This is a genomic window from Sphingobacterium sp. UBA2610 (assembly GCF_002339225.1).
Taxonomy (GTDB): Bacteria; Bacteroidota; Bacteroidia; order Sphingobacteriales; family Sphingobacteriaceae; genus Sphingobacterium; species Sphingobacterium multivorum.
Genome location: NZ_DDKA01000035.1, coordinates 1 through 57,671, shown reverse-complemented (window position 1 = coordinate 57,671; position 57,671 = coordinate 1). Strand labels below are relative to the sequence as shown.

53 protein-coding genes and 1 tRNA gene (1 of these 54 running past the window's edge) are annotated in these 57,671 nt (G+C 36.8%); 28 read left to right on the top strand and 26 right to left on the bottom strand.

Translation table 11 applies throughout. The annotated features are described in order from the left end of the window. Both B4Z47_RS24425 and gap read left to right on the top strand, forming a co-directional pair. On the top strand, positions 1–426 hold the 3' portion of the coding sequence (locus B4Z47_RS24425; protein WP_070568934.1) for a TlpA family protein disulfide reductase. It extends 192 nt beyond the left edge of the window; only the last 426 of its 618 coding nucleotides appear in the window; its start codon lies beyond the left edge, outside the window; it ends in the stop codon at positions 424–426. Positions 427–432: 6 nt separating this feature from the next. Beyond that, positions 433–1,440 (top strand): type I glyceraldehyde-3-phosphate dehydrogenase, encoded by a 1,008-nt coding sequence (gap, locus tag B4Z47_RS24420; RefSeq protein WP_201639176.1) that lies wholly within the window; start codon positions 433–435, stop codon positions 1,438–1,440. 102 nt (positions 1,441–1,542) lie between these two features. On the opposite strand, the gene B4Z47_RS24415 is transcribed toward gap, so the two are convergent. Together B4Z47_RS24415 and B4Z47_RS24410 are read right to left on the bottom strand one after the other, a co-directional pair. Next, a complete protein-coding gene (locus B4Z47_RS24415) occupies positions 1,543–2,322 on the bottom strand; it encodes a TIGR02757 family protein (RefSeq protein ID WP_172462523.1) in 780 nt (259 codons plus the stop codon). A gap of 8 nt (positions 2,323–2,330) precedes the next feature. Beyond that, complete coding sequence (locus B4Z47_RS24410; RefSeq protein WP_070569103.1) at positions 2,331–3,365, bottom strand: quinone-dependent dihydroorotate dehydrogenase; 1,035 nt, start codon at positions 3,363–3,365, stop codon at positions 2,331–2,333. A gap of 60 nt (positions 3,366–3,425) precedes the next feature. Here B4Z47_RS24410 and B4Z47_RS24405 point away from each other — a divergent pair, with 60 nt between their 5' ends. From B4Z47_RS24405 to B4Z47_RS24385, 5 genes are all read left to right on the top strand, one after another. Further along, positions 3,426–5,345 carry an ABC-F family ATP-binding cassette domain-containing protein gene (locus B4Z47_RS24405; RefSeq protein WP_070568943.1) on the top strand — a complete coding sequence of 640 codons (1,920 nt, stop codon included), beginning with the start codon at positions 3,426–3,428 and terminating at the stop codon, positions 5,343–5,345. A gap of 133 nt (positions 5,346–5,478) precedes the next feature. Beyond that, positions 5,479–5,551: transfer RNA gene (locus tag B4Z47_RS24400), tRNA-Lys, on the top strand. A gap of 247 nt (positions 5,552–5,798) precedes the next feature. After that, complete coding sequence (locus tag B4Z47_RS24395; protein WP_286709526.1) at positions 5,799–7,154, top strand: site-specific integrase; 1,356 nt, start codon at positions 5,799–5,801, stop codon at positions 7,152–7,154. A 143-nt stretch (positions 7,155–7,297) separates the two neighbouring features. Continuing rightward, complete coding sequence (locus B4Z47_RS24390; protein WP_217493565.1) at positions 7,298–7,798, top strand: DUF6922 domain-containing protein; 501 nt, start codon at positions 7,298–7,300, stop codon at positions 7,796–7,798. Then, positions 7,756–8,460 carry a nucleotidyl transferase AbiEii/AbiGii toxin family protein gene (locus B4Z47_RS24385; RefSeq protein WP_070568948.1) on the top strand — a complete coding sequence of 235 codons (705 nt, stop codon included), beginning with the start codon at positions 7,756–7,758 and terminating at the stop codon, positions 8,458–8,460. Before B4Z47_RS24390 ends, B4Z47_RS24385 begins: the two co-directional genes overlap by 43 nt. 227 nt (positions 8,461–8,687) lie before the next feature. On the opposite strand, the gene B4Z47_RS24380 is transcribed toward B4Z47_RS24385, so the two are convergent. Beyond that, the gene (locus B4Z47_RS24380; RefSeq protein WP_070568950.1) at positions 8,688–9,986 is read right to left on the bottom strand and encodes a FecR domain-containing protein; all 1,299 of its coding nucleotides are present in this window, start codon (positions 9,984–9,986) and stop codon (positions 8,688–8,690) included. A 29-nt stretch (positions 9,987–10,015) separates the two neighbouring features. After that, complete coding sequence (locus B4Z47_RS24375; protein ID WP_070568953.1) at positions 10,016–10,549, bottom strand: RNA polymerase sigma factor; 534 nt, start codon at positions 10,547–10,549, stop codon at positions 10,016–10,018. Between the two features lie 261 nt (positions 10,550–10,810). Between B4Z47_RS24375 and B4Z47_RS24370 the strand changes: the two genes are divergently transcribed. Then, positions 10,811–11,281 (top strand): MauE/DoxX family redox-associated membrane protein, encoded by a 471-nt coding sequence (locus tag B4Z47_RS24370; RefSeq protein WP_070568957.1) that lies wholly within the window; start codon positions 10,811–10,813, stop codon positions 11,279–11,281. Between the two features lie 146 nt (positions 11,282–11,427). Beyond that, positions 11,428–11,769, top strand: coding sequence for a hypothetical protein (locus B4Z47_RS24365; RefSeq protein WP_070568960.1), 342 nt, complete (start codon positions 11,428–11,430; stop codon positions 11,767–11,769). A gap of 73 nt (positions 11,770–11,842) precedes the next feature. Here the strand turns inward: B4Z47_RS24365 and B4Z47_RS24360 are convergent, their stop codons facing one another. The 4 genes from B4Z47_RS24360 to B4Z47_RS24345 are packed head-to-tail and all read right to left on the bottom strand — an operon-like array spanning position 11,843 to position 17,655. Next, positions 11,843–13,237 (bottom strand): RagB/SusD family nutrient uptake outer membrane protein, encoded by a 1,395-nt coding sequence (locus tag B4Z47_RS24360; RefSeq protein ID WP_070568962.1) that lies wholly within the window; start codon positions 13,235–13,237, stop codon positions 11,843–11,845. Between the two features lie 10 nt (positions 13,238–13,247). Then, complete coding sequence (locus B4Z47_RS24355; protein WP_286728128.1) at positions 13,248–16,445, bottom strand: SusC/RagA family TonB-linked outer membrane protein; 3,198 nt, start codon at positions 16,443–16,445, stop codon at positions 13,248–13,250. 7 nt (positions 16,446–16,452) lie between these two features. After that, complete coding sequence (locus B4Z47_RS24350) at positions 16,453–17,250, bottom strand: TlpA family protein disulfide reductase (protein ID WP_070568967.1); 798 nt, start codon at positions 17,248–17,250, stop codon at positions 16,453–16,455. A gap of 18 nt (positions 17,251–17,268) precedes the next feature. Next, on the bottom strand, positions 17,269–17,655 hold the full coding sequence (locus B4Z47_RS24345) for a hypothetical protein (protein WP_070568971.1): 387 nt from the start codon (positions 17,653–17,655) through the stop codon (positions 17,269–17,271). A 594-nt stretch (positions 17,656–18,249) separates the two neighbouring features. Between B4Z47_RS24345 and B4Z47_RS24340 the strand changes: the two genes are divergently transcribed. Genes B4Z47_RS24340 through B4Z47_RS24330 form a run of 3 tightly spaced genes read left to right on the top strand, consistent with a single transcriptional unit; the run spans position 18,250 to position 20,099 of the window. Next, positions 18,250–18,639 carry a hypothetical protein gene (locus tag B4Z47_RS24340; RefSeq protein WP_070568973.1) on the top strand — a complete coding sequence of 130 codons (390 nt, stop codon included), beginning with the start codon at positions 18,250–18,252 and terminating at the stop codon, positions 18,637–18,639. Between the two features lies 1 nt (position 18,640). Then, positions 18,641–19,651: an AAA family ATPase gene (locus B4Z47_RS24335; RefSeq protein ID WP_070568975.1), complete on the top strand. Its 1,011-nt coding sequence runs from the start codon at positions 18,641–18,643 to the stop codon at positions 19,649–19,651. 1 nt (position 19,652) lies between these two features. Continuing rightward, positions 19,653–20,099, top strand: coding sequence for a hypothetical protein (locus B4Z47_RS24330; RefSeq protein WP_070568976.1), 447 nt, complete (start codon positions 19,653–19,655; stop codon positions 20,097–20,099). 173 nt (positions 20,100–20,272) lie between these two features. Here B4Z47_RS24330 and B4Z47_RS24325 read toward each other — a convergent pair whose 3' ends face one another. The 8 genes from B4Z47_RS24325 to B4Z47_RS24290 form a co-directional block, all read right to left on the bottom strand. After that, positions 20,273–20,692: a hypothetical protein gene (locus tag B4Z47_RS24325; RefSeq protein WP_139145073.1), complete on the bottom strand. Its 420-nt coding sequence runs from the start codon at positions 20,690–20,692 to the stop codon at positions 20,273–20,275. Positions 20,693–20,720: 28 nt separating this feature from the next. Then, the gene (locus tag B4Z47_RS24320) at positions 20,721–21,686 is read right to left on the bottom strand and encodes a relaxase/mobilization nuclease domain-containing protein (protein WP_376782398.1); all 966 of its coding nucleotides are present in this window, start codon (positions 21,684–21,686) and stop codon (positions 20,721–20,723) included. Between the two features lie 37 nt (positions 21,687–21,723). Then, positions 21,724–22,113, bottom strand: a complete 390-nt coding sequence (locus B4Z47_RS24315) for a plasmid mobilization protein (RefSeq protein ID WP_070568983.1) — start codon at positions 22,111–22,113, stop codon at positions 21,724–21,726. Between the two features lie 13 nt (positions 22,114–22,126). Beyond that, a complete protein-coding gene (locus tag B4Z47_RS24310; RefSeq protein ID WP_070568985.1) occupies positions 22,127–22,558 on the bottom strand; it encodes a hypothetical protein in 432 nt (143 codons plus the stop codon). Further along, on the bottom strand, positions 22,555–22,899 hold the full coding sequence (locus B4Z47_RS24305; RefSeq protein ID WP_070568987.1) for a hypothetical protein: 345 nt from the start codon (positions 22,897–22,899) through the stop codon (positions 22,555–22,557). Before B4Z47_RS24305 ends, B4Z47_RS24310 begins: the two co-directional genes overlap by 4 nt. Continuing rightward, complete coding sequence (locus tag B4Z47_RS24300) at positions 22,896–23,156, bottom strand: helix-turn-helix domain-containing protein (protein ID WP_070568989.1); 261 nt, start codon at positions 23,154–23,156, stop codon at positions 22,896–22,898. Before B4Z47_RS24300 ends, B4Z47_RS24305 begins: the two co-directional genes overlap by 4 nt. A 174-nt stretch (positions 23,157–23,330) precedes the next feature. Beyond that, a complete protein-coding gene (locus B4Z47_RS24295; protein ID WP_286728123.1) occupies positions 23,331–23,909 on the bottom strand; it encodes a hypothetical protein in 579 nt (192 codons plus the stop codon). Between the two features lie 894 nt (positions 23,910–24,803). Then, the gene (locus tag B4Z47_RS24290) at positions 24,804–25,736 is read right to left on the bottom strand and encodes a DUF6624 domain-containing protein (protein WP_139145075.1); all 933 of its coding nucleotides are present in this window, start codon (positions 25,734–25,736) and stop codon (positions 24,804–24,806) included. Positions 25,737–25,883: 147 nt separating this feature from the next. Between B4Z47_RS24290 and gwsG the strand changes: the two genes are divergently transcribed. The 8 genes from gwsG (at position 25,884) to B4Z47_RS24250 (ending at position 33,867) form a co-directional block, all read left to right on the top strand. Continuing rightward, positions 25,884–26,822, top strand: coding sequence for a grasp-with-spasm system ATP-grasp peptide maturase (gene gwsG / locus B4Z47_RS24285; protein ID WP_070568996.1), 939 nt, complete (start codon positions 25,884–25,886; stop codon positions 26,820–26,822). A gap of 136 nt (positions 26,823–26,958) precedes the next feature. Next, positions 26,959–28,005, top strand: a complete 1,047-nt coding sequence (gene gwsS, locus B4Z47_RS24280; protein ID WP_070568999.1) for a grasp-with-spasm system SPASM domain peptide maturase — start codon at positions 26,959–26,961, stop codon at positions 28,003–28,005. Between the two features lie 65 nt (positions 28,006–28,070). Continuing rightward, the gene (locus tag B4Z47_RS24275) at positions 28,071–28,298 is read left to right on the top strand and encodes a hypothetical protein (RefSeq protein WP_070569002.1); all 228 of its coding nucleotides are present in this window, start codon (positions 28,071–28,073) and stop codon (positions 28,296–28,298) included. 157 nt (positions 28,299–28,455) lie between these two features. Further along, positions 28,456–28,836 carry a hypothetical protein gene (locus tag B4Z47_RS24270; RefSeq protein ID WP_139145076.1) on the top strand — a complete coding sequence of 127 codons (381 nt, stop codon included), beginning with the start codon at positions 28,456–28,458 and terminating at the stop codon, positions 28,834–28,836. A 3-nt stretch (positions 28,837–28,839) separates the two neighbouring features. Next, entirely contained in the window at positions 28,840–30,330 is a 1,491-nt protein-coding gene (locus tag B4Z47_RS24265; protein WP_070569009.1) for a hypothetical protein, read from the top strand. A gap of 7 nt (positions 30,331–30,337) precedes the next feature. After that, positions 30,338–31,177 (top strand): hypothetical protein, encoded by an 840-nt coding sequence (locus B4Z47_RS24260; protein WP_286728118.1) that lies wholly within the window; start codon positions 30,338–30,340, stop codon positions 31,175–31,177. A gap of 19 nt (positions 31,178–31,196) precedes the next feature. Further along, positions 31,197–31,952, top strand: coding sequence for a capsular polysaccharide synthesis protein (locus B4Z47_RS24255; protein ID WP_070569015.1), 756 nt, complete (start codon positions 31,197–31,199; stop codon positions 31,950–31,952). Between the two features lie 280 nt (positions 31,953–32,232). Continuing rightward, positions 32,233–33,867, top strand: a complete 1,635-nt coding sequence (locus B4Z47_RS24250) for a vitamin K epoxide reductase family protein (RefSeq protein ID WP_070569018.1) — start codon at positions 32,233–32,235, stop codon at positions 33,865–33,867. A gap of 28 nt (positions 33,868–33,895) precedes the next feature. On the opposite strand, the gene B4Z47_RS24245 is transcribed toward B4Z47_RS24250, so the two are convergent. Continuing rightward, positions 33,896–34,636, bottom strand: a complete 741-nt coding sequence (locus B4Z47_RS24245) for a glycosyltransferase (protein WP_070569021.1) — start codon at positions 34,634–34,636, stop codon at positions 33,896–33,898. Between the two features lie 211 nt (positions 34,637–34,847). Here B4Z47_RS24245 and B4Z47_RS24240 point away from each other — a divergent pair, with 211 nt between their 5' ends. From B4Z47_RS24240 to B4Z47_RS24225, 4 genes are all read left to right on the top strand, one after another. After that, on the top strand, positions 34,848–35,144 hold the full coding sequence (locus B4Z47_RS24240) for a hypothetical protein (RefSeq protein ID WP_070569024.1): 297 nt from the start codon (positions 34,848–34,850) through the stop codon (positions 35,142–35,144). 106 nt (positions 35,145–35,250) lie between these two features. Then, a complete protein-coding gene (locus tag B4Z47_RS24235) occupies positions 35,251–36,339 on the top strand; it encodes a TlpA family protein disulfide reductase (RefSeq protein WP_286728116.1) in 1,089 nt (362 codons plus the stop codon). Positions 36,340–36,383: 44 nt separating this feature from the next. After that, complete coding sequence (locus tag B4Z47_RS24230; protein ID WP_070569030.1) at positions 36,384–37,022, top strand: hypothetical protein; 639 nt, start codon at positions 36,384–36,386, stop codon at positions 37,020–37,022. A gap of 5 nt (positions 37,023–37,027) precedes the next feature. Then, a complete protein-coding gene (locus tag B4Z47_RS24225; RefSeq protein ID WP_070569033.1) occupies positions 37,028–37,612 on the top strand; it encodes a hypothetical protein in 585 nt (194 codons plus the stop codon). A gap of 353 nt (positions 37,613–37,965) precedes the next feature. Here B4Z47_RS24225 and istB read toward each other — a convergent pair whose 3' ends face one another. The 9 genes from istB to B4Z47_RS24180 form a co-directional block, all read right to left on the bottom strand. After that, positions 37,966–38,664, bottom strand: coding sequence for an IS21-like element helper ATPase IstB (gene istB / locus B4Z47_RS24220; protein WP_227550218.1), 699 nt, complete (start codon positions 38,662–38,664; stop codon positions 37,966–37,968). A 74-nt stretch (positions 38,665–38,738) separates the two neighbouring features. Then, positions 38,739–40,316: an IS21 family transposase gene (gene istA, locus B4Z47_RS24215; protein WP_228429327.1), complete on the bottom strand. Its 1,578-nt coding sequence runs from the start codon at positions 40,314–40,316 to the stop codon at positions 38,739–38,741. Between the two features lie 196 nt (positions 40,317–40,512). After that, positions 40,513–41,166 carry a glycosyltransferase family 32 protein gene (locus B4Z47_RS24210; RefSeq protein WP_286728108.1) on the bottom strand — a complete coding sequence of 218 codons (654 nt, stop codon included), beginning with the start codon at positions 41,164–41,166 and terminating at the stop codon, positions 40,513–40,515. Positions 41,167–41,367: 201 nt separating this feature from the next. Further along, positions 41,368–44,394 carry a protein O-mannosyl-transferase family gene (locus tag B4Z47_RS24205; RefSeq protein ID WP_286709529.1) on the bottom strand — a complete coding sequence of 1,009 codons (3,027 nt, stop codon included), beginning with the start codon at positions 44,392–44,394 and terminating at the stop codon, positions 41,368–41,370. Between the two features lie 61 nt (positions 44,395–44,455). Continuing rightward, entirely contained in the window at positions 44,456–45,550 is a 1,095-nt protein-coding gene (locus B4Z47_RS24200; protein ID WP_070569041.1) for a hypothetical protein, read from the bottom strand. 6 nt (positions 45,551–45,556) lie between these two features. After that, complete coding sequence (locus B4Z47_RS24195) at positions 45,557–47,227, bottom strand: galactosyltransferase-related protein (RefSeq protein ID WP_070569044.1); 1,671 nt, start codon at positions 47,225–47,227, stop codon at positions 45,557–45,559. After that, positions 47,163–48,110 carry a hypothetical protein gene (locus B4Z47_RS24190; RefSeq protein WP_070569047.1) on the bottom strand — a complete coding sequence of 316 codons (948 nt, stop codon included), beginning with the start codon at positions 48,108–48,110 and terminating at the stop codon, positions 47,163–47,165. Before B4Z47_RS24190 ends, B4Z47_RS24195 begins: the two co-directional genes overlap by 65 nt. Positions 48,111–48,211: 101 nt before the next feature. Continuing rightward, positions 48,212–48,403, bottom strand: a complete 192-nt coding sequence (locus B4Z47_RS24185; RefSeq protein ID WP_070569050.1) for a hypothetical protein — start codon at positions 48,401–48,403, stop codon at positions 48,212–48,214. A 39-nt stretch (positions 48,404–48,442) separates the two neighbouring features. Continuing rightward, on the bottom strand, positions 48,443–49,621 hold the full coding sequence (locus B4Z47_RS24180; protein ID WP_083296077.1) for a lanthionine synthetase LanC family protein: 1,179 nt from the start codon (positions 49,619–49,621) through the stop codon (positions 48,443–48,445). On the opposite strand from B4Z47_RS24180, the gene B4Z47_RS24175 reads away from it, so the two are divergent. The 4 genes from B4Z47_RS24175 to B4Z47_RS24160 all read left to right on the top strand — a co-directional run bounded on the left by B4Z47_RS24175 (position 49,614) and on the right by B4Z47_RS24160 (position 57,249). Further along, entirely contained in the window at positions 49,614–52,424 is a 2,811-nt protein-coding gene (locus B4Z47_RS24175) for a thiopeptide-type bacteriocin biosynthesis protein (protein ID WP_070569056.1), read from the top strand. The genes B4Z47_RS24180 and B4Z47_RS24175 overlap by 8 nt on opposite strands. A gap of 308 nt (positions 52,425–52,732) precedes the next feature. Beyond that, positions 52,733–54,919 carry a peptidase domain-containing ABC transporter gene (locus tag B4Z47_RS24170; protein WP_083296078.1) on the top strand — a complete coding sequence of 729 codons (2,187 nt, stop codon included), beginning with the start codon at positions 52,733–52,735 and terminating at the stop codon, positions 54,917–54,919. Between the two features lie 3 nt (positions 54,920–54,922). After that, entirely contained in the window at positions 54,923–56,200 is a 1,278-nt protein-coding gene (locus tag B4Z47_RS24165) for an HlyD family efflux transporter periplasmic adaptor subunit (protein ID WP_070569060.1), read from the top strand. A gap of 83 nt (positions 56,201–56,283) precedes the next feature. Beyond that, positions 56,284–57,249: a glycosyltransferase family 2 protein gene (locus tag B4Z47_RS24160; RefSeq protein WP_070569063.1), complete on the top strand. Its 966-nt coding sequence runs from the start codon at positions 56,284–56,286 to the stop codon at positions 57,247–57,249. Positions 57,250–57,671: the final 422 nt, after the last annotated feature.

The window sequence follows — 57,671 nt, the reverse complement described above, 5'->3', positions numbered from 1 at the left end:
GACCCTGCAGCCATTCTTCCTAATTTCACATTTTATCAGCTTCGTTCGGGCATCCGTGTTACGCAGGAAAACGTTGCTAAAGACAAGAATACCGTTTTTATTCTATTTGATCCCGGGTGTAGTCATTGCCAACATGAAGCTACGGAGCTTGAAAAGAATATTGATCGTATAAAAGACGTCAATATTTATTATATTTCCATGAATGATCCGGCCTTAGTACTAGGTTTTTTTGACACCTTTGCACCTAAACTATCCAAAGCATCCAACGTAGAGGTATTGATTGATAAAGACCAAACGTTTATACAGACCATCCACGTACCTTCACAATTTCCCGCAAATTACGTCTATGGTGCGGACGGAAAACTAAAAGCACATTGGGAAGGTGAAAAAAATATTAACGAAGCAATAAGCCAATTTCATAAATAATCTGAAATGCTAAACATAGCAATCAATGGATTCGGACGCATCGGTCGGAATACACTACGTAATATCTTTTTACGGGAGGCTTTCGATGAACTGCAGGTCATTGCCATCAATGACCTGACAGATACGAAGACCTTAGCCCACCTATTTAAATACGATTCTGTACATGGTCCTTTTCCTGGCACCGTGACACACGATGAAAAACATATTATTGTCAATGGTCTTTCCATCTTGGTTACCAATGAAAAAGATCCTGCAGCACTGTCTTGGCAGGAGCTTCAAATTGATATTGTCATCGAATCTACAGGGTATTTCACCAGTCGTGACAAAGCGGCTCTCCACCTGGAAGCTGGTGCAAAAAAAGTGATTATCTCCGCCCCGGCACAAGATAAAGACATTTCAACAGTGGTATTGGGCATTAATGACAGTGTCATTGATCTATCTGCTTCGATTTTATCCAATGCCTCCTGTACAACAAACAATGTTGCTCCCCTCGTTAAAATATTGGATGAAAATTGGGGCATCAGAGATGGCTATATTACCACGGTTCATTCCATGACGGGAGACCAGAATCTTCACGACGCACCACATAAAGATTTAAGGAGAGCGCGGGCAGCATCGTCGGCGATCATTCCAACAACTACTGGTGCCGCTAAAGCGATTACCAATGTTTTTCCGCATCTGCAGAATAAGCTTGGCGGAGCCGGGATACGTGTCCCCGTACTCAACGGTTCATTGACGGACTTTACCTGTACGCTCGAGAAAGAAACCACTGTAGAGGAAATCAATAAAGCATTCAAAGCTGCTGCAGAAGACGAATTAAAAAACGTATTATTTTATACAGAAGACCCTATCGTTTCGGTAGATATCATCAATAACCCCTATTCATGTGTATTTGATGCGCAGTTAACCTCGGTGGTGGGCGGTCTGGTCAAAGTTGTGGGCTGGTATGACAATGAATTTGGTTATTCCAATCGTTTGGTTGACCTTCTGATCAAGATCGATAGGCTCGCATAAGTTTGCTACCTCATCATCATCTTAGGATAGGTGGTGGCATAAAAAAAGCGTCCTTGCCAATTATAATTGGCAAGGAGGCTTTTTTTTCTTCATGCATTAATTTTACATTTCCCCTTCAACGCCTAATCCAAATAACGCAAAATCATATTTGACCGGATCCAGCGGATCCAGTAAACGCAGATTGGCTGTTAATTCCTGGGCTGTTTTCCAATTCACTTTATCCAGCGTAATTAGACCAAATTTGCGGGCAACACGCTCGACATGGACATCACAGGGACAGATGAGATCTTTTGGGGACAGGCGGTGCCAAATACCAAAATCTACACCTTTTGTATCTTTTCTGACCATCCAGCGTAAAAACATATTGATCCGCTTGACGGTTGACTTCTGTGCTGGACTACTAATGTGCTTCCGCGTGCGAACAGGATAATCAGGTAAGGAAAAGAAATAGGTTTTAAAGGCATTCAATGCCATTTCTAGGTCGACCTCTTCCCTGTTCTCCTGTCCTACGAGAAAAGCATCCTCCAAAGATTCGAAATGCGCATAGTGATGCTTAAAAAAAGAAACAAAATAAAGAATGTCGGTATCATTGAAGGTACGGTGCTTAAATCCCAGCAAGGTCTTTAAATCCTGTTCTTGGTGATTTACAATATAATCGTATGGCGAACCATCCATACGAGCCACCAGTTCATTACATTTATTGATAATCGTCTTTCTTTGTCCCCAAGCCATGATGGAAGCCAAAAATCCCATGATCTCAATATCCTGCTTCCGGGAAAATTGATGGGGAATCGATATGGGATCATTTGGAATAAAACCAGGTTGATTATATTCATCAACTTTCTTATCCAAGAAATCTTTCAGATCAAAATCAACGGCCATACTAATCCTTATCTTCCAGTTTGAAGAATACCTTTACAAATCTTTGCGATCAAGCCTGGGCCTTCGTAGATAAAACCGGTATAAACTTGAATGAGACTGGCTCCAGCATCTAACTTCTCAATGGCATCTTTCGCCGAATGAATCCCCCCTACACCGATGATCGGAAATGCCTTGTTGGATTTTTCACTTAAGTAGCGAATCACTTCCGTTGAACGTTTGGTCAAAGGACGTCCACTTACACCACCCGCTTCATTGATCAGCTCCTGTTGGCTCTGTAAGCCTTCTCTTGAAATCGTCGTATTCGTTGCGATAACACCTGCAATTTGAGTTTCCAAAACGATCTCGACAATATCATCCAATTGACTATCCGTCAAATCGGGCGCTATTTTAAGCAAGATGGGCTTCGGAGCCGATTTTGCGATATTGAGGCTTTGTAAAGTATTCAATATATGTTTTAAAGGCTCCTTTTCCTGTAAATCCCGTAAGCCCGGTGTATTCGGAGAACTCACATTAACAACAAAATAATCCACGTAGTCAAACAATGCATTGAAGCAATAAATATAATCATTGACAGCTTCTTCATTGGGTGTCACCTTATTCTTACCAATATTTCCCCCTATTAACAATCCTTTTCGATCCTTTAGATTTTTCAATCTTGTAGCGGCAACATCTGCCCCCTGATTATTAAATCCCATTCTATTGATCAACGCTTCATCGGGAACAAGGCGGAACATCCTGGGTTTATCGTTGCCCGGTTGCGGCTTAGGAGTTACCGTTCCAATTTCGATAAAACCAAATCCCAAATTAGTCATATCCGCAATATATTCCGCATTTTTATCAAAGCCAGCAGCAAGGCCCACCGGATTTTTAAACTTCAATCCAAAGACTTCGCGTTCCAAACGTGGATCTTCCACGGTAAAAAAAGCATTCAATAATTGTTTGGCGCCCCAAATTTTTGAGAAAACATTCAATCCACCGGTCACTTTATGGTGAGCCGTCTCCGGATTCATTGTAAAGAATATAGGTTTGACTAATTTATACATAATCGCAAAGTTACTCAAAGAAGAAGAAATATTCATTACTTTTGTACTTTTGCAGTTGAAATGATATCAATAAATAATTTAACATTTGAAATAGGATCTCGCGCTTTATATGACGAAGCAAACTGGCATATCAAACCAGGAGATAAAGTTGGCTTGATCGGTGCCAATGGTACAGGTAAATCGACTTTACTTCGCCTTATTGTCGGTCAATATACGCCCACATCAGGAACGATTTCCATGGCGAAGGACCTTAAGATTGGTTATTTAAACCAGGACTTATTGTCGTACCATTCTGACAAAAGCATTTTGCATGTTGCCATGGAAGCTTTTGAGCGCCAAAATCAATTACATGCTGAAATCGAGGACTTACTCCACAAACTAGAAACAGATTATTCAGATGAAATCCTGAATAAACTAAGTGATAAACAAGTAGAATTTGAGGCTTTAGATGGTTATAACATCGAATTTAAGGCCCATGAAATCCTTGCCGGTTTAGGTTTTTCCGAAGAAGAACAGAAAAGACCATTGGCCACTTTCTCCGGAGGATGGCGTATGCGGGTTATGCTTGCCCGTATCTTATTGCAAACTCCAGATATTCTGTTATTGGATGAACCGACCAACCACATGGACTTACCTTCCATCAAATGGCTGGAGAACTATCTGCAAGCATTTGATGGCGCCATTGTGATTGTTTCCCACGATCGATATTTTCTTGACCGCATCATCAAGAAAACCGTAGAATCACGTAAAGGAAAATTAACACTTTATGCAGGTAACTACAGTTTTTATCTTGAAGAGAAGGAACTACGGAATGAATTGCAGGCCAATCAATTCAAAAACCAGCAAGCCAAGATAAAACAGGAAGAACGCCTTATCGAGCGTTTCCGCGCCAAGGCTTCTAAAGCCAAAATGGCGCAGTCGCGCATCAAAGCATTAGATCGCTTGGAGAGAATTGACGATGTAGACGATGACAATCCTACGGTAAACTTCAGCTTTAAATTTTCAAAACCTTCGGGGCGCCACGTCGTGACATTGGAAAATATTTCCAAGTCATACCCTAACCTGGAGATCCTAAAAAATACTTCAGCCATTATAGAAAAGGGTGATAAAATAGCCCTAATTGGTGCCAATGGTAAAGGTAAATCTACTCTCTTACGTATCGTGGCCAATGCGGATCACCAGTTTGAAGGAAAAGCAGAACAGGGACACAATGTTTCGCAGACATTTTTTGCGCAACACCAGCTGGAAGCGCTGCACCTGGAAAATTCCATCCTTGCCGAGTTACAAACTTTTGCACCGAAGCATACAGAGACTGAATTGCGCTCGATCCTTGGATGTTTTCTATTCACTGGTGATGATGCATTCAAAAAGATCAAAGTACTCTCCGGAGGTGAGAAATCGCGTGTGGCCCTTGCAAAAGCATTAACCGCGGACGCGAACTTCTTAGCGCTCGATGAGCCTACCAACCACTTGGATATGCAGTCTGTCAACATTCTGATCCAGGCCTTGCAGCAATACGAAGGTACATTTATCGTTGTCTCCCACGATCGTTATTTCTTAGACAATGTAGCAAACAAAATCTGGTACATTGAAGACAAACAGATCAAGGAATACCCAGGTACCTATCAGGAGTATGAAGAATGGGCTGCAAAACGCGTCGTAAAGGCGGACGTAAAAACGGAGAAAAAAATCAAGGAAGAACCCAAAGTAAAGAAAGAAAAGCAACCACTTACGGAAGATAAAACACGTTTGTTGAGTAAAAAAAATAAGGAGCTAACGTCTTTTGAACAAAAAATTGAAGAGCAAGAAATTTTAGTTAAAAATTTAGAATCAAAACTTGCCGACGAAGCAGTGTATTCGGATGCGACTAAGTTACAGGAAACTACACGCTCTTACAACTCAGCGAAGGCATTATTGACGCAATTTCAGGAGAGTTGGGAACAGCTGGCGGAAGAAATCATGGAATTGGAAAATGGTTAATTTTTTTGGCTTAAAATCAGCTTATTAAACCTCAAAGCATGATTTTAAGCCAAAATTATTTGCAGGAACAGGATTAAAGCCCTACTTTTGCATCACTTCAAACAAGGAACGACAGTTCAAAATAAAGAAGTAAGATTCCGTAGCTCAGCTGGTAGAGCAATACACTTTTAATGTATGGGTCCTGGGTTCGAATCCCAGCGGGATCACAGAAAACAATAACAAAACATCAAAAACCCTGCAAATCACACGATCTGCGGGGTTTTTGTTTTTACTGACATACTGAAAAGTACAGCTAAACGCATAAAATAAGTGCGTCATTCGGTGCGTCAGCTTCCATAGAATAACCGACTCCCCTAATTTAACATAACTAATTGTACTACAACTAGTTCAATATTTAAACATCTTGTACAAACCGTACTGCAAAGCTAATTTTGTTCACTTAATGTTATCGTTATGAAAACTAATTGTAGCTTGCTCTATTTTCTAAAAAAGCCCAAAAACTACGTTAATGGCCACCCCTGCTTCATCTACCTGAGGATCACTGTCGATGGAATCCGTGTCGAATTTTCCTCGGGCAGGGGGATCGAGCCGGAGCGATGGAACGCAAAGGCCGGTAAGGCCATCGGCACGAAAGAGGAAACGAAAACCCTCAACGCCTATTTAGAAAGATTGAAAACGGATGTATCGGCTGTCCATACCCAACTTATTGCCGAAGGTGCTGAAATAACCGCCGAAAGGGTAAAGAATAGGTATCTCGGCAAAGACGAGGCCATATCAACGCACACCGTCTTGGAGGCAATCAGGGATCATAATCAAAGAATGGGGGCGCTTATCGGCCGGGATTATGCTAAAGGCACTTTAGGGAGGTTCGAGGTACTGGAGCGACATGTCACCGGATTCATAGCACATAGGTATAAAAAGGAAGATCTTGACGTTCGGAAGATCGACAGGGCATTCATAGCGGATTTTGATTTCTACCTGCGCAACGAAAAGAAAAACGCCAACAATACCGCCGTCAAATACCTAAAGAACTTCGGCAAGGTCGTCCGGATCTGCGTGGACAACAAATGGATCGACAGCGATCCCTTTGCAGGCTATCGGTTCAAGTCCAAACCTGTAAAACGGGATTACCTCACTGCCGACGAACTACAACGCATAGCATCAAGAACATTCGCTACAGACCGGTTGGCACAGGTAAGGGACTTTTTCCTGTTCAGTTGCTATACCGGATTGTCTTACGTGGATGTAAAGAACCTGAGGCCATCCGATATCGTGCTCGGCGTAGATGGTGGCCGCTGGATCGATATCCATAGGCAAAAGTCCGACATCAGAGTTCCGGTTCCGCTGCTCCCCGTTGCAGAGACCATACTCGACAGGTATAAAGAACACCCAGCAAGTGTAGAAAAAGATCTCTGCCTTCCCATATCGAGCAATCAGAAAATGAACGAATACCTTGTCGAGGTAGCAGAACTGGCCGGCGTGAAGAAGACATTGGGCAACAGGATCGCCAAACGGACATTCGCAACCACCGTAACGCTCAGCAATGGCGTGCCGATAGAAAGCGTCTCGAAGATGCTCGGCCATACCAACCTGCGCACCACCCAGCTATATGCCCACCTGCTCGACGAAAAGATCGCCCACGACATGGCCCCGCTCAAAGTACTGTTTGCAGGGACAGCCTCGGCCGTGGACGCAATGACCGACAGAAACCTACAGGCCATCCTACAGCTCGTTCATTCCGAGGTTTCAGATCGGGAGATTCTGACCGTGATCAGGGCACTGCGAGAAAAGCTAAAGATCGCCGTATAGGGACACTTTGGCCGGCCGGAACAGGATTCCGGCCACCTTTTCAAGCATCAGCAAATAGGAACAATTCACTCAAATATTCACTTTCAACTGACAAATATTTGATAATATTAGGCTAACTCTTCCAATTTGGTTAAATTTGTAGGATGGCAAAAGATATCAGAAAAAGGGTGATTGCGGTACACTGGAAACGCTTTGGCGGGACACAGCTCGATATTTTTTCGAGCCTGAAAGGATTCTGTGAAAGCTATCCCAGCTATAATTACCACACCCTGAACAACTATCTTTCCAAAAAGAAGATCCCGTTCGAAAACGACGAGATCAAGATCGAACGCCTTCCCCTGATCCATAAGGTTAGCAGACCTGACCTCCCGAAAGTTCTTTTCTGGGATTTCGACTTCGACCGGCTGGACTGGCACAGGAGCTACAGAACCATTATTGAACGGGTGCTCGATAAAGGAAGTCCATCGGAATGGGAGGAAATGATAAGGTTCTATGGTAGGGAAAATGTGATCGAAGCCCTGAAAAAAAACATTACCTATCTTTCCGACATGACCATGGAAGCCGTCTGCAAATATTTTCAGTTGAGCAAAGAAATGCTCAAATGCTACACAAAGAAACAGTCCGGCCAGGGACACTGGCACTGATCCAAAAACTGATGCAGGACAATCAGCTGCAATCCTTTTACCTTGTCGGCGGTACGGCACTATCCCTACGTATAGGCCACCGCCAGTCTATAGACATCGACCTGTTCAACTCTTCCGACTTTGACAGCGACGGCCTTGACCTCCACCTAAAACAGGACTATAATGCCGAAGTAAGAAGGCAACAGCGCAATTATATAAGCGGCAGTATCGGTGATGTTGATTTTGATTTTATTTCCCACAAGTATCCGGTCATAGAACCCATCGAAATCATTGAAGGGATCAGGATCATGTCCAACGCAGATATTTCAGCCATGAAGCTCAACGCCATCGTGAACAGCGGACAGCGGATAAAGGATTTTATCGACATCCATTTTCTATTGAAAGAGATGTCCCTGGACCATATAATGAAGTACTACTGCAACAAATATCCGAACGTAACACCAGATACTGCAATATCAGCACTCCTTTACCACAACGATATCGATTTCAATGTACCCGTGCTCATGACGGACCGCAAGATAAAATGGAATGACGTAAAGACCGGAATTATGAAGGCAGTCAAAGAATACAGGGCATTACAGGATAGCTGTAAACTATACAAAGAATTGCAGGAAACAAAAAAAAGTTCCCAGGAGAATAATGGCAGAAAAATGCGACGTTAGGATTCATCAATATGGGGGAACAGCTTTTCAGTTTCGGGGCTATAGCCCCGAAACGAATTGAAGCCTCACTCCGTAAACAGCCAAATGGCGGGAACGGCAAGGGCGGTGCGGTGGGATTCCGCAAGCCGCAAATGCGCGCGGGACAAAACCAACGGGCTGCGAGGTAAGACTACCTGTTGGAAAATGTGGAAACGTCAAACATGCCCAAGTAACCTGTTTACCCGTTTTTACCAGAATCCTCTCTTTCTGTCATCTGAAAACTTCATCGCCACTCTATTCAGTCTATCCTCAGGACAGAAGCTGACCATCCCCTTCTCCTCATTCAGAAGAACACCTGCCTGACGAATAGCACTGTACACTTCTTCACGACCACTCCGATAACAGATAGATACCGAAATATGTCTGTCCTTTGGGATACAGTCCCATTTTTTGATCGTAAACCCCTCCCAGCGGCTCATCTCATCTACAAAGACCAGCAGAGGCATATCTTTATAGACACGGATTTTACGGGTCCACATCTTAGCTTCTTCGAAATCCTGGTCTGCCACATAACCCATTGTATCACGGGGTTGCTGATTGTGGCATGCGTATTTGGTTCCTACATATACAAAGTCTCCGGGGCAGGCCATGAACTGCACTTTGTTCAGCTTATGTGAATAGACCTGCATTGTTCCGGAATTGAGCATGGTCTTCATGTTACCCGTATCAGACCGGATCAAAAAATCAGCACGCGTGGCCGTTACTTTGCCTTTTTCCGTACTGATAATCAAAGGCGTGCTTTTATAGCGGTTATCAGCATCAACATAAGCCTCTCCTTTTATGTATACTTCTATTGAATCTCCTTTTCGGATCGGATAGCTCAACCGGGACTGCGCATTCATCCGAACCCTGGTGCCGTCTTCCAGTTCAACAACGCATTGTTGGCGTGCAGCAGTATAAATATCCAGACTTTTTAGATTGGATATATGACCGTTTTTCATCTGTTTTCTCCGGATGCGCAAAAGCCCTTCCTGAGTACGGATGACGGCCAGATCCCCAAGCTGTGCTATTGTACCAAATGTATCCTGGCCGGCCCTTATCCATGTTGAATCGGCAGCCAACAACAGGCAGGAAGACTCAATCAAGGGGATCTCAGCATCACCATCGATGCCAAGACATGCGCTCTCAAGATGCAGCATAGCATCATGCTCTTTTTTATTTGAGTAAAGTAAGTATAACAACATACCTACTATAAATAGCAATAAAGCCGCTGCATATCCAAATGTGCCATATCGTTTTATTTTTCCCTGTCTGCGGATAGCTTCTCCACGACGTTTTATTTCACCGTAGTCAGGCATCCAATCGTCCAAGGGATCTTTTGGTAATTGTCCTTCCAGCTCCCTTAATACCCTTACGACAATTTTATCATACTCTTCTTCGGAATAATTTGATTTTCGGCACTCCAGATCCGCCATTTCACTTTTACTGATGCCCCCTAAAAATTGTTTCCTTAACAATTCTTCTATAACTATTTTATCTTGATCCATTTTATTCCCGTTAAGTTTTCAAACAAAAATTATTTCCAGTCTCTGAGTGCACGCCTGATTTTATTGATCGCTGTACTTGTGATATTCTTGACCCGCTGTAGCGAAATACCGTACATTGTTCCGATCTCTTTATTCTCAAACCCTTGCATCTTCGCATTCAGAAGTATTTCTTTCTCCTTCGGCGTCAGCTGTTCGGTAGCTTTTAAGAATCGCAGATAGAGTTCCTCGTAGTCCAACACCGTATCCGCATGCGTGCTGTCCGTGAGTAGCAGCGCATCTTCTAGAGATGCTTTGATATCTTTATGCTCGGCCCGGATGGCATTCAGGGATTGATATTTGGCGATGTTCATCATCCAGGCAAATGGTTCTTTCATCGTAGACACCCGCTTTCCATCCGCCCATATAGCAGCAATGGTCTCGGAAAAGACATCCTTCACCAATTCGTCATCATCTTTGATAAATTGCCGGATGCGTGTTTTGAGCTGAAGCCCATAACGTTTCATGATCTGGTTTATAGCCAACTCGGGCTCCTCTGCCAGTCGCTTAAAACTATCTTCTTCCATATCTTAAGTATTATATTCATAGCAATTTCTTTTTAAAAAGAATAATTTTTATCACCTGATTATCAGATACATATAAAAAATATTGATTTTCAGGCGGTACGATTACCGCATTTCTGCTAGATATAGTAAAAGGAGAAAGAGTTTTATAATCGGTAAAACTAAGATACGAAGACAAAATTAAATAAACAAATTAAATATCTAACAAACAGCAGGTTACATAAAAAATGTAACGTGAAATTGTATTGATTAAATTAAGAAGTCATGAAAATAAAATTATACATAAATTATACTGCACATTACGGCTTTACACTGCTCTGGGGCAGTACGCTGGTGCTCAAGCTTTGGAACCTGGAGATTACTAAGAGCGAGATCGCCATGCAGGGACTGCCGCTCTGGATGAGTGACATGCTTCTATTGACCCTGCCACTTGTAAATATCGTTCTGATCTGTATGCTGTTATATAAGCCTACAGTTTCGCTTGGCATCAGGCTTTCAACATTAACAATTGCCGGCTTCACCCTTTACCTGATTATAGGGATTACTGGGGTCATGGGACATACACCATGCGCCTGTGCAGGCATCTGGCCTACAAACAATCACTGGCTACACATCGCGCTGAACAGCATATTTATAGCCATCGGTATATCATATTGGGTATTGGCCCACAAAAGCCATACGGAAAGGGACGTCAACCCCGATCTTGGCAGGAAGGAGGGTACCATCTTATCATAAATGAATCGCAGTTGCAGGGCATAGGTCTACCCTGCAAAAGATCAAAGGACATTACCTCTTTCCAAGACCGCGGTGATGGAGCAAGAGGCAGGCCATGCGATGGGCCTGATGAAATCAGAGTACGTTAACTATTAAATTTTTTTATTATGAAAACGATATTTAAAAAATTGAATTTAGGCGCTATCACCGTACTTGTGGGTGTCGTTGGCTTGACTGTTTCATGGAAAAACCATGAAAGTAAAAAAGCCACACCGACTTGGTACCAAGTGAGCTTGATTAATCCAGCAAATGGGAATACTCCTTCCAATCAAAAAATTGAAGGGTTATATCCAGGAGGAGAACCAAGCGGAATAGATTGTAATACCAGCCCCGGTGCTACATGTGCAGTACAGTTGAGCGATGCCCTAAATCCGGCAGATATGCCAGCGACGGTTAAGGAAGCAAACGATGAAGGGTTCACTTCCGAAGACTTTCGTCAGCATCAATAACTATTGTTAATTAACAAAATTCCATTAATTGGACCAATATTCATCAAAGAGGGAGGCAAGATAGCCTCCCTCTTTACCGTTCATTCTGCTCGATCCCATTCGCTTCAGTCTCCGATTGCGGAATTGGCCAAGTCCATTTCTTATCATTCGGTTTCAATGAATATTGTACACCGTCCAATACTCTTGAAAACGTTACAGGATACTTTCCTTCGAGATTTAGCCTCCGTGCATCTTCCCAACGCCTTCCTCTCATAAAAAGCTCCTTGTGCCGTTCTTTGAGTATATACAACAGTAGATCATCAATCTCTACAAGTCTTATAACCCTATAAGAACTTTGCTCAAATCTATTCTTTCGCAAAAAGTTGATATCATCGAGAGCTAGTTGTGGAGATCCCGTACGAGCGTAGCATTCCGCCCGGATCAGGAGCATTTCTTCTACACTTAAACCTGTAAACGCTTCTATCGCTCCCTTACCACTATAAGAGCCAGTGTATGCTTTTGTATTATCAGGCCGTGTAAAAAAGTACACCTTTTTTCGCAGATCCTCCGGCTCAATGGACGCTATAAACAATGTATCTGCATTTCTTCGGGTTGCCCCGATAATGCCCCCGACGGTTTCAACAGAATAAAAGATGATGGCAGGATTGTTTTTGCCGTAAACGTCGAAATAGCTACTTCCAAGGTTTGAGATCGTGCCTGTCAATTTATTATAGTCGACAAGCGTGTTTTTCTTTTTTAGGACAATATCGGCGTATTTTAGCGCCATACCAAAATTTCCCTGCCCGAGATAGACCCGTGCCAATAGCGCCTGCACCGCCGTTATTCCGGGCATGTAAGGGTTATCGTCGTCTTGTATCGGCACCTTTTCCGCCTCGGTCAGATCTTTCAGGATCTGTTCGTGAACCTGTTTCAATGTCGAACGCCCGTATTTGATGGAAACATCATAATCCAAACGTAGTGGCAGCCCGGGTTCATTATCGGCAGTCGCTTCCTGATATGGCTTGCAGAATACCTGTGCCAATTGGTAAAAATTCCAAGCCCGATGGAAACGTGCACTGACCTTTACCCTATCTATGTCCCTTTGCCCATCTGCTCCAATACTGGCCGATTCGACATCAAGCGCAAGATTGGCAATCATAATCCGCTCATACCCCAGATCCCAATCCCTCAGATTTCGTTCATTGCCGTAAGCATTGTCCTTCCACAGATAGGCAAATTGATGAATCGGTGTGTATTGCGATCCGGCTATAAGGTCAGCCCCATTTTTGACATAATATTCGTCGGCTCCCAGATAAGCCAGATCGGTAGAGGTCGTATACATAATATTTCTGCCCAGAATTGCCAAATAATCTTTGGCTGTCTTTGGCACCACCTGATTGGAAGTCCGTTTTTTATCCAAAAAATCCTTTCCGCAGCTTGCCAAAGTAATGACAAGACAAATTATCAGATATTTTCTCAAATTTTTCATTATTTGATTTTTATAAATTCAACTTAAGTCCAAGAGAAAAACTCTTCGGTGCGACATAATCCGCATTTGGATAAGCAGGGTCCAAACCATATTTATTCGCTTTCCATAAAATTCCAAGATTGCGGGCATAAGCGTAGAACTGGATATTCTTAAACATCTGTCCCGGAAGTATGCCAGCAGGAAGATCATAGGAAAAGCTTATATCCTGTAAACGGAAATGTGCTCCTCTGGTCACGAAATTTTCATACTGTTCAAACATGCTGTACAGATTATCGCTGGGGTCAGCTGATGTAGCGGGAATATCTGTCCATCGTTCGTCTCCGGGATTCTTCCATCTGTTCAGGTAATCCATATGGTACTGCTGTCTGTATTCACCGCCGGGTACAGTGGTCGGACGCCTGAATACATGCCCCAATTTCCACGCAATCAGGAAAGACAGGCTCATGCTTTTCCATTTAAACTCATTTCTCAAAGAGCCATATATTGTCGGCACCGTAACCCCTGCATTTCTTAAATCCGAAGGGGATAAACTGTTATAATAATCTATTCCATTCCGCACACGTTGTCCATCAATAAACATTTGCACAGTACCGTCGTCAGGATCGAGTGAATATTTTGGTAACGCAAATAAGATATCCTTGCTTTTTCCCATGACAGGTACAGAAGGTGCCAAAAGATAATTATATAGCGCAATATTTCTATTTGCAGAGTATCCTGTAACATTATTTTCGACAAAGTTGAATAGAAGGGTGCTGTTCCAGCTAAATTTTCCCCGGAAATTTTGGCTGTTGAGCTGAATATCAATCCCTTTGGTTTTAAGATCGGCATAGTTCATCAAGTTAGAGTTTTCCGCACTGCTTCCCGGATAAATTCCCACACTTGTCGGAAGTATATTGGCCCCTATCAGATCGGTAGCATTTTTTATATAAAAGTCGATACTTCCCGAAATACGGCTATCGAGTAACCGCATATCCATACCAAAATTCAGGGTCTTTACCTGTTCCCATCGCAACGATGGATTACCGATACTCCGGACAATAGCTACCGGAAGCCCTGTATTTGGGTCATTTGCCGAATAGCTGATGGTAGGTAGGGCACTGACATTCCTGTTTATATTACCGGCGATACCGTAAGTAGCCCTCAAGCGCATATAGTCAATCGAAGGAAGTTGGAACCAGCTTTCTTTTGTCAGGTCCCAACTGGCACCCGTGGACCAAAGAGGGGTACCTTTTTGATTCGTCTTTACGCCAAACAGGTTAGAGCCATCCCATCGCAGGGAGCCAGAAAGGATATACCTGTTTTTATAAGTATAGCTTACATTTCCAAAATAGGAAAGATACCGGTCAATAAGCTGCTGCCTTGCCGAAGGCGGAGCCATCAGTCTTGACCGCCCACTGGGCCGTGTCTGATAATTTTCAGTATAATTATAATTATTGTTCCCGATCATCAATTCGGGATCATAATTATACAGTGTGAATCCCGGATCGGTGTTTTCAACCTGTTCCCTGATTTCTGCCCCTGCCAAAGCATTTATATCATGATCCTGATTGAAACGTTGTGTATAGTTTAGCTGTGCCCTTGTGGAGTGGCTTCTGGAATGAATACGGGCTAAATCCTGAAATATCCCGCCATAAGGAATAATTTGGGTGCCATTTGGCTGTGTAAAGTAATTGACCAAATTCCGCACGTAATAGCTATCCTTATCATATAGCGCCGTACTGCCCGAATTCCCTCTTATATATTGATAAGTAGCACTCAGGTCGAAATATTTTAAAAAGTTATGTCTTACTCCGATATTGGCACGGAGTTCATCACGATAACTGCGCTTGTCCATGAGTCCACGCTCTTCCAAGGGTATATACCTCCAGTCCAACAGGCCGTTTTCTTCTGCTTGTCCTACATAGGACTGTCTGTGGTTTTTGATAATGGGTAGCGGGGCACCTTTTTCGTCCGTCAACCGGAGATACGGGGATAGGTCCACATGAGTTGAATTCCCTTTTAGGTCATTTAAGCTCACCTGATTGTTTCTGCTTCCCTGCTTACTGTACCAGAGCGATGTTGACAGTTCCAATGCCTTAATGGGTTTAAAAGTGTTCTGTAGATTAAAATTCACCCGATCATTGTCTGACCCGATTTCATTGTTCCGGTTTTTATCATACCCGCCTGAAACATAATAGGTAAAACGGTCGCCACCACCATGGGCATTCAGCGCGTATTGTTGGTATAAAGATGGTTGGTAAAGATATTTCATTGCCTCATTGCGTACCTCGGTGCTTCGCAGAATAGCTTCCCTCCTTGTGAATTCCTCGGGGCTTAATGAACCTTTTTCAAGTGCTATAAGCATTTCTACATATTCAGGAAAGGGGATCTGCTGTGCACTCTGGAGATAGTACCCGCCGTTTTTGTATTTTTCCTTTTCGATTTCCATTACTGTGGACGACGGGAGACGGTTGCGGCCATAAAGCAGATCAGGTTTGTCTCCGAGGGTCAGATTGCTATTGATAGCTAATTGCCCTTGCTTATTATACGTTCCCTTTTTGGTTGTAATGACGATCACACCATTTCCTGCCCTTGCTCCCCATATTGATGCCGAAGCCCCATCTTTCAAAATGGTAATATTTTCGATATCATTTGGATTGATAGAAGTTATATCTCCATCGTAAGGAAAATTATCCACGACGATCAAAGGACTTGCGTCCGATTGTATCGTGGCTAGACCACGTACACGGATGTCTGATGGCTTTGTACCATTTGGTGCAACGAACTGTACGCCCGAAGCGACACCATCAAGGCGTTGCAGTATATTCCCGCCAACCGAGCGATTGAGCAGTTTATTGTCGATCATTGTGAATGATCCGGTCGCCCTTTCCTTTGGAACCTGATAAAATCCTGTTTGCACTATTTCAACTTCACCAAGAGATTGCTGGCTTCTTTCCATGATAATTTTCAATCTCGTCGTAGGCGAACTCAGGTGCTCTTTATATACCCCAAAACCCATATAACGGGCCACTAAAGAATCAGGAAGGGGAACATTGCCAAGATCAAAACGCCCATTTTCATCTGACTGTACGGATTTAACATAGTGCTTTAGACTTATGGTAACTCCTGAAAGTGGTTTTCCAGTTTCATCATAAACGTGACCGGAGATCTGTGCTCTTACCTTAACAACTAACATAAGGGACATCAAAATTATAATCGCTTTTTTCATATCCCCCTTATCTGATATCCGATTTCAACCTTAGCTCCTGCGGTATCGTTGATATATCGCCAGCTATCAATCTATCAAGTAAGCGTTTGGTATCCGCTTTGGTATCGGGAATGCCGATAAAGACGTTATTCCTGACCCAAGCTGATGGCCCCGTTACTGATCTGCCACAGAAATAAGCGTTCAATAACCAAACCTCTGGACCAACCAATTGGGGCATTGACCATCCCTTTTCTTTAATCATCAGTTCAGCCATAAAGTCCCAGTCCAACATCATTCCTACAGCAAGCACTTGTTTATTATATTCTGGTTGCAGGTCCTGCCATTTGTCCATAGCTTTTATACAGGGGGAACACCACCGTGCCCAAAAATCGAGCACCAATATTTTGTCTTTGGAAAGCTCCCGTATTGTTATACTATCTCTCCCTTGGGTATCATTAACGATGCGGATGGGAAGATCCAATATATCGTCAGGAATTTTACTCTCATTACTGATAGGGTTAATCTTTTCCACATTTGGTTTATATACAAACAGGGGATACTTCTTTATGTCTGCATCTGGGTGAAAATAAAGAATCGTCTGCCGTTTATCATTTGCATTTTTAATATCTACAAGATAAGGTACATTCTCTCTGGTGATCCTAGGGATAGATCCGCTGTCAGCCCGTGTTTCCACGGACTGTGCGGAACAACATAAACTAAACACATGAAACAATATCATTGCCGACAATAATATCGCTTCTTTATTCCATATTTTGATATTGGTAAGATTTACTTTAACTATTGCAAATAGATTTAAAGTTTGCATAATTTGTCTGAATTAAGATCAATTCAGACGATTAAAAAAATCGTGCATTTGTTTGCTGATTTTTAGCTCTCGCTCGTGTTTATCAACCACTTCTGAAAGATCCGCATGCCGAAAATCCAGTTTACGGACAAGGGACACTAAATAGGACATGACCAAACGCACCAATGCCTTATTGAAATCGTTTAATTCATTGGTATTGAACAACAGCTTTTTATTCTGGGGATTCCCCATGCAGATAGTTACCTGTTCTTCAATATACACGCTGATACTGTCAATATCATAGCTTTCCCAAAAAGCAATAATATTCTGAATAGGATCATATCCTTCGACATGGATGTTGAAATATATATCCATGTCGATTTCCGTCATATTCCGAAGCAATTTCTTTATTTCAATATTCCGCATGATGTAGTGATATTGAAAATTATAAGAATATATAGGTGATAAAGCTTTACGAGGCTATACTATACATAATCGTCTATAATCAATCGATTTATAAATTAAGTTATAGACGGGAAAGGAATTAAATAAAAAAGTAAAGCGTGGTCCTCTGCCCGTCCCCCTACCGACCAAGGTGGAAAAGACGGGTGAGCTGCCCACACCTTATGCTATATCTATCCCATAGGGAAAAAAATACATGGCATGGGGTTTCACCCGGCGTATCTGCTTTCCTTAATTTTTTGGTCGGTAGGGGGCAGATACAACTTCGTGAGCCGTTAAATAAGGCTATAAATTTACTATTTTATGTTGAATCAAAATAATTTTTTGGTCTCATAATTGTCTATTTTTTTTAGTTATTTAGGAGATGCCTTATTTCCATTCCCTATTTAAACAGAATGATATACTTCATATAAAGAGAGTATAATCTATATAACATCCTATTTTCATATCAAATATAAGGATAAAACACAAAAACTACAATAAAATCATAGTTTTTAACACAAATAAACTATAGTTAAGAATAGCTTTTAATTAATCGCTATTGTCCAGCTTTGTATTATGGCAGTACATATAGGAAAAGTGATACATGACTTAGTTAAAGAAAGAGGATTAAAAGTGAGATTTGTAGCTGATTACGTCAATGTAGGTGAGTCAACAATGTATGATATATATAAAAGAGCGACGATAGATGTTGATAAGCTTATTAAGTTCTCACAACTATTAAATAAAAATCTATTTATATACTATCTAGACGAAGAGCCTATTAAAAGTATGTTTGGCCAACAAGTCTTGGTACTTCAAACAACAGTAGATGAACTCAGATCCGAAATCGAAAATAAAAACGAGCGGATTAGATCTTTAACTGAGCTTATCGAAACTCAGAAAAAAGTTATTGCTCTACAGGAAGCTAAAGAAGATTCAACGAGAAGTAGCAAAAAAAGAAATTAAGATGGAAAAATTGATCGTTAAGAATTTTGGGCCATTAGTGCATGTTGATATTGAAATAAAAGATATTAACATTTATATAGGTATTACATCAAGCGGTAAAAGTACCATTGCAAAACTGATCTCCATATTTAAAAGCGGAATTAATAGAATAGAACTTTTTGAAAAGGCGTTAAGCAATTACAATATTGACTTCAATATAGGAAGTGACACACTGATCCGTTATGAAGTCGGCGAATTATTTACCGAAATAAAAGGAAATGGGTTTGAAACTAATAGGCTGAAAAAACAGCAAATCCACGCTTTGAATCCTATTTATATACCAGCAGAAAGAGTATTCTTTGCCACATTGTCACAGTCGATTTTTAGCCTGATGAGTAGTGATGTCGCCTTACCTAAATGGCTGATAGATTTCGGCGCCAAGTTCGAGAATGCCCGGACGAATATTAAAGAAATGGCGATAGATTTCCTAGGCGCAAAATATCGCTGGCAGGATGGCACCGATTATATCGAAGTCCGCAACGACACGACCATTAAACTGTCTCAAGCTTCGAGCGGTATTCAGTCTATCGTCCCATTGTTACTTGTTGTACAACATAACAGCGAGCCCTCAAAAAAAGAGGATGATATCTTTGTAATAGAAGAACCGGAACTCAATCTGTACCCTTCTTCACAAAAGGACCTAGTTGAATTTATCATGGAACGAATAAACATATCACAAGATAAATTGATCATTACTACACATAGCCCATATTTATTGACAACGATAGATAATTTAATACAGGCTGGGAACATAGTAAATGAACGACCAGAGCTACAAGATGAGGTTAAAAAATTAGTTCCAGAATCATTGTGGCTAGATTTTGATTCCGTGTCCTGTTACTTTTTCAGTGATGGAAGCTCCTGTTCAACACTAGATCCAGAACTCAGATCTATTGGCCCATCAAATATTGATGATGTCTCGGCAGAACTGAGCAACACATTTGAAAATCTGTTAACCCTAAGATATTCTTAATATGGCCTGTGATGAGATTTTTGAAATATTAGGAGGAAATAGAGAATGTTATAGCAATAGTACGGCTGCTTTAGAAAACGGGAAGAAATTTGTATTAAACAATCGGAACGGTAAAACTATCTGTAAAGTCCGTGTAGATAATTGTCTCATTATAGATAATGACATTCGGAAATGTGATTTTCTATTCTATATAAAGGAAGATAAGAAGATATTTTTAGTTGAATTAAAAGGTCAATCTGTTGATGATGCATTGTTTCAGATCAAAAGTACCTTTGATATTGTAAATCAAAGGCTCAAAGCAGCTCCCTCCCAATATGTAGGTGTAGTCGTTTCGAGTGCGGTGCCTAAAGCGGCAGATCAAAAGTTTAAAACTTTACAGCAAAAGCTATATAGGGACCATAAATTAATGGTGACACGAAAACAGATACAGTATGAACAAGTAGTGTAATTTAAACAGTTAAGAGATAAAATCCTTATAAAACAACACTCATACTATAAAATTAATCAGCCTCTTTCCTTAGGAATAGAGGCTGATTAATTTTACAGGCCTGCAATCGTAAATGCCATGTGACCTTATTTTTTTTTGGTATATTAAGTATTCATATTCCCTCAGTTTTCCTATTAAAAATTCTTGTCCAAGAGCATATAGGAGAAGATCAAAAATAGTACTACTGCCACGCCAATTATCAACCGTGTCAATACTGCACTGACATACTCCACACTCTTGGTCTGTTCTGGAAAGAGCGAAATCCGGTACTCCTTTCTAAACGGCTTTGGCCATGCTTCCATATTGCTGCCGATAGCCGTCAGACTATTTTTAAGAATTGATTCTAGCCGTGTCAGGTCCGGCTCGGGGGCCTGTATCATTATATCTCCATATTTCTTTTCGAAATCTGACAGCAAAGCCTGCGTCTGCGCTTCCTTTGCCAACAAGGCTTCATTCTTCTTGGACAGTTCAGTTTCGAGAAACTCCGTCTTTTTAATAAGGTTTTCGATCACTTCGTCCATGACCGATCTTTCGGGTGTCTGCCTGTTGTTCATTTAGTTATCCTTTCTTTTATTTTCTTTTTCATCGCTTATTGGTACGTGCTTTTTTTGTCCTTCTCCTATTCCGTCCATGAATTGCCTCATCATCCACGTCATCGGACAGTTGAGCCATTGGGGCAAAAAGATCCCCTAAGGGACCGCTTGTAAACCTTGTCGGAGGCTCAATTTTAACGGAGGTTGACCACTTTTCATCCTGAACGGGCGGTGAATCTTGCTGCGAGTGGCCAAGTATCTCCCTGAGCTCGTCAGCAAGGCTCTTTTTCTGTTCCTGTTTATCCACAGGTAAGAGGTCTTTTCCCTCCTCTCGGAACATCTGTTCGTTTTTTGCCAGCTGTAAACTGATTTTCCCGAAACTATAGTTCCTGTCGATTTCCGACCCCTTGAACTGATATCCGCCCTTACTGAAACTGATGCCCTGCACCTCGTCTGTTCCGCTCCTATACTTGTACTGTATCCCAATACCCTGTTTAAGCAGGAGTTTTTGCAGTTCGGCCATGCTTTTGGCTTTTGGCAACAACGCCATGATCTGATCGTGGATCTGATACTTGACCTTATCCGCTCCGTTAAGGTTCTGGCGGTTTACGTTGTTTTTCCCCGTGGCAATATGGAAACCATGCTTTAGTGTCAGGGCCTTACTGGCCCTGACATTCTTCCAGCGCTGATTGGCATCATCTATCGTCCTGCCTTCGTTATTGACCCTGTTATAGACGATATGTAAATGTGGGTGCTTCGTATCGTGGTGCCTGACCATCAGCACCTGCGTATCGCTGATCTTCATCTTGGCGAGGTATTCTCTGGCGACCGCCACCATAATTTCATCTGTCAGCACCGGGGCATCTTCGGGACTCCAGTTCAGTGCAATATGACCGACAGCATGCCCCAGTGACGGCCTCATCTTACGCTGCATATTAAAGTCCGCTATAGCATGGGCTACCGTATCACTACGGATACCATCGGCTGACAGTACCTCCGCACCTTTCTTGAGCATACAGTATTCCACGCAGCCCTTAAACGACCTGCCTGATTTAACCACTTTTCCCATCATCGCTGTTGATGTATTTCAATGTTGTATCTATTTCTTTCAGCAGGAAGTCGCAGCGGATAGCTATGCCCATGATACCTCCGGTATGTGCGAGCTTGGCCAACTGGTTGAGATTGTTGGCCATTCCCGCAAGCATGTGGAGTATGCGCCTGTCCTCACCGGTTATCCTTGCCGTTATCCTTGCACTCAATGCCGAGGCCCTGATCCAGTCACTGATCCGCATTCCTGCCTGTGTGGCCCTTGTCTCAATCAGGAACCTTTCGGAAGTGGTCAGACGTACACGAATACCATTATTTCTTTTTATCTTTTTGCACGGTGCGCCCCCTTTTTTATGGAGGTGGCGAGCTGGTCTTTCTGTATTGCTCCTGTCCATAATTACCACTGTTTTATTTGCTATTGTCACTACTGTTTATCGGTAGCCCGCAGGATGCCGGTACGGCATCCTGCGCCTCCATGCGACCATCGGGAGCAGGGAGCAAGTCTGCCCCCGCCGAACGGCATAGGGGGAGTTTTTGTGTAACAAAAACACAAACTTGCTTCTTACAAAACCACAAAAGTCTGGCGTGCGAAAGCGCAGCCATACTTTTGTGGTTTTCATCGCTATGGATGCCCCTCGAAAGGGCTTCCATAGCGCCTGCTCCGCCGGTGAACCCGGCACCTCTTTTCCTGCTGTTTCCCTGGTTAGCTGTTTGGCTGGTTAGCGGGCTGTCATTATATACAGCTAAGCATAAGGCCGTATGTTCATATATACAATTAGCTGATCGGCTACTTAGCTGATTGGCTGTATACAGGACAATCTTTTTGTTGGGACAGGTCATGTCGTGCCGTCCTTTCTTTCTCCGATGGTGCGATTTGGATGGGAAGTCCACCAGACCAGGCTGCCCTTTACCGGATGGTAGGACGGCTGGTAGTGTATGTAGCCATATACTTCAAGCTGGCCCAGGCATTTGTGATAGGTCGCTATCGAGCGGATATGGGACAGCGCCATGAGCTTTTTGCGGGACACGGAAAAAGGAACGGCAAAACCCGCTTCACGGTACATGGCAAATAGGGCCGTGACCAGGCTCACATGGGTAGGCAGCATCCTGCTGTCGGCAGCCATACCCTTGATAAGCAGGGCATATTCGGCGATCCGGTTCATGATGAACATTTCGGTCATGGCCGGCCTCCCTTCTCCAAGAGCCTTTCGATATCTTCCAACTTATAGTACATGATGCCGCCGATCTTGGTGTACTGTAACGTACCGTTGATGCGCAGGTTTTGTAAAGTGCCGCCGGAAATGTTGAGCAGCCTGCGCACCTCGGCGCTCCTGATCCATTCCTTTCGCTGCTGCTGCTTAAATAGTGTTTTGATTTCGTCCAGCAGTTCCTTCCTGAACTGCGCAAGGTCTTCCTTTGTTAAGATGTCCAATTGCATAATTTTCGTTTTATGTTCTAGACAAAGGAAATCAACAAGACCGGTTCATCTGTTACCAAAGGGTTGCGTGGTAAATTAGAAACGATATGGCACGGATTAGTAGGGACATCCAAATAACTGGATTCCAAATGATTCGAAAAATAAAGATTCGGTTTATTTTGTAACGTTAAGGAATCAGTGTTTTCGCCTTTTGACAGGCGAGATCGTAAATAGTCTGTGGTTCTGCGGGATCTCGTTGTCTCTCTTTGTAGGATCTTTGGGGTCCATACCGCGCAGATAGTGCCTTAACCTATCCTGCTTGATCTGTTTAATCTCTTGGGGATTTTCCGGGTCAACTTCGCGGAAAAATTTACAGATAATTTTCGCCCATGTATTCTGCGCCGCAGTAATGAACAGGGCTCCACCGTCCGGGGCTTTCAGTGCCTGCATCTGTATAAACATATCCAATAGAGCAAGGGCTTGATCGTCCCTTATCTGAATATATCCATCCCACCCGCGGCATTCTACCAGTTCGGCCCTTAACGAGGTAATTTCCTGTTCAAGAGCATATATTTTCTGCTCCTGACGTTCGATGATGGGTTGATCGGAGCTATGGATATCCCACCTGTCAAGGGATGTAAGTATCCATCTGAACCTTTTAAGCCGGTCGGCATTCATCAGGTTACGGATGTGGTCTCTGTCATAAACATCCCTTGCCTGTAGTACGTGCAGCTGTGACTCGATTTTTTCCCAGAGGAATTGGAAAAATACCATTTCATCACCCTGTGGGTGCCTGCTCAGGTAGAATTTAAGGTGGTGATGGTAGAACTCCTCGAGCCTGTCCTCGGGGATCGTAAACAGCCTGTTGAAAAGATGCCTCAAAAAATGTTTCCTGCTCCAACTAATGGGATTTCCTATATCTAACGTGTCACTCCTGAAATCAAAGCGTGCACGAGGTCGGAAAAAAGTGATACTCATAAGCGTTTACACTTGGTTATACCCAAATTTAAGGATTTCATTCGAAATACATTCTCGCCCCGGCAAGAACGAAAACAGGGCTGACAAAAATTAAATACCATACCAATAGTGACTGCCTCCTATCTACCCAATCCATTTCAGTAGCAGACAATAGGTTGCTGCAGCCTCAGGTATCTATCACAATCGATAGCGTCCCCGATCTCTGTTAAACCATAAATCTTATTTATAAGGGCTTAGTTTACTTTGTATAAACCGAAAAAAGAACCACCGCACTCTAGGAAAAAGGAACAAAGTTGAATCCTTTTGTACAGGTTGTTCCCAAATGATATCGTTCCTCCAAAAAATGCCAGAAATATCGGTATCAGTGCAACTGATACGATATGAAAATAATATTAACACAAAAAATGTGGATAAACTTGAGACTCATCCCAACTTTGGGTGATAATTCTATCTATTTGTTTTGAGCGTTCAAATTTTAATGAATGCGTCAATATTTATTTTTTTAGATGATGTCGATTCCTTCAAACTATATCAATATATAACCAACGAAATCTACTGTAAATCTATGTGCAGAGCACAAATGGGATCTTTTGCCTCCCCAATGAAGCCTTCGCGATTTGGTAAGTCTATCAGGCCATGAGAGATTTAACAAAAATGAGCAGAATAATATAAGGCCAATCCATCTATATTCTAATATGTCGTTATTTTAAACTCTTTTAAATAAAACTCCAATGGCTCTATCCCTACCTCAGCGCGTCTTGAGTTGACATCTTTCTTTTCCTGTATCGGTAAAAGAAAATAGCTACCATCATTATTAACACCTATTTGAGAACCATATATCTGGAAGCCGGTTTTCCACAATGAATGCTTATCTTTAATTATAGCATAACTTTGTGGTTGTATTTTTTTTTCAATAAAAGCCTTTTCTACAAAAGGGAGATACTTCTCTCTAGTTCTAGGTTCGGCATGAGCAACTAGAGTGGATAATACTATGTTTCCATCTGTACCAATATCTGTTGCACTGAGCCAACCATATTTTTCCAAAATTTGATCCAATTTCTTGATATGCTTTTTACTGACCTTTTTGAGAGTTTTCGATTTAAGGCGATTTTGTTTGCTATTCATTCCAAATTTCGAGATATTTTCAGAAAGTTGTTTCCTTACCTCTTGATCTTCTTCTAACATCTTTAATAAGATTCCTTTTATAGAATCCATTTCCTGTTTCTTGTTCAGATTTTTTTTAACAATATCAATAAGTTTTTGCCATCGATCATCATTTTGAAGATTAATAAATAACTTCTCATTCTCGATAGCAAAAAGATCAGAATAATAGGCTTTTTCAGCAATATTAAATAAATTAGAAAATGCACTATCAATCACTCCACTTGCAGCCCAACTTTTAGCTGCCATAAAACGATGATAGGTCGCTCCCTTCCAGCCAAATGATTGAAAGGCTTTAGAATAAAACGAGGATGCTTCAGAGAACTTTTCTCCCTTAAAAAGGGAGTCTGCAACTTTTACATTATATTCATACATTGTGGTTGGCGCCTGCGAATGACCGACAAGGGGATAATAAACAACTAAATAAAACATTAATATCCGAACCAAAGATAATTTCATCATAATGTGTTTTAAGAACATGATATTTAAGTTTAATATTCTATACTTGAACCTTTAATAAAAATAAAAACAAAGTTTTAAAAAAATGAAAAAAGTAATAGAATAATTATTATTTTTAGATAGTATTATTTACGAAATAAATCTTTGAAAATGGTACTTATATTTTCCGAGCAAGCGGATTACAGCACATTTCAAGTCATAAGATGGTTAAAATCTTTTCACGTGGACTATTTTCGATTAAATAAAGAAGATGATGTTTCTGTAAAGAAGATTGACCTATTAAATGATATCATGTTGTTCGAAGTTAATGGTAAAGAACTGGATCTTTCTAAAATTAACGTTGTATGGTATCGCCGAGGTTTTTTCAATTTTGACACATCTGGATTCGAAATTGATAATGAAAGTATTAGAGCTTTAAAGGAGGAGGCAGTTTGTTTAAATGTATTTCTAATGGAATATTTAATTGAGAACAAATTTTGTATAAATAACCAATTTTCTTCATTTAATAATAAGATTAGTACCTTATTGAAGGCCAAAAATGTGGGGCTGAATGTACCTGAGACTTATCTAACATCTTTTTCAACAGAATTGCGTGAGTCTGACCTAATTACTAAAAGTATCGGAGCACAACTGATGATCAACAACTTAGAAGCTGGTGAAGTCAAAATGTTTTATACAGAAAAGGTTGATATTAAAGAACCACAATTCTTCTTTCCAAGCCTATTTCAAACTGAAATAATTAAACAATTTGAACTGCGAATATTTTATTTACTAGGATCATTTTATAGCATGGCAATTTTGTCGCAGAATAATCTACAAACTTCAGTTGATTTTAGGAAATATGATTTAAAAAAACCCAATAGAACCATACCATACAAACTTCCAATTTCAATTGAAAGGCAGCTGGAAAGCCTAATGCAATCATTAAAATTGAATTCTGGATCCATAGACATGGTTTTTGATGTAAATGACGAATACATCTTTCTAGAGGTGAATCCAGTTGGTCAATTCGGTATGGTTTCATCACCTTGTAATTATTATTTAGAGAAGAATATTGCACTTAAATTATCATCCGATGAAAAATCTTAAACAGAAGCCAGTTTTTATGCAAACACCTACAACAGTAAAAAGAAATCATATTATTGTGCGCATAAGATTTGATAAAAACACTATGTCTAGGGTAAATTTTCACAGCTTTTATAAGCCTATAAGCAAGCTCTTTTAAATGGAATTGAGGAAAATTCAGCATAAGTATTTTGATTTATATGCCAACTGTATTGCAGTTAAAGGATTCAAACGGTCAATAATTTATGATTTACAAAAGTCATCTTGGGAATTTATACCCAATAATATGTTTGATTTAATAGAATTATGTGGCCGCAAAAACACTTTTTCAGAGTGCTATGAAATGGACAATTTGTTTTCAAATTCGACGTTGGATCAATATTTTAAATTTTTGATTGAGAAGGATTTTTTATTAATTGTTGATGATAAAAGTCAATTCGCACATTTTCCTAATCTGGACTGCACTTTTGATTTTCCTGGAATTTTAACTAACGCAATTTTAGATTTTGATTCAGATACACTAAATACAGCGAATTATGATGATTATGTGGATTTAATAAAGGAGTTTTACTCTCTAGGTTGCAATAATTATCAATTTAGATCTTTTGGGAAAAAGACCAACAGTATTCTTTTTAATCTACTAAAAGAAACAAATAACCTCGACATTGAAATTGATTTAATTTACCCGTATACGAGTTCAACAATAGAAGATCTTGAAAAATGTTTTTTTGAGATTACCAATTTACGTAGTATAGTAATACACTCTGTGCCACCGGAAAAAATTTTACACAATGAAACAAAATTCGACATAACATTTACTGATACATTGTTAACAGACCATTCCTGCTGTGGAGTAATCAAACCCCAATATTTTAGTATTAACCTACCTTTGTTTACAGAAAGCTTGCAATTTAACAACTGTTTAAATCGAAAAATAGGGGTCGATATATATGGTAATATCAAAAACTGTCCAAGTATGGAAAAAGTGTATTCGAAGGTTGGACGTACTGTTAGAGATATTGTGCAGGATCCAGAGTTTCAGGAAATCTGGAAACTCAATAAAGATTCTATTCTTAAATGTAATATTTGTGAGTTTAGGTACATGTGTACCGATTGTAGGGCATTTTTAGACAACTTAAATGATAAGCCGCTTAAGTGCTTTTACGACCCTCTTACCGCGGTTTGGGGAAAAAATAAGGAAAATTGATATTTTTTTGGAATAATCAATTTTCTTAATTAACTTTAATAAACTGGATATAAACTAATTGCGTTATGAAAAAAATTAAGCTAAAATTTTCAGAAAAAGAAGAAAACTTGGACAATGAAATGTTTTCAAAAGAATCCTTTTTAAGTGATTTCGAAATGAAAGAGGCTATGGGCGGTGGAGAACAAACTATTACCTATCATTCCATAAATACATATGATCCTTATGCAGGAACATTAACAGTTGATAGGGATGCATATAATGATTCACCTTCAAATCCTCCAATATTCACATAGGATTATTATTCCAAAAATACAATAGTATATTTGATAATAAATAGTTTACGATTAAAATTATTAGCTCCTATGGTATAATTGCTTTTCAGTTATTTCATTGGAGCTATTAGTATTTTTCACAATTAACAAATTGCATATGCATTTTTACACTGTAGTTATGTCATTAAATCTATTAATTAGTGATTATTCCAACGTTCAGGATCTTCTAAAGGGAAAATGGATGTCTCAAAACCCGCACCCTATTAAGGAAATTAATTTTTCTGACGGTTCTTTTGTTCATTTAAAAATAGAATCGGATAATAAAGTGGTTGGATATCATTGGAAGTACAGAGTATCTAAGGTTGATCAAGCAACGAGAAATATTTGGATTAATCTATTTAATAAGGAGCTTTTTGATAATTCAATGAAAAATAATTGCGGTTCAATAAAGGTACATTTTCTGGATAGTGACAGAATCGAAGTTTTATTTACCGATGAAAAGAATTATAAATATGAAGCTACAGTTTTAAGAAAAGAGAATGTCCCAATCTACAGATAATGTATGATATTTTTAGTTGCACAACCATCTGATACATACTTTTTATGGCAATTATCACTCTTGATTAACAATCTCGCCGATTTGAGAATAGAGCAACAAGACATTCATATATTATTTCCACTTAAGAAAACTAAGAATATTGAACTTTCGGAATTTATTAAAGAGTTTCAATATAAAGCACTTTTTTTCTTTTATAAAGACAACAGGATAAATTCCTTATATCCCGGCTCTATTAGGCCGCACTTGATTAAAAAGCATTTTAAGAAAAATCCATATCTATCGTTACTGGACATATTTTACATTGATTCTGACATTTTATTTCATAGTATTCCAATCCTCCCAAAGAATCGTTGTTGCTACATTTCAGACACTCATAAATACCTTAATTATGACTACATTTTAAAAAATGCTGACTTTACACTCCTCTTGGAAATGGCAAATGAAGTCGGGATAGATACTAATATAATTCGACACAATAATTATAACACCGGTGGGGCACAATATCTTCTTAGAGGAGTTGATTATGTGTTTTGGGAAAAAGTCGAAAAAGATTGCATTAATTTATATAGAATAATTGATAGCTACAATAAAATGAAGGACCCTGCCTTTCTTTCATTTTTTGAAAGCAATTATAAAAATGTAGAAAGAACTGACAAAATATCGCCATGGTGTTCTGACATGTGGGCTGTTCTTTGGAATCTTTGGTATTTTGAAATTCCAGTATCAATTAACACAAACATGGATTTCGTTTGGCCTGACTCTTCTATTGAGGAATGGGGCAAAATAAAAATTTTGCATTATACTTTCGTTGGAAAAAATACGTTCAAAAAGCAATTGTATAAATTTTCTCCTCCTTGGTATGACAAAGTTATGGATGTTGAGAAAATAGAGAAATGCGAAGATATTTTGTACCGACAGATTAAAAATGTTCGATTACATCAGGAAGAGAATCGAAGGGATTTGAAAACTTGTTTTGTGTTCTATATATCCAGCGGAGATGGATTGAACGTGATTGAAGATTTATTCTGGAAGCATTTCAAATGTGAAATTCGATTTTTACATTTAGACAATACAAGTGAACTTCCTTTGAATAAAACTGCCCAATTATTAAATGACTTCCCTGATGTAGAATATTTTGTAATTCACCCCAACTTAACCATCATTGACCTAGATCGATATGAAGTACTGATAAGATTTTTAGAGAAAAATAAATTCTATAAAAGATTGGAGATTCTTTTGAAAAAAGTTTATATGATAGATAATTTACATTTAAATATGTTCTCGAAATTACTAGACACCTATTATTTGAAGGTTAATGGAGGACGCTTTCGAATATCCCGACAAAAGAATGATATTCAAATTATAAAAAGGGAATTTTTAAACTTTAATGAGACTACATTGGCTATGAATAAAGAAGAATCGATAGAAACAAAATCAATTTCCATAACCGATGGCTATTTATTAAGAAATATTGATGATAGAATGCAATACTAATACCACTTTGGTAAAATTCTTATACCATTGGAGCCGAAAAGAGAAAGAAGTCGCATTAAAAATTTTAGAGGCACTTATAGAATCTACAGATTCTCCAAATGATATCTCGTGGATATTTGATATTTCGTTCACAATTGATTTTTTAGCACAATTACGTCTAATTAAGCCGTCAACCTTGAATATCCTGGATGATCTGGATGACTATATTTATAAAAAGATCGTGAATACTACTAATGAGGAATTGAACGGAATTCAATATATCATAAAAGTTTTGAATCATGCTCACACAAAGGTATTATTGCACGGAGACTATGATCTAAAATATAAGTATAGAGCGATCAATTATTTCGAAATTTTACGTTCTCTATTATTTAAATTAAATGCAATTGAGCATTATAGATACCGACATAAAAACGAAGAGTCTATATTACTCACAGCTTTTTTGATACTTAAATTAAGTTATATTTCAGTGTCATCTCCGAGTATGGATAACGCAAGCAAAATCTTCATGGACTATGTAAGATATTACATTTCAGAAAATTTAGAAGAAGATGTTATGGGAGATAACTTTGAACGTCATATCCGCTTTTTAATTATTTATTTGTCAATAAGACAATACAATTCACCGATCTGGGAATATAAATTTCAACACTGCCTTACTAAGAACTTAAGCAAATTTTCAACAAGTAAGCCACAAATCAGCTTTTTATTTGCAGTGCTAAATAACAAACGTTATGAATTTAATGAAACTGCTTTGAAATGTACTAATTTTTCAGCTGTATTTGTCAACGTTATATCATCATATATAGGAGCTGTCGACCTTACAGTTGGCCAAATGCCTAAATAATTAAATTAATATTTTTAAAATGAATGTATCAAATAAAATTATCCAAAGCTTTTGGTACGGGGATGAATTGACACAAGTGGAACAACTTTGTATAAAATCTTTTCTAGCTAATGGACATATATTTCACTTATATACATATAATCTTAATTTGCGAGGTGTTCCCAATGGCTGTAATATAAAGCATGCATCAAACATAATCCCTCCTTCAAAAATATTTTTTGACAATCGAGGAATTATCGCCTCATTTTCAGATTATTTTAGAATTATGCTGTTATACATTAAGGGTGGTTGGTGGGTTGACTTAGATATAGTTTGTCTGCATCCTTTTGAATTTAAAACTGATTACTGCTTCTCTTCCGAGTACATTAATAACGCTCTTTTTCCCAATATTGGTTGTATAAAATGTCCTAAACAGTGTGAATTTTTACATGATTATCTCGGAATAATTAATAAGTATTTATCTTCCCATAAACTAATAAACTGGGGAGTATTTGGTCCCAAGTTAATGAATATGCTTTTGTTACAATATGACTCAAAAGAATTTATACAATCCCCTGAAACGTTTATCATGCCGAGTATCCTATATTCTAAAAGTTTTACACTTTTATTTGATAATCTTTTTAAGGAATTTACAAAGGATGAAATTAAGGCAGGTCTAAAGGACAGCTACTCGATTCATCTCTATAACGAATTATGGAGATTACAAGGAATAGAGAAAGCAAAACCGTTCCCTAAAAATTCACTTTTGGAATACTTACATCAATTATACCTTTAAGACGAATTGTTTTTTTTCCCTATAATTGATCCTTATATCCAATATCTTAATCCATAAATTTCACATTCTTTTTTACTGTACAAAAATTCTGCACAACATATCTGTAAGTTTTTGACAAACAGCAAGTTATAAGTGAAGACTTAAAATTTTTGAAGACTTACCCAATGTATAAAATTTTCAAAATTATTTTGTTTTTATTTAGTATCTTTTTTACGAATTTTCATGCTTATGCATAAAGAGAAAATATTTATGGCCGTTTTATGAATTTTATATTTTAAAGATGAAAATCCTAGATGCTATCCTTCAAAACAACAGAAATGACTGTATTACCACAGTAAGTAGATTATTGAAAACTAATAAAGTAAAGTTTACAAATAAGGAACTGGAAAATTTAATGCTCGGGCACAGTGATTATCCTTCTTTACTTGCCGTGAAAGATGTCCTTGAGAACTATGGAATTAAAAGCGTTGCTATTAATAAAGGAAATTACGATTATTCAGATTTTGAACTTCCTTTTATAATTTTAATTCAACAAGAAAATTGGAGTACCCCTGCTTTTTCATTGGTTGTGAATATTGAAGATAGCAATATATTATTTAGTGATCCTCCTTCAGGAAAATACAAAAGTATTTCTATTTTAGACTTTGAGAAGTTGGATAAGGGAGTAATACTTTTGATAGATTCAAAAGAAACAAAACATGAAAAGGATTATGAAGTTAATAAAAAAGAAGAGTTAAAGAGGAAGATGTTTTTACTATTTCCCTATTTTACTTTTTTTGTCATTCTCGCAATATCCCTTTTTTACCAAATATTTTTCACGCATTCAAATTGGATCTCTGTATTGTTCACAACAACCTCTGCGGTTGGTTTAATAGTTTCTTCGGTTTTGATATGGCATGAAATTGATTCTTATAATCCATTCTTGAAAGAAGTATGTGGTGGAAGCAAAGGTAAGAAGATAAATTGCGAAGCTGTGTTATCCTCGAATGGCGCCAAATTACTAAATATAAGTTGGTCCTTGTGGGGAGCAAGTTATTTCTATACCTTTTTTCTTTCACAGTTTTTATTTGTTAAAAATGACGATATGACCCAAATCTGGTTAGTCAACAGTTTTCTTGTTTCTCCATATATTATATATTCGCTGTATTATCAAGGTATAAAAATAAGACAATGGTGCCCAATGTGCCTTGGGACTCTTATGATTTTATCAATAAATTTGATTGCTTCAATTACTTATTTAATTTTAGGTAACACTATTGCTGTTATGTCTTGGTATAATATTATCATTATTGTTTTATTGGGAATAGTAATACTGGGTTCTTTTGGTTTATTGATTCCACTCCTGAAAAGCGCAAGCGATAGTAAAAATTATGAAAGAAAATGGAAGAAGCTAAAATATCATCCAGATACATTTAATTCTTTGCTAAAAAAAAGTGAAAAATTAATTTTTCCTCCACAAGATTTAGGAATTGTAATTGGGAATCTCAAAAGTGAAAATGAGATTGTGAAAGTATGTAATCCATATTGTGACCCTTGTTCTAAGGCGCATCCAGAACTGGAGGCGTTAATTAAAAATAACCCTGACGTAAGGCTAAGAATTATTTTCACGGCAACGGGAAAAGATAACGACTTTAAAACACCGCCGGTTCGTCATTTAATGGCATTACATGATCTAAATGACCCAACAGTTATTAATCAAGCCCTTAATGACTGGTATACAGCCAAAGAAAAAAATTATGATCGGTTTGCTCTAAAATACCCTCTTGGGGATGAACTTAATAAACAGACGGAAAAGATTATAGCAATGGATAAATGGTGTGACTTGATGCGTATTCGTGCTACTCCTACATTCTATATTAATGGATTCGAATTGCCTGACAGCTACAATGTATCAGAATTAAAATATGTACTATAGCTAGCTTTGTGTTTAGTTAATTTTAAAGTTAATTCTCCACCTGATCCTGATATTTTCGTTTTAGTTTTTCATATATCGAATTGATATGAAAATTACCATTTTTATCGAATTTTTTACTGTTCCATAAATGCCCCCAAAGGTGGATAGCATAAACGTTTTCATCAGGTGTATAATTGCAATCGTCGAATATACTATCCAATTCATACCAATTTATTGGGCAGAAAGTTCCAACTGATTTAATATATTCTTTACTATCATATGTTTTAAGGATTTGGGTAATTAATTCAGGGCCAAATCTACCCCATTTAATATTATTTTTTACTTTCAACTCTGTATAAACGATTTCTAAAATCTCTTTTAGATATTCGGCTTTAGCAGGTGATTTGATAACACAATTGTTTACACCTATTTTATGATCCACCATTGATCCATTTTCAGTAGCAAAGCAATATTCATCGTCGAAATCATAATATTTTAAACAAATAATGTCCATATCTACCCACCAGCCGCCTTTAACAAATAATAATTTATAACGAAATAGGTCAGAAAAACTAGCGACAGAATTACTGCTGTCCATAAATATATGAGATTCTGATATTATTTCATTAGCATCTTTACTTACTGTTCCTATTGGAAGATCCTTCACATTCGAATACGTATAAAGATGAAATTCGTGACCATTTTTTAAATGTGACAAAATACATAATCTTTCCAAGTTTGATAATTTATCTCCTATCCAAAGGCTCTGAATTATTCTATTGCTAGGCATATATTCTTAATTATTTCAAATTGTATATAATTACTGAAACTTTTATTCCCCAATTAACTAATGAATATTTATCTGAATAAATATTTGATTTTACTATTTAATATCTCTATATTGCTTCTCGAATCCTCCAAGAATCAGTGATTTATACAGAAAAAGTAATTTACTTTATTTAAATATAACCAATATAAAATTATTAATTAACAGAAAAATTATGAAAAAACTGAAAATCGGCGTCAATAACGCCCCCGATGCATTATCCCGTGGAGAGTTAAAGAATATAGTTGGTGGTTACTTTGGGAGCGGCTCAGATGACGGAAGCGGAAGTGATTCTAAATGTTATAATGGTGATGCTTGCTCTATTGTTTATACAGATTCGCAAGGGAACTCTACATCCTTTCCTGGAGAATGCCGTGAAAATACCTCTGGCTGTTTCTGTGACTTAGGTTCGGGATCTGAAGTAGATATTAGTTCCAATAATGGTGTAAGTAGATGTACGAGAACGAAATAGTTCTCTATTGAATTATTTTGATCTTTCACCTAAATGATTTTAAGTTTATTAATATAAACCTAGTTCTTTAGAGTTGCAAATCAGTGGTTGTTAAAAATTTATTGATATGAGATTTGGGTATCTTATTTTTTTGTGTTTACTTATCTCCTATTCAAAAGCCCAATATAGGTCAGTGATAGAAGGTGAAGTAATAGGTATTCCTTCATCTAAATTGTATTTAGTGGATGCATATCAATGGAGCAATAAATTAGATTCTGCGGAATATAAAGAAGGAAAATTCAAATTTGTAATCAAAAATAATCAAGAACCTATTTTGGCTAGTGTTGCGTATTTTAACAAAGAAAATAAGATGCTCAGGCTAGCCTTTATTAATAATGAATTGAGTAAGAACAATAGCGTTGCGTTTATGACCGATGATGGACTAATCAAAATAAAAGGAGATTGGACCGGTGTTACTTCTATCTTCAACTTAAAACCTTTAAACATAGAAGCTGGCAGACAAAATAGATTCTATCAGCAGAATTATCCAAAAAATATTGGCATTATAAATGATGAAAGCCCCCAAAAACATACCGAGAGTTTTAATGAAACAAGCAGACTTGTAAAAGAGAATCCTTATTCATTCTATCTTTTTGGAGAATTATTTAATAATAAAAGTTCATTTACCAATAAAGAGTTAAACAAATTGCTGTCTATGTTTGATGATAGGGTAAAAAAATCAACAAAAGCTGCAGAATTAAATAAATATCTAATGACCAGGAAAGAGGTTAATCAATTAACTTCTTTGTTGACTCTCAGAAATTCTAATAATATTTTAAAAGAAGGTATAAATAAAAATAAAAAGTTGAATATGCTTATTTTCTGGGCTAGTTGGTGTATTCCATGTCGCTCAGAAATTCCTTTATTGAAAAATATTAAAAATTCAACAACTTCTCAGGACTTCTATATGGCAAGTATATCTATTGATAAGACACGCTCCAATTGGCTCAAAGCACTGAAGGAAGAAAACATGGAATGGGATCAGTTTATCATTGAAAAAAATGATTTTAATAGAATAAAGATGGAATATGATTGCTCCGCGATTCCGCTAATAATTTTCACGGATAAAAACGGGAAAATCTTGAAGCGCACGGAAGGTTTTTCCGAAAAACTACTTGAAGAGTACCGGAAATTCATTAATAATGTACTAGAATAATCAGATTATTTTAAATGGTGAAGTTTGAGACCCTATAAAGCCGGATGACAAGAATTAAGACATATATAATTAATTTAGAAGAAAGGTTTGAAAGACGTCAACATATAATAGGAGAATTTAAGAACCGTGATGAGTTTGATATAAAGTTAATTCCGGCTATCAAAGATAGTATTGGTTCGTGGGGATTATGGTTAACGGTGCACAAAATAGTTGAAAATGCTAATCAAGAGAATCATCCTTATATTATAATATGTGAAGATGATCATTCATTCACTGATGCTTATAATAAAATCTCCTTTCTAAACATGATCGATTCAATCCATAAATATCAACCAGCTTTACTGATCGGTGGGGCGAGCTGGTTTGATGTGGCTCTTCCTGTTAAGGAAAATTTATTTTGGTTAAATCAGTTCAATGGTTTTCAGTTTACTATTATATTCAAAAAATTTTATGATACAATTTTAAATTTAAAATTTGAAAAAGGAAGAGCCATCGACTACGAATTTTCAAGCATTTCAGATCGTAATTTCGTACTATTCCCTTTTATTTCAATTCAAAAAGAATTTGGATATTCAGATGTAACAAAACGCAATGGTAATGAGGGGTATATTTCTAGGATTTTTGGTCGAAGCAGTGTAAAGTTAAACCAACTTTCCACCATTGCCAGATATTATAAAATATAACATGTATGACTGAGCCACTTTTATTGGGGGAATTTACTGTTCCTTCATTATGTTTAAATTTCACCGATTGCCAGATCGAGGATCAAGTAGATAATATGGCGCGTGGAAAACAGGAAGGAGTTAACAGTTCGAACAATTTGTTAGAATTAACAAAAAAATTTATTTTAGAGAATATTGATGATGACTTTGTCGTACTACTTTCTAACAATGAGTTTTTTATTGAAAGTGAACGCCACCTCGATCTTCTAAACTGTATAAATAATTCTTTACAATTGAATATTAAGATGCTATTAGCTAATGCACTGTATATTGGGCAGAGTTTACCGATCTCTCCCAAATTGAATTGGATTGATAAGTTTGGATATTCAGATTGTATTATTATATTTTCATCTATTTATAATGATATTCTAAATCAATCTTATATTGAGAATAGTGACTTTTGGAACTGTTTAAATGAGCTTACATGCCAAAAATTTATTATTCATCCTTTTATTGGATTAAATGGGAATAGATACTTTGAAAATTTTAAAAATTCTTCAAAAAAATTAAATGCTTTAAGGGAATTACAGGACATTTTTAGCAGATTATAATTTTAAAGTTCTCTAGAAATCTAAGAGTTATCAAGGTATCGAACCTAGAACTTCAAATCCATAGTTTAGATAATTAAAGTGGCCCGCAATCTCTGATGAATTTTAGACCACTTTCACAGATATGATTTACCATTAAGGACAGATATTTACAGCGAGAGCGAAATACAATATAAAAATCTTTGAAATACTGTCAGTTTTTTTACCATTAGATAAAACACATTTGCAATAGTCAATTTTGAAATGTGTCTACATGGATTTTTACAGCTGGATATAATGGTGATATTGACCCCTCTGCTGGACATACTGACCCCTCTGTTTAGGATTTCTTCAGTCCAACTGATGACCTGACAATATTACTTCTTTTTTCTTAGACTTTCGCCTTTTAACTCAATTCTATATGAGCCATGAATTAGCCTATCGAGTATTGCATCCGCAATTGTATCTTCTCCAATTACATCATACCAACTTGCAACCGGTAGCTGGCTTGCAATCACTGTAGATGCCTTAGCATGTCTATCTTCAATTATTTCCATCATGTCCAATCTTTGATGCTGGTCTAGGTTTACCAGGCCGAAATCGTCAATAATAAGAAGGTCTGTTTTTGATATTTTATCCATTAACTTATGTAGCGTACCTTCCAAACGAGCCATTTTCGTCTTTAGAAGTAGCTTTTGCAGATTAAAGTACAGTACCTTATAACCTTGTGCACAAGCTTGATGACCTAAGGCAGAGGCTAGAAAACTCTTCCCGCAGCCTGTAGCGCCACTGATCAGTATCGGATCTCCTTTTTTGATGTACTCGCCCGTAGCTAGGGCAGTGATCATTCCCTTATCCAACCCTCTGGTAGCTACCATGTTTATCTCTTCTATTGAAGCCTGATAGCGGAACCCCGCATTCTGCTTAAGGCGGTCAAACCGCTTTTCGTCCCTTTCATCTGCTTCTGCCTGCAACAATAGGGTTAACCCTTCAGAAAGAGTGAGTTCAGTGCTCCGGCGTGTTTCGTTCAGAGCTTTCCAGTTACGTTCCATACCGTGTAGGCGTAACGCTCTCATTTGTGTTTCAATGTTCATTTTAGTGTATTTATATCATGTATTATGTTCATTATGTTCATTCTGCTATTTCTTGGTCATTGCGCACCCAATCCGTCCTTTGGTTGATCAAAGTGTGTCGGCTGGCTACTTGCATAATATGCTCTACCTCGTATATTGGCATGTTCTGGCAATGCGTCTTTTACCAACGGTTCTTCTTCGCTGTTAGCGATGCCGTTTTCAAGTACGTTCTTAAAGAAATAGTAAGTGTAAAGCTTGTTTTTTAGAACATACTTACATGCTTTATCAAACTCTTCTACTGGAAAGTCCCGCTTTAACTTGAATAGACCGTCGCAGGTACGGTATAACTGTTCAGGGTAGCGGGCTCGCTTAAAAAGAACTTGCATAAGCTCATGGAACTCTGGTGAGTGCTCTCTAGCTCGGGCTAAATAGGTCTCATGACTTCGTTTCTTGTAGGCCTGATGTTCGGACTTTAAGTGTTCTGCAACAGTGGTATAGGCATTTTCCCTATAACTCCGTATATGCACAGCGATCTGTTTTCCTTGACAATAGATCGATACCATAGTACGCGTATAGATAAGCTTCACTTTCATTCCGATGTAGGTAAATGGGACACTGTAATAGTGTTTGTTGCGCTGCAGGTAGATATGGCCATTGTTTCCTACTTTGAGTTCTGCGTAGTACTTTAACTCGAATCGCTCACTTGGAAGCTCATCCAGTGTAGACTTTTCTGCACTTAAGAAACGCTCTTCTCGGCAATATGGTTTTTGTTGCATGCGCGTCTGGTTATGCTTTACCATACAGGTGTTTATAGCTTGATTAAGTGCATGTATATCGAAGAACTGCTGGTTTCGAAGGGGTGCAAATACGCGGCTATAAATCATTTTTACCTGGTTTTCTACCAGCGACTTATCCTTAGGACGAGCTGAACGGGCCGGGACTACAACTGTGCCGTAATGGTTGGCAAAGTCTTCCATGGATTGGTTCAGGACTGGTTCATATTTATCTGCTTTGATCACTGCCGCTTTTAGGTTATCGGGAACAATGGCTTTTGGTACACCTCCCATAGCCTCCAGGCAACAGCTCAGCGCGTAAAGAAAGTCGGGAGTTTGTTGAGAGCGTACGGCGATGGCAAACGCGTAATCTGAGAAAGGAAGACAGGCAACAAATACTTCACAGGCAATCAGTTCACCTGTGGACCGATCGATATAATGGAGTTTCTTTCCAGAAAAGTCAATATACAGTTTGTCGCCAGCGATGTGTTCCATCACCATGCTGCCTTTTCTGGAGACAAGCTGTTGCCTTAAGTGATATGTGAACTGTGGATAGCTATAACCAGTGGGGTCGCTCTCAATATACTCTTGCCAGAGCAACTGTTTGGTGACCCCGGTACGCTTAAGTTCTTTTTCGTAATAATCAAGACGGCTCTTCAGGTATTCAAACTTATCTGCCTTATATGCAGGATTACCTGAATGAAAAGATTTTTCTAATAAAGGGTCCTCTTGCTTAAGCAGTTCTTCGGTATTGAACCCGCCATCGGCCATCTTTTTCAGGTAAGACCGAACTGTATTCTTACTCATTCCAAGAATGCGGGCAATCGTTTTTATTCCACTGCCGCTCTGATACAATCTAATTAATTGCTTTATCTGACTCATTTGTTTTGGTTTTCCAGCCATCAGTGATCCAAAATTGTTTGATCACTAAGTAACAAAAACTACTCGCAAAGGGGTCAGCATGCTCCAGCACAATGAACTAATAATGAATTTAGGGGGTCAACATGAGCCAGTATGGCAGTTGAATATGGGCATTAAACGCAATATGCATCCCTAAAATTAATTCGATTTTGAGGGGTCAATATGCTCCAGTATATCCATACAGCCAAGAATGTTCCCAAAAATGGACCATAATCCCTGATTTTAAAAATTCCTTTGCACCACGGATCTCATCGTAGCTATATTCGAAAATTTCTTTAACAGGGATTTTCTGTTGAGATGTGTATTTGTGCTTCGAAAGTGAATACTTCATACGAAATGGGCCAGAGTATTGAGGAGTATACATTAAATCCCTTTCTCCCCTGTTATAAGTTTCAACAATATCATCCACAATTCTTAGCAAAAAAATCTCTCCCTTTTTAGCTGCAAAATGCTCTGATGCAAGAGTATCGTTTAATGGATCTATTACAAGATAGCCATTTTTATAAACGTCTCCTAATTCACAGAATAATTTTAAACTTATTAGATGTATATCCCAATCTATATAATATCCACCATAATGGAAAGTAATAAGGTATCTAGCTATATCGGCAGCTTCAGCATGATTTCTAGCAGTTTTGAAAGCATCTAAAGCATATCCATAATTATCCTTAATAAATCTCTCTATCTTTTCATCATTCCAAATCTTGAATGTAAAACCATAAGCTGACAACGGTTTCCATGATTCTAGACATGTTTTAACCAAATCAGAAGGTTTTCTCCCAGTAATATGATGAATAATTTTAGGAACCATAGTTGTTTAAATTTTAAAATTCTTTATAACTAGCAGTGGAAATTATACTTTATTAGTATTAATCCGCATATTAATTACTACAGAATGGCTGAAATTAAATATAGCAAATCAAGTCTTAGAAGGCAGATAAAAACTTTTCTACTATCTACTCATCTCCATTAAAAAATAATAGGACTGATCAATTAGATAATATAAATACTATCAATTTGATTCTGATAAATATGTTTCTTGGAGAAGTTTCCTAGTCGCATTTATTCTATTTACCAAATCGTTATCTGGATTCCTAACCGTAGAAAAAATTTTGTGATAAGACTCAATTGCCTGAATCGCCATCTTAATATTATCATATTCGAGTTCAGGTTTGGTTTCAGAGATGTTTTGATACCATTTAATATTATCATCAATAAATTTAAGATTACGATTGACAATTTCATTCGCACGCTTATTTTCACCTGTTTCGTATAATACGTTTATGATCGGGATATAACCCAATATATCACGCATCAGATATACACGTTTTGGCATCTTCTCGAAAGTCTCAACAGCCACTTTACGCGCTTCATCTTTATGACCTTCCATCATTAATTGCGTTGCAGTTCCGCCCATCACCGTATTCGTGATCATCGTGATCATGCGATAGGATTCCGGATCTAAATAAGAAGCATTCGCCATATTACCCCATTGATATTTCGTGGTAATATCTTTGAAAGCAGATTGCGTATCGACCAAAGTACCTTCAGATCCCTCGGGAGTAGCAATAGGCATTAAACGTAAGGCAAAACCTTCTTGGACCAAATATTTGTCCAATCCAAGATAGTTGTCATTTGGAACGGTTGCAGCGAAATAAATCGGACGTTTCCAGTTATTGTTCAACAGCACGTTTAGGATTGACAACTCTGCTCTGGATACATAGTTTCTATTATAGGTCCAGCTCATCGTATCCACAATAGACTCCTGCCACGCTTTTGGAACAACATTATTTTGCAACACCGCTTCCCTGTTCACTGGAAGGCTAAAATTTTTGGTCGGTAAAAAGTTTTCAAATTTACCACCTCGCAATTCCAATTTATTTTTTTGGTCATCAGACAATAAAATCTGCATCACCAAATCAAGATCTACGTGACCCGGAACTTTCATATCTTGATAATAAAGCACCTCACGAACACCTTTTTTGAACTTTTCGTCATCAATATTGATTGGCAATCCATCCGCTTGATTCACCTTTTGTTTCATTTGACGCATATACCAGTCGGAACTCAAAAGGCTTAGGTTCACCACCCGTACATCAGGACGATAATTTTCAACCTCTTGTACATACCACAATGGGTAGGTATCGTTATCACCATAGGTAAACAAGATCGCATTTGGCGCACAGGAAGCCAGGTAGTTTTTCGCTAAATCACGTGCTGTTGTTTTCTGTGAACGGTCATGATCATCCCAGTTTTGGAATCCCAGTAATACTGGTGCACCTAATAAACAAGCAGCAGTTGCAATACCTACAGCCATCTTACCATCAACTTTTTTGCTTAAATAATCTGCAATGGCAAATACCCCCAAACCGATCCAAATGGCGAAAGCGTAGAACGAACCTGCATAGGCATAATCACGTTCACGTGGTTGGAGTGGACTTTGATTTAAGTACAAAACAATAGCTAAACCTGTGAAGAAGAACAATAGCCCTACAATTCCGGCGTCACGTTGTCTTTTACCAAAGTGCCAGAATGCACCGATCAACCCAATGATCAAAGGCAAGAAATAGTATTTATTATTTGAAGGATCCGTTTTCAATGAATCCGGAATCGCATTTTGTCCACCTACATGCATCTGGTCAACAGGTTTAACACCGGAGATCCAGTTCCCTTCAGTAAATGATCCTTGTCCCTGTTGATCGTTCTGACGGCCAGCAAAGTTCCAAAGGAAATAACGGCCGTACATGTGTCCGATCTGATAGCTGAAGAAGAACTTTAAGTTATCCCCAAATGTAGGAGATTGCCCTTCCGGAATCTTGAGGTAATCACGATAATAATCGATATGCCCCTGATCTCTTGAACTATAGACACGCGGGAAGAACATTGTCTTATTGTATTTATAATCCATGCCATTCTCTACTTTCGTGTATTTATCCTTGTCTTTTCTATAGGTATAGGTCGGTACAGCGTCCTCCACCTGCGCATCAAAGGTTGGTCCGTTTAAAAGCGGCTCACTCGCATATTGCTCCCGGCCCAAATAACTGACAAAAGAAAAAGCATTATCCGGATCACTGTTATTTAAGGTAGGGTTCGCTTTGGCCCGTACCATTATCATCGCAAAAGAACTATAACCAAAGATGATAAATGCGGTACTGATCAGAATCAGGTTCAACATCGGCTTTGCTTTTTTGATCGAGTACCATACAGCATAAACAAAAAGAGCAATGACCAATATAAAAAAAAGATTAAATCCGGTACCGAAGCCCATACCCAAACTATTCACAAAGAATAGATCAAAATATGCAGCAGCTTTGACCGTATATTGAATGATACCCCATAAAATCAGGGCAAGCACAATAACGCCGATCAGGAACGCTTTGGTCGCACCCGAAGAGGTCACTGTTTTTGATCGTTTAAAATAAATTACCAAGGCAATAGCAGGAATCACAAGTAAGTTCAATAAATGGACTCCAATTGATAGTCCCATCACATAGGCGATAAAGATCAGCCAACGGTCAGCACCAGCCTCATCAGCGTGGTTTTCCCATTTTAGAATTCCCCAAAATACGACGGCTGTACATAAAGAAGACATGGCATATACTTCGGACTCTACTGCAGAAAACCAAAATGTATCGGTAAACGCATACGCTAAGGCGCCTACAGCGCCCGAACCGAATATTTTAATTAAATCGGGTGATGTATATGATCCATCAACACCTTTTACAACGATTTTCTTTGCTAAAGCTGTAATTGTCCAGAACAAAAATAGAATAGTCAGACCACTACATACAGCAGATCCCACATTCATCCAAAAAGCAATTCGTGTCACATCACCTCCTGCAAGATTGGAGAAAATGTTTTGAATCATTAAGAATAATGGTGCTCCTGGCTGGTGCACAATTTGGAGTTTAAAGGCTGAGGCGATAAACTCACCACAGTCCCACCAACTCGTCGATCGTTCGGCAGTCATGACATACGCTACAGTTGCTATTAGCGCACATATCCATCCTAAAAGATTGTTGATTTTAGTATAGTTCATAAAAATTACACTTAATTTTCAAAAGTTTATTTGCAGTTGATTATCAGTCCTATAAATTGATTTAAAGCCTAAGCAATTGTTCCTGTATATTTTCATTATTTAAACCTAGCTTCTCAAAGACTAATTTTGTTTCGCGTTCATTTTGTAACAATTTTAAAAACTCAGATTTCCCATATTTCTTGATACCATATTCACACACAACACTTGCAATAACATAACTGGCAGGAAAATCATGTTTCCAATAAGACTTGTCAAATATACTAGATTGACAAACTTTCCAAATATCTATGTTACTAGCTTCTTTTTTGAATATAGCTTTAAGTTGCTCATAAGATAGCGTTCCACTTCCACCTAAATAAGTAGCAAGCCCTTCGTCGAAGAACTGATTTATACCCGGCACGGCTTTCCTGATATACAGGTGGCTGATTTCATGTGGATAATATTCCGAATTATTCGCAGACAGTATATTATCTTTATAAACAACGCCACCAGTACTATCAGCGAACATCATAGGATGATATTGAAAACCTTGCATATTAAAAAATTCTTCTACTGTCGATGCAGAATAGTAAGTTAATGGGATCCTGGGTAAATCAAAATATTTAGAAATTATTTTATTAAACTTTATTTGATCTTTAATGTCCTTATTAATATTCTTCAATCTATTTCTACTAATGTAATAGGTCATTTCTTCTTTTTCCATTCTTTGCCATGTCTGCTCAGTAAAATTCAGATAAGAAGAAATTTTTACCGTATCATTATCATACTTTGCTATTACGTTTACTATAGCTTTCAAAAGGGGCTTGCTAGAAGAGATAAAACTGATCTTCACAATAAATTGCTTCTGAGGAATCCATGGTATTATCTCCATAATGCAAGGGTCGAAAACATGTTTTCCAGAATTATTATTCTCCATGTCTTGCAGGAAGAAAAATGGGCTACCAAATCGGTCAAAATCAGATCTTTCGCAAAATTTATATCTATTAATATTAGTGTAGTCATCCCTAAACCTTAAAAAACTATCGACAGTATTGACAATCTTCTGATTGATAGGCATTTCTAAATCAACTATAGGTGAAACGGCAATGGACGGTGTTCCCTGACTATAAGCGGAAAATAAAATACAGAGTTTTACAAGTAGCAATAAGTATTTCATAATAATTTATTCTGTGAAAGAATTAACGAATGCAATAACATTTTTTTCTAATTCTTGTGATGACAGTTGTGGTCTTCTGTGATGTAAATGATACAAATCCCCCTTTACCCTGTGGACTTTTTTTGCGTCGATAAGAACGCGAAATACCCTATCAAGGTCGTCTATCCCCCACCCAACAATCGATTCGTTTTCTCCCCCAAGTTCAGTATATGAATGTTTATTCACAAAAACTCCACCTCCGACTGAATTAGTTATGACTACTTGATTTTTAGTATCTATAAGAAGATTTAATTCCAAATCCCTATCAAAAGATTTTATGGCATCATCATCAACAATATTTATAAAGTAATTGTCAAAAGGTAGTGCTAATGTGTAATCTGATTCAATAGCCTCTATAGATTCAATGATAGACGAAGTTTTAACAAAGCAATCGCAATCCATATATCCTATTATATTCTTCTCGGTTTCTCTCATAAATCTATTAAAATATTTAGTTCTATAAAGAGTTTCTGTCTCATCTTTAATAAATGTATAGCTCAAACTTTTATATTCTTTCGGAAAGTATTTACGGCTATTATCAACTTCCCATATGACAATTGAAAAATTAAAATGCTTTTCCATATATTTCAAAAATATATCGACATTTCTTCTTCGATCATCAGAATCAATTTTAATTAAAAGAAAAATAACAACATTTGAGTTCTTGTATCTCCTAGCTTTTATAGTTTCTAGAATTGCTTGGACATAAACATATGAGCATTTCTCTTTATTTACATAATCCAGTCGGGATTTAAATGGAGAAAATTCTTTATAATGACCTTTATAGAATAATTCATGAGCATTGGTTACAAAAACTCCTGCATTATGCAAAATATTTACTGAATTCCAATGATCAATATTTTGATATGGCCAACAAAAATCCAGTTCTTTAGAAATTACAATTTTGAATTTAAAAAAATGAGCATTTAACACTAAAGACCACATATCACTGCACCAAACCTGTAGGGCCTTAAAATCTCGTGTTAATTCGCGGTCGATATGTTCAGTTGCTGAAATATATTCTTCTTTATACTTTTCGAGATTTTTAGAAAGGAAATCATAAATTTCCTCACAGTCATGCTCATGTTTACTCCAAAAAGCACTCGAAACTTTTCGTAGAATATGTTGAGCTCCTCCAAAACTAAAGTAATTACTAAAAACAACTTCGGGATTGACATTTGTGATATGACACAGATCATGTATAATATTGGGGTTTAAAGAATTTAGGACCTCCAAACCAATGTATTCATTGGAATTTGACAGATACCATGTTCTTTCACTTTGTCCTTTCTTCATAAGTTCATAATCAGGAATCTGGCGGAATATTATATCAGCATCGTGATAGAAAATATCCTCATTCTCCAGCTCAGGAAAATAGTCAAAGTGCTTTTTAATTATATGTGGTCTTATGGATGAGAGATAATTTCTTCTAGTCCGTGTATCTTCATAAAAGAAAAACTTTGCCCGATCACTATATTGGTCAACGAATTGTAAAACTCTAGGATCTATATCATCAATATAACTAAATAACACATGGATATTAGAACATGCTACCCCTAAACGAGAAAAGTTATTAAGCAGAATCTCGAGTTGCCATTTGAAATAAAACTCTGCTGGTTGGGCTGAAAGATAAATCATAGTTATAATTTGAGTAATATAATAACATAATAAATAAACGGTTATTTACTTTTTTGCCTAAAGTATTTTTTAAGATGATGCCCAGTTTGGAATCTAAAAGACCAAAATTGGAGCTATTTTCCAATAGATTTAAAAGACAAACGTCCTCAAATTTTTCGACTATATAAGCATGCTGGATCCGAAAAGATAAATTACGACGAATATTCTTTGTCTCAAAGATTGATTCTGTCACATCGAAATAGACAGATTTGAAATTACAATAGCTGGGATTGTATTCCTTTTCAGTTATCATTTTAAAAATGTTTGATAATCTCTCCTCAATAGAATAACAAATTTTTGAATATATATTTTCTTCACGATAGACCTTGATAAGGAGTTCGCAATAGAACAAGAATTTTAGATGCTTGGGTAAGGAAATTGAATCATTTTTTTTATTCAAAAATTTATCGACATACATTATTAATTCACAAAGTAAAAATGTTGCTCCCTGAAATATAAAATAATCATCTTTCAACTTGTCATATCTATATCCAAGATAATTAAGAACCAGAAATGAGCTCAGATCATCTGAGTTTATCTTTGTTGTCCTAATTTTCTTCTTAACGTATTCATCAGACAATAGGAAGAAATCCTCAGGTAGATCAATTAAATCATATTTTTCTAGATACAGAACCGAGTTAAAAAATAATAAGAAATTTGACTCATCAAATTGAGGAAGCTTTTCAATACAATCCTCCAAGATGGCGACACCAGTATCATATAGATTTTCATCAGAAGAAGCATCCGCTAATAAAATGTATGCGAAGAATACCCCAACATTGCCATTTGCAAAAGAATAATTATTAAAGCCGCTAAGATCTTCTAAATTGGCCAGTCCCTCCATCCGAATATTTTAATAATTTGTTTGTATTGGTTCATAAAATGGATATTTGAAATTAAACAGCATCTCAAAATTATTTTTGAAATGCTGTTCTCAAATCTCAATTAGCTTCCGGAAATTCTTCCACAAGTACCTGTTAATCTATCACACCCTACGCTGTAATTGGTTTCTGGTGGTAATGTTCCTCCTGGAAAAGTAGCGTCTGCACCTCCAATTACATTTTTCATAGATTTTTGGGATAAGCTTACGAGCTTGTCAACATCGAATGTTGGGTTAATTTTAATTTTCTTTTTCATGATTTAATAAATTAATTACTAAAACCCAATTTATAATTTTCATATCAAATAAAGAAATTTTTTATAAAATTTTATTTTTGGATTAACATCAGTAATAAGATTTAATGCTATTCCAGACAAACCAGTAACAAATGACATACGATCTAAATATTCATCAGGTTGAACCCTCGCCCAAGGTGCTATACCAAGGTATTTTTCACTAAATGAAGCACTTTGCAATATATTATCCGTTAAATCGGTGGATTTTAACAGATATCTTTTATCTTTCGTAATTTCATAGAATAATCGAAATATTAGTGATACGCCGGCCTTACCGTAGCCTAAACTAAAATCTCTGGTTACATTATTAAGATTTTCATTTAAAAGGCATTTTTCCATAATGTTAATTACTAAAGCACTGGGTTTTCCATTTTCAATTTTGTTCAAATATGTTTCTATAAAATAAAGGCTATATCCAATGCTTAGGTCGCCATAGGCCCACTCTACCCTAGTAATGTCATTTGCTTCATTAAGATATATGGGAAAAAAACTATGGCTAGTATCTTTCTTAATATTCATAATGATGAAATTATAACTCTTATGTATTATTTCATGGCAAAGTTCCGGTAAGACACCTCTTATAGTACATTGTAAAACAAATATTTGTATTGCAACAATACCATGTGTTAACCCTAAATAGATTCTTGGCTCTCCTGGGGTAATACTTTCATTTATCCAATACATAGTATTTTGTTCAACAATAGAAATATCGTACAATTGCCTCACAATGCATTCGAGTTCAATTTTCGAATCTGCATCATTTTTACCCAAGAAATAATATCCACCACATAAAATACCGTCAATAGGCTCTATATTCTTCTGTTTATATGCCTGCATACTTTCATATCGTACGAAATTATCGATTGAAATCATTTCTTTTGGTAAATATTTCCGATAGTCGTTATCCTTAGCTAGTATATTAATAAAATTACCGAAATCTGAAATTTGTTCGAATAAATAACCTTCAATATCATGATTTCGTATATTATTGCTTATAAGATCAAGGGTATTTAATATTTTATCCTGAGACAGTGTATTACCAAATAACTTATCTTTCGTATATAAGAAAAGTAAATGACCCAATGCACCGTACTTAATATCAAATCTTTTTATATTTGAATAATCTGTTTGGTTAATATAACTTGCAACTTCATCAATAAATTTAATTCGCATGCTCATAAACTCTGTTTTTATTAGGATTTGTACAGGACAAGTTAATAGATTTAATGATAATATTCTAACAAATATAGAAGATATTATTAATGAAAATATTGAATCTTTTATGTTAGTGGATATTGACTTGTATTATGAACTTGAGAAGAGAAAAACAGGATCAAGATATAGAAAAAGAAGTAAGGAAAAGAAGATGCTCTTAACCTTATATAAATACTTTTCAAGAATGTTAATAAGGCCAGTTCCATTCGGTTTTTTTTCATATGTCGGAATTATTAAAGCCTCAGACCAATTTCTATTTAAAAAAATACTGGAAGGAGAAAAGAAAATTGAAATCAATAACGATATTTTATGGAAGTATTTCCACTTAAATAAAGATGTTTTTCTATTTGGAAGACTAAAAGCGAATGATACAACTTTTGTCCATGGCGAATTCATTAAATTCTATGTTCATAATGAAGTAACAGGGAAACTGGAGTTAAGAACTATTAATTTTGATGAAGGTATTATGATGTTGCTTTCTTGGCTACAAAAAAAACAGTATAAAAATTATAAAGAAATATATGATTATTTAATTTCTGAATTTGATATTGTGAAGTTGGAAGCTGAATCTCTTTTGAGTACGCTTTTTAGTCAGGGGTTATTGATAAGTGGACATTTTCCATTTATATTGAATGAATCATCTTATCTTGAAAGATTAATTGCTTATTGTGGCTCTAGCGAGCAAACCAAGATATTAAAAGAAAATCTTGTCAGCATACAAAAAAGCCTTAAGTCAATTAAAAGCGGTATGGAGAATAATTTTATAATTGAATGCGAAAATATTATTAGAATACTAAAAAAAGGTGGCATAAATGACACTAAAATCTTCAAAGGTCAGACTAATCTTAATACAAAGCATCTAACTGTACCTAAAAGGCCTTTGGAATGTCTCGAAGAAAATATAGAAGAAATTCTTTCATTTAGTGAAATAGAACAATATAATTTTTCATCGTTTATTAATAAAATGGAGAGCATTATAAAAACTCCTGCCAAATTAGTTGATGTGCTCGAAATTTTTAAGGATGCGCCGGTAGAAGTTGTCCGACAATCAGATGAAAATATAATAAATTTAATCAAAGAAAAAATAGAACAGAATATAGTTCAAGATGAGATCTTGCTCGAAAATATAAAAATTGACAGAGATTTTAATAAAAAAATTTCAAAAAATATAACTATCCAATATAAAGTTTTAGAATCTAATGGGGTTTTATTACATCAAATCAATAATTATCCCATCGAAAAATATTTAAATAGGTATTTTGAATATAATAAAGAGGTTAAAGAATATGTCGAGAACTTTTCAATCGAATCAGATGTACTAACTCTTGAAGTAGACATTTTGCCGCATGTACGTACATTTAATATTGTAAATGAAACAGATAATAAATGTTCTTTTTTTTATAAACAGAATGAGGAAAAAATTAGCATCGATATATCAGATATTTATGTGACTACTTATATGGACAGAGTTTTATTGTTTTCATTGATACATCAGAAACAGATTATACCAAAATTTACGAATATTTTATTTCCACCACTATTTCAAAATGATTTATTATTAAAATTTTTGCACGAAATTCATTTGCAAAATGAGTCTAAACTAAGCATTATTTCCTGGAAAAATATTCTAAATAGTAATTTAATAGAGAGGAATAAATGTTATTTTCCTAGGATCCGATATAAAGACATTATTATTTCCCCAAAGACTTGGAGATTTACCGATATGGAAGTATACAAAAATTTCATAACTAATAATCATCTTCCAGAAATCTTTCTACTGATCGATAAATTTGGTGATCCAATTTTATTGAAAAAGGAGTTATCACTTTCAGAGGAAATCGTACAAAAAGAAATTGAAAAAGGCGAAATTATAATTCAAGAATATATTCCTGGTACAAATGAAATTCAGTACGAGCATGAACTAATTGCCCAAATAAAAAGGAAGGATTCTTCTGATATTAATTTTAATGATTTTATACTTAGTGAAATTAATTCAATTACACAACCGAGTGATTTTTTGTCTAACAATTTGCTGCAATGGCTGTATATTAAAGTTTATTGCGATGAGCATAATTGTGATGAAATTATAATGGATGTAATAGAGATTGCTAACAGAAGTTTAAGTTCTCTAAAAATTAAAAAATACTTTTTCTTGAGGTATAACGATGGAAAGAACCATATCCGTTTTAGATTCCTTATCGAGGATTTAATAAATAGAAACTCTCTATTTGAATTGTTAATTGACTCGTTGAATTCAAAATTCAAAAATCTTACAATTACAAAGGATGTTTACAGAGACGAGCGACGAAGATATTTCTATCATTCGATAGAAACTGTAGAAGATATTTTCTATTTGGACAGTAAATTTTCTAGTGAACTTTTATATCAAAAAACAAGGACAGAATTCTTTTCGATACTTGCCTATTCGGTAGAGTCTTATTTAGATGATCTAGGATTATTGGACATCTCCGTAATTAACGATTTCATCGAGATCTTTAGGTGTTTTTTCCCTAATATATATGCAAAAAATCATATTTTTAAATCGGAAATAAATATTATCGATAACAATCTTGAATTATTAATCAACAAGAGATCAATTGAATTTAAGCGTCATTGGAACACAGTTAATTACACCGAAAGGAAACTATATATAAAATATGTATGGAATTATATTCACATGCATTGCAATAGGCTATCAAATTCACCGTTGAACGACGAGATCAAAGTTTATCTATCACTGAAAGAAAAATTTCAATCGCAGACATAAAACTGTTAAATTGTTTACACCTGAGGGATAATTAAATTATGTAAAGAACGAAAATAAAAGATATATCGGGAGGCCAAACTTTTTACGTCTACATTTTTGCTGTCCCTAAGTCGATTAAATGTTTCGTCATTTTATAAAAATCTGGAAGTTCAGCATGGATTTAAAAAAAATGTATGACACCAGTAATTTAAAATAGATAGTTTTATATAGAAGGACAACTCTTGAGGTGATCCGTATTATTTCAACAAAGGTATTTATGTTCTACATGATCAATTAAAATATAACCAATCAATAATTATAGAAAGAAAGTGCTAAAAAAATTTCCTTATTACAAGCAGATGGATATGATGGATTGCGGTGCAACCTGTCTCCGAATGGTCTTTAAATTCTATGGGCAATTGGTTTCCATCCATAAAATCCGAAAACTCTGTCAAACTACTAAAAACGGAGTTAATATGCTGGGTATCTCCGAAGCCGCGGAAAAGTTAGGTTTCCGGACTTATGGAGTACGATTAAACCTAGAACAACTTGCTGAAGTAGAATTGCCATGTATCCTGCATTGGAACCAAAATCACTTTGTAGTACTCTATAAAATCAAAAAAGGAAAGTATTTTATTGCCGATCCGGCGACTGGTCTGGTCTCATATGGGGAAAAAGAATTTGCTGGAAACTGGTATTCTACTAAGGAACTACATTCAGGCCTATCCCTTCTATTAAGTCCTAGTCCAAATTTTTATCAGTTAGATGATGAAGAAACCGAACTTACATTGGAATGGGGTAAGATGTTCAGGTATTTCTTTAGATATAAAAAGCTTTTCCTACAGTTAGTTCTTGGAATGGTTCTCGGAACAGTTCTACAATTAATCACTCCATTTCTAACTCAATCCATCGTCGACATTGGGATCAATACCAAAAATATCAGTTTTATTAATTTAATTCTAATCGCCCAGCTTATGCTCTTTGTTGGGGCAAGTTCAGTTTCCTTTATTCGGTCCTGGATCATGCTACATATCAGCACTAGAGTGAATATTTCAATTTTGACAGATTTACTGATCAAGATCATGAAACTTCCAATGTCATTTTTTGATCTAAAAACTCATGGGGACTTGATGCAGAGGATGTCAGATCAACAGCGTATTGAAGCTTTTCTCACAGGAGACACTTTGAACACCTTATTTTCATTGATCAATATGCTAATCTTTGGGACTTTGCTAGTAATATATAATAAAATAATCTTTGTAGTTTTTTTCGTAGCAACTATTTTATATACTCTATGGATTTTGTTTTTTATGAAATTTAGAAGAGAACTCGATCATAAACGATTTAAGATAGGTTCCGAAAATCAAACTTATATGGTAGAAATGATTCAGAGCATTAAAGACATCAAGCTTAATAATGCCCAAAAGCAGAAACGTTGGGGATGGGAGGCATTACAAGCCAAATTATTTCAATTTAAAGTAAAAAGTCTAGCGCTTTCACAGTATCAGTCGCTTGGATCGATGGCTATCAATCAAGCCAAAGGAATTTTAATCACTTTTATAAGTGCCAAAGCAGTTATAGATGGTGAAATTACTCTTGGGGGAATGATGGCGATTCAATATATTGTCGGCATGGTAAACGGCCCCGTCGAGTCTTTGTTAAGCTTTATGCAATCTTATCAGGATGCCAAAATTAGTATGGAACGACTGAATGAAATATACGAGACGGAAGAAGAAGAAGATATTCGAAAAGATTACCTTTCAAGATTGCCAACTCAGAGAGATATTGAAATTCGCAACCTGACTTTCCGTTATTATGGCGCAGGTAATGAGCCTATATTTAATAAACTCAACCTGACTTTTCCTTCTGGCAAAACAACTGCGATAGTAGGAACGAGTGGTAGTGGTAAAACAACTATATTAAAGTTGTTGTTGAGATTTTACGATTATGAGGAAGGGGAGATTCTTATCGGTGGTAAACGTCTGGAGCAGTTAGATTTTACGTTATGGCGGGACAGTTGCGGAGCTGTATTGCAAGACAACTATATCTATGCTGATACTATTGAACGTAATATTGCAATCAATGATGAGTTTCCAAATGAAGAGCGTTTACAAAATGCTATCACAATCGCAAATCTGGATGAATTTATTACAGAACAACCTTTTGGAATATCAACCAAGATCGGTACTGGTGGTAAGGGGGTTAGTCAAGGACAACGACAGAGACTTATGATTGCCCGCGCTGTTTATAAGGAACCGGAATTTATATTTCTGGATGAGGCAACCAATTCTCTCGACGCTAATAATGAAAAAGTAATCATTGAAAATTTGGATCGTTTTTTTCAAAATAGGACGGTTGTTGTTGTTGCACACCGCTTGAGTACAGTAAAAAACGCAGACAATATCGTAGTGATTGAAAAGGGAGTAATTGTAGAACAAGGTACTCATTTAGAGTTAACACAATTAAAAGGACGATATTTTGAATTGGTAAAAAATCAATTGGAACTTGGAAATTAAAGAATGAAAAAATCTAATTTGATGCAAGAAGATCTTCATTCGGAAGATTTAAATGAAATTATTACTAAACCGCCCTCTTGGTTATTGCAACGAGGCATCTCTTTGATACTAGGCACAGTTGTATTGATATTAGGATTATCCGTATTTATACGCTTCCCAGAAATAGTGACAAGTTCTGTAAAATTTAATAGTATAAATGCTCCAAAGATTATTACAAGTAGAAATAACGGCATCTTGGTAAAAATCTTGGTTAAGGACGGAGATTGGGTAAAAACAGGGACGGAATTAGCTTATCTCGAAAGTACCGCAGACCATAGTCAAGTGACAATGCTGATCGACCGTTTACAAAATTTGAAAAAAGTTGATAACGAAGATTATAATTTAGAAAGCCTGATTGCTCCTAACAAATTGAATCTTGGAGAATTGCAAGGAAGTTATCAGAATTTTTATCTTGCATATTTAAATTATAGAGCTGCAAGCAATGATGGGATCTACCAAAAACAAAGAGGAGTTTTAGAGCAGGAAAAGATTAATTTAGCAAGACAATATGAAAAAGAATCGCAATCTTTTAAACTGCAACATCAACAACTAAAACTTGCCGAAGAAGAGTTTGAAAAATACCAGTTGTTAGCTCAAAAGAAAATAATAAGCCCTTCTGAACTTCATCAAAAGGAAGCATTACTACTCGCAAAAAGGCAAACTATACCACAAATGGAAAATAACTTGATTGGTTATGAAGGTAATATACTTTCTAAAAACAGAGAATTATCAGACCTAAGTAACCAAATCAATGAAGAGAGCAAAAAATTTGTACAGGCGCTAAATAGCTTCATAAGTGAAGCTGAAACTTGGAAGCGACAATTTATATTAACAAGTCCCGTAAATGGTAAACTCATATATGGTTCTTTTTTACAAGAGAACCAGTCAGTTAAAATTGATCAGCCTCTGTTTTACGTAAACCCAAATAACGATCAATATTATGGCGAACTCATGCTTCCACAGGTAGTATCTGCAAAAGTAAAAAAAGGACAGAAAGTATTAATAAAAGTTCGTAGTTACCCATATCAGGATTACGGCTATTTAAATGGAAAAATAGATTATATCTCGGACATACCAATGCAAGATAGCGTGTTTTTTGCAAAAGTGACACTTTTTAGATCTGCTACTGATTCGTTAATTATTTTAAAGCCTGGAATATATGGTGACGCAGAAATTATTACTGAAGATAAATCGATTTTTAAAAGGATATGGGATAACTTAACAAAAAGCTTGAAGTTTTAACTTACAAAAATTTAAAGGCATAAAGTCCATTATCATTACTTTTTTTAAAAACTATAGCGTGCCTTTGAAATAATTATTCAACTATGAAATATCGTGTCAGTATATCAGTAATAATGCCCTGCTATAATGCATCACAATACGCTTATGAAGCCATAGTTTCTATAATCGAGCAGAGTCATGAAGACTGGGAATTGATTGTTGTGGATGATGGCTCTATAGATAATACTGTGCAAATTATCCAAAGTTTTAATAATGATCGAATTAGGTTGTACAGGTTGAGGAAAAACCATGGAAATTACTATGCCAGAAATTATGGTATTAAACAAGCCAGTGGTAAGTACATTGCTATGATGGATGCAGATGATATTTCTATGCCTCATAGACTACGTAGACAATTCGATTTCTTGGAAAAACATAAGCGCGTTGGAGCAATTAGCTGCAATTATAATTTAATAGATGAAAATGGTCATAAAAAAGGGACAGTTAAAAGAAACTACAAATATAAAGATCTTAAGGTTAGGTTGTTATTAGATAATTATATATTACAGTCTACAATTTTCATAAGAAGCCATTTATTAAAAAAGCACGGGATTAAATATGACGAGCGTTTTTTATACGCATCCGATTATCATTTTGTTTTTCAATGCAGCAAATATTTTAGAATTCTTGGTATTGAAGATATTCTTCTTTCTTACAGAATAAATTTTGATGGAATTACAATATCGAAGTTTGAAATACAGCAAGAACATGCCAGAGTAATTAGGAAGGAAATATTTGCTTATTATTTTGGGAAAGTGCTCACGCTGTCAGAATATGATATTATTCAAGACCTATCAGATAAATACTTTTCTAAAAAGTTATATGATAAGTTAAGGGTTGAAAGACTTCTGAATAAAATGCTTGATTACAACAATCAAAGCCGGATGTTATCTCAACAACACCTTTATAGGATTCTTATTAGCCTTGCAATACAATATTTTAAAGAAGAACTTAAAAAGCAAATTGAAGATAGCAAAATAAGAGGCTATATATCTAAACTAATTTTGTAATAAAACTTAAATACTAACCATTTTTATTTTATTTTCTATATTTTCAAACACAAAAAGCTTTTTTAACTAAGTAAAATCATTTATTTAGAGATGAAACAATATACCAAATTTGGATTTGAATATATACATAAAAATATGTATATTTATACATAGCATTTGCAGTTAAAATGTATTTGAAAAAAGGTGCGTTATTCGGGGAGTCGAATTACAAAAGAGCCTCAAAATATTGTTAAACACTGATTTTCGGACAAGGTTCGAATCCCAGCGGGATCACTGAGAAGAGCTAATCGCAAGATTGGCTTTTTTTTGTGTTAATAACAAAAATCAATCAGATCATTCTGCATTAAACGGATCAAGTAGACTTCTTGGGGGAATATCAAAAATTTCCTAGTTTAGCATTTTTAATACAGATATCCCTTGCA

What these genes read in the sequence shown, in the direction of transcription:
- B4Z47_RS24200 (WP_070569041.1), bottom strand. Translation starts at nt 45,550, where the DNA reads ATGAAATACTTATTGCTACTTGTAAAACTCTGTATTTTATTTTCCGCT.
- B4Z47_RS24415 (WP_172462523.1), bottom strand. Translation starts at nt 2,322, where the DNA reads ATGGCCGTTGATTTTGATCTGAAAGATTTCTTGGATAAGAAAGTTGAT.
- gwsS (WP_070568999.1), top strand. Translation starts at nt 26,959, where the DNA reads ATGGAATTGAGGAAAATTCAGCATAAGTATTTTGATTTATATGCCAAC.
- B4Z47_RS24370 (WP_070568957.1), top strand. Translation starts at nt 10,811, where the DNA reads ATGAAAATAAAATTATACATAAATTATACTGCACATTACGGCTTTACA.
- B4Z47_RS24295 (WP_286728123.1), bottom strand. Translation starts at nt 23,909, where the DNA reads ATGGTATTTTTCCAATTCCTCTGGGAAAAAATCGAGTCACAGCTGCAC.
- istB (WP_227550218.1), bottom strand. Translation starts at nt 38,664, where the DNA reads ATGAGAGCGTTACGCCTACACGGTATGGAACGTAACTGGAAAGCTCTG.
- B4Z47_RS24340 (WP_070568973.1), top strand. Translation starts at nt 18,250, where the DNA reads ATGGCAGTACATATAGGAAAAGTGATACATGACTTAGTTAAAGAAAGA.
- B4Z47_RS24305 (WP_070568987.1), bottom strand. Translation starts at nt 22,899, where the DNA reads ATGACCGAAATGTTCATCATGAACCGGATCGCCGAATATGCCCTGCTT.
- B4Z47_RS24190 (WP_070569047.1), bottom strand. Translation starts at nt 48,110, where the DNA reads ATGGAGGGACTGGCCAATTTAGAAGATCTTAGCGGCTTTAATAATTAT.
- B4Z47_RS24315 (WP_070568983.1), bottom strand. Translation starts at nt 22,113, where the DNA reads ATGGACAGGAGCAATACAGAAAGACCAGCTCGCCACCTCCATAAAAAA.
- B4Z47_RS24330 (WP_070568976.1), top strand. Translation starts at nt 19,653, where the DNA reads ATGGCCTGTGATGAGATTTTTGAAATATTAGGAGGAAATAGAGAATGT.
- B4Z47_RS24265 (WP_070569009.1), top strand. Translation starts at nt 28,840, where the DNA reads ATGATATTTTTAGTTGCACAACCATCTGATACATACTTTTTATGGCAA.
- B4Z47_RS24225 (WP_070569033.1), top strand. Translation starts at nt 37,028, where the DNA reads ATGACTGAGCCACTTTTATTGGGGGAATTTACTGTTCCTTCATTATGT.
- B4Z47_RS24240 (WP_070569024.1), top strand. Translation starts at nt 34,848, where the DNA reads ATGAAAAAACTGAAAATCGGCGTCAATAACGCCCCCGATGCATTATCC.
- B4Z47_RS24350 (WP_070568967.1), bottom strand. Translation starts at nt 17,250, where the DNA reads ATGCAAACTTTAAATCTATTTGCAATAGTTAAAGTAAATCTTACCAAT.
- istA (WP_228429327.1), bottom strand. Translation starts at nt 40,316, where the DNA reads ATGAGTCAGATAAAGCAATTAATTAGATTGTATCAGAGCGGCAGTGGA.
- B4Z47_RS24355 (WP_286728128.1), bottom strand. Translation starts at nt 16,445, where the DNA reads ATGAAAAAAGCGATTATAATTTTGATGTCCCTTATGTTAGTTGTTAAG.
- B4Z47_RS24385 (WP_070568948.1), top strand. Translation starts at nt 7,756, where the DNA reads ATGCTACACAAAGAAACAGTCCGGCCAGGGACACTGGCACTGATCCAA.
- B4Z47_RS24380 (WP_070568950.1), bottom strand. Translation starts at nt 9,986, where the DNA reads ATGGATCAAGATAAAATAGTTATAGAAGAATTGTTAAGGAAACAATTT.
- B4Z47_RS24365 (WP_070568960.1), top strand. Translation starts at nt 11,428, where the DNA reads ATGAAAACGATATTTAAAAAATTGAATTTAGGCGCTATCACCGTACTT.
- B4Z47_RS24335 (WP_070568975.1), top strand. Translation starts at nt 18,641, where the DNA reads ATGGAAAAATTGATCGTTAAGAATTTTGGGCCATTAGTGCATGTTGAT.
- B4Z47_RS24175 (WP_070569056.1), top strand. Translation starts at nt 49,614, where the DNA reads ATGCTCATAAACTCTGTTTTTATTAGGATTTGTACAGGACAAGTTAAT.
- B4Z47_RS24390 (WP_217493565.1), top strand. Translation starts at nt 7,298, where the DNA reads ATGGCAAAAGATATCAGAAAAAGGGTGATTGCGGTACACTGGAAACGC.
- B4Z47_RS24205 (WP_286709529.1), bottom strand. Translation starts at nt 44,394, where the DNA reads ATGAACTATACTAAAATCAACAATCTTTTAGGATGGATATGTGCGCTA.
- B4Z47_RS24405 (WP_070568943.1), top strand. Translation starts at nt 3,426, where the DNA reads ATGATATCAATAAATAATTTAACATTTGAAATAGGATCTCGCGCTTTA.
- B4Z47_RS24345 (WP_070568971.1), bottom strand. Translation starts at nt 17,655, where the DNA reads ATGCGGAATATTGAAATAAAGAAATTGCTTCGGAATATGACGGAAATC.
- B4Z47_RS24165 (WP_070569060.1), top strand. Translation starts at nt 54,923, where the DNA reads ATGAAAAAATCTAATTTGATGCAAGAAGATCTTCATTCGGAAGATTTA.
- B4Z47_RS24325 (WP_139145073.1), bottom strand. Translation starts at nt 20,692, where the DNA reads ATGAACAACAGGCAGACACCCGAAAGATCGGTCATGGACGAAGTGATC.
- B4Z47_RS24255 (WP_070569015.1), top strand. Translation starts at nt 31,197, where the DNA reads ATGAATGTATCAAATAAAATTATCCAAAGCTTTTGGTACGGGGATGAA.
- B4Z47_RS24375 (WP_070568953.1), bottom strand. Translation starts at nt 10,549, where the DNA reads ATGGAAGAAGATAGTTTTAAGCGACTGGCAGAGGAGCCCGAGTTGGCT.
- B4Z47_RS24395 (WP_286709526.1), top strand. Translation starts at nt 5,799, where the DNA reads ATGAAAACTAATTGTAGCTTGCTCTATTTTCTAAAAAAGCCCAAAAAC.
- gap (WP_201639176.1), top strand. Translation starts at nt 433, where the DNA reads ATGCTAAACATAGCAATCAATGGATTCGGACGCATCGGTCGGAATACA.
- B4Z47_RS24310 (WP_070568985.1), bottom strand. Translation starts at nt 22,558, where the DNA reads ATGACCTGTCCCAACAAAAAGATTGTCCTGTATACAGCCAATCAGCTA.
- B4Z47_RS24185 (WP_070569050.1), bottom strand. Translation starts at nt 48,403, where the DNA reads ATGAAAAAGAAAATTAAAATTAACCCAACATTCGATGTTGACAAGCTC.
- B4Z47_RS24320 (WP_376782398.1), bottom strand. Translation starts at nt 21,686, where the DNA reads ATGCTCAAGAAAGGTGCGGAGGTACTGTCAGCCGATGGTATCCGTAGT.
- B4Z47_RS24360 (WP_070568962.1), bottom strand. Translation starts at nt 13,237, where the DNA reads ATGAAAAATTTGAGAAAATATCTGATAATTTGTCTTGTCATTACTTTG.
- B4Z47_RS24410 (WP_070569103.1), bottom strand. Translation starts at nt 3,365, where the DNA reads ATGTATAAATTAGTCAAACCTATATTCTTTACAATGAATCCGGAGACG.
- B4Z47_RS24300 (WP_070568989.1), bottom strand. Translation starts at nt 23,156, where the DNA reads ATGCAATTGGACATCTTAACAAAGGAAGACCTTGCGCAGTTCAGGAAG.
- B4Z47_RS24195 (WP_070569044.1), bottom strand. Translation starts at nt 47,227, where the DNA reads ATGATTTATCTTTCAGCCCAACCAGCAGAGTTTTATTTCAAATGGCAA.
- B4Z47_RS24235 (WP_286728116.1), top strand. Translation starts at nt 35,251, where the DNA reads ATGAGATTTGGGTATCTTATTTTTTTGTGTTTACTTATCTCCTATTCA.
- B4Z47_RS24250 (WP_070569018.1), top strand. Translation starts at nt 32,233, where the DNA reads ATGAAAATCCTAGATGCTATCCTTCAAAACAACAGAAATGACTGTATT.
- B4Z47_RS24160 (WP_070569063.1), top strand. Translation starts at nt 56,284, where the DNA reads ATGAAATATCGTGTCAGTATATCAGTAATAATGCCCTGCTATAATGCA.
- B4Z47_RS24180 (WP_083296077.1), bottom strand. Translation starts at nt 49,621, where the DNA reads ATGAGCATGCGAATTAAATTTATTGATGAAGTTGCAAGTTATATTAAC.
- B4Z47_RS24275 (WP_070569002.1), top strand. Translation starts at nt 28,071, where the DNA reads ATGAAAAAAATTAAGCTAAAATTTTCAGAAAAAGAAGAAAACTTGGAC.
- B4Z47_RS24230 (WP_070569030.1), top strand. Translation starts at nt 36,384, where the DNA reads ATGACAAGAATTAAGACATATATAATTAATTTAGAAGAAAGGTTTGAA.
- B4Z47_RS24290 (WP_139145075.1), bottom strand. Translation starts at nt 25,736, where the DNA reads ATGATGAAATTATCTTTGGTTCGGATATTAATGTTTTATTTAGTTGTT.
- B4Z47_RS24270 (WP_139145076.1), top strand. Translation starts at nt 28,456, where the DNA reads ATGTCATTAAATCTATTAATTAGTGATTATTCCAACGTTCAGGATCTT.
- B4Z47_RS24210 (WP_286728108.1), bottom strand. Translation starts at nt 41,166, where the DNA reads ATGGTTCCTAAAATTATTCATCATATTACTGGGAGAAAACCTTCTGAT.
- B4Z47_RS24245 (WP_070569021.1), bottom strand. Translation starts at nt 34,636, where the DNA reads ATGCCTAGCAATAGAATAATTCAGAGCCTTTGGATAGGAGATAAATTA.
- gwsG (WP_070568996.1), top strand. Translation starts at nt 25,884, where the DNA reads ATGGTACTTATATTTTCCGAGCAAGCGGATTACAGCACATTTCAAGTC.